Annotated in this window: 30 protein-coding genes (1 of these 30 only partly in view); 5 read left to right on the top strand and 25 right to left on the bottom strand. The window is 55.9% G+C overall.

Annotated features, from left to right (window positions below; translation table 11 throughout):
- The 7 genes from RB_RS18530 to RB_RS18505 all read right to left on the bottom strand — a co-directional run.
- Positions 1-2,729, bottom strand: partial view of an FG-GAP-like repeat-containing protein gene (locus RB_RS18530; protein ID WP_011122132.1) — the 5' portion only. It extends 397 nt beyond the left edge of the window; only the first 2,729 of its 3,126 coding nucleotides appear in the window; the start codon lies at positions 2,727-2,729; its stop codon lies off the left edge, out of view.
- Between the two features lie 179 nt (positions 2,730-2,908).
- Positions 2,909-4,138 carry a DUF1559 domain-containing protein gene (locus tag RB_RS18525; protein WP_011122130.1) on the bottom strand — a complete coding sequence of 410 codons (1,230 nt, stop codon included), beginning with the start codon at positions 4,136-4,138 and terminating at the stop codon, positions 2,909-2,911.
- Between the two features lie 432 nt (positions 4,139-4,570).
- Positions 4,571-4,744 carry a hypothetical protein gene (locus RB_RS27805; protein WP_007338421.1) on the bottom strand — a complete coding sequence of 58 codons (174 nt, stop codon included), beginning with the start codon at positions 4,742-4,744 and terminating at the stop codon, positions 4,571-4,573.
- A gap of 73 nt (positions 4,745-4,817) precedes the next feature.
- A complete protein-coding gene (locus tag RB_RS18520) occupies positions 4,818-7,904 on the bottom strand; it encodes an FG-GAP-like repeat-containing protein (RefSeq protein ID WP_011122128.1) in 3,087 nt (1,028 codons plus the stop codon).
- 77 nt (positions 7,905-7,981) lie between these two features.
- The gene (locus RB_RS18515) at positions 7,982-9,340 is read right to left on the bottom strand and encodes a BBP7 family outer membrane beta-barrel protein (protein WP_011122127.1); all 1,359 of its coding nucleotides are present in this window, start codon (positions 9,338-9,340) and stop codon (positions 7,982-7,984) included.
- A gap of 478 nt (positions 9,341-9,818) precedes the next feature.
- Complete coding sequence (locus RB_RS18510) at positions 9,819-14,378, bottom strand: beta strand repeat-containing protein (RefSeq protein WP_007332588.1); 4,560 nt, start codon at positions 14,376-14,378, stop codon at positions 9,819-9,821.
- Positions 14,379-14,683: 305 nt separating this feature from the next.
- The gene (locus RB_RS18505; protein WP_007332587.1) at positions 14,684-16,324 is read right to left on the bottom strand and encodes a BBP7 family outer membrane beta-barrel protein; all 1,641 of its coding nucleotides are present in this window, start codon (positions 16,322-16,324) and stop codon (positions 14,684-14,686) included.
- A 366-nt stretch (positions 16,325-16,690) separates the two neighbouring features.
- Between RB_RS18505 and RB_RS18500 the strand changes: the two genes are divergently transcribed.
- Both RB_RS18500 and RB_RS18495 read left to right on the top strand, forming a co-directional pair.
- Positions 16,691-19,798: a PSD1 and planctomycete cytochrome C domain-containing protein gene (locus tag RB_RS18500; protein ID WP_011122121.1), complete on the top strand. Its 3,108-nt coding sequence runs from the start codon at positions 16,691-16,693 to the stop codon at positions 19,796-19,798.
- Entirely contained in the window at positions 19,795-21,267 is a 1,473-nt protein-coding gene (locus RB_RS18495) for a DUF1501 domain-containing protein (protein WP_011122120.1), read from the top strand. The genes RB_RS18500 and RB_RS18495 overlap by 4 nt, the downstream gene beginning before the upstream one ends.
- 566 nt (positions 21,268-21,833) lie before the next feature.
- Here the strand turns inward: RB_RS18495 and RB_RS18490 are convergent.
- Positions 21,834-22,868, bottom strand: a complete 1,035-nt coding sequence (locus tag RB_RS18490; RefSeq protein ID WP_011122118.1) for a tetratricopeptide repeat protein — start codon at positions 22,866-22,868, stop codon at positions 21,834-21,836.
- Positions 22,869-22,954: 86 nt separating this feature from the next.
- On the bottom strand, positions 22,955-25,918 hold the full coding sequence (locus RB_RS18485; protein ID WP_164922202.1) for a hypothetical protein: 2,964 nt from the start codon (positions 25,916-25,918) through the stop codon (positions 22,955-22,957).
- 212 nt (positions 25,919-26,130) lie between these two features.
- Here RB_RS18485 and RB_RS18480 point away from each other — a divergent pair, with 212 nt between their 5' ends.
- The gene (locus RB_RS18480) at positions 26,131-28,581 is read left to right on the top strand and encodes a LapA family protein (protein WP_231845773.1); all 2,451 of its coding nucleotides are present in this window, start codon (positions 26,131-26,133) and stop codon (positions 28,579-28,581) included.
- Positions 28,582-28,676: 95 nt separating this feature from the next.
- Here RB_RS18480 and RB_RS18475 read toward each other — a convergent pair whose 3' ends face one another.
- Entirely contained in the window at positions 28,677-31,160 is a 2,484-nt protein-coding gene (locus RB_RS18475) for a hypothetical protein (protein ID WP_011122115.1), read from the bottom strand.
- Between the two features lie 142 nt (positions 31,161-31,302).
- Complete coding sequence (locus RB_RS18470) at positions 31,303-33,540, bottom strand: M13 family metallopeptidase (protein ID WP_164922200.1); 2,238 nt, start codon at positions 33,538-33,540, stop codon at positions 31,303-31,305.
- Between the two features lie 149 nt (positions 33,541-33,689).
- Between RB_RS18470 and RB_RS18465 the strand changes: the two genes are divergently transcribed.
- Positions 33,690-35,042: a Gfo/Idh/MocA family protein gene (locus RB_RS18465; RefSeq protein WP_164922199.1), complete on the top strand. Its 1,353-nt coding sequence runs from the start codon at positions 33,690-33,692 to the stop codon at positions 35,040-35,042.
- Between the two features lie 374 nt (positions 35,043-35,416).
- Here the strand turns inward: RB_RS18465 and RB_RS28610 are convergent, their stop codons facing one another.
- From RB_RS28610 to RB_RS18390, 14 genes are all read right to left on the bottom strand, one after another.
- On the bottom strand, positions 35,417-35,614 hold the full coding sequence (locus RB_RS28610; RefSeq protein WP_164922198.1) for a DUF1589 domain-containing protein: 198 nt from the start codon (positions 35,612-35,614) through the stop codon (positions 35,417-35,419).
- 159 nt (positions 35,615-35,773) lie between these two features.
- Positions 35,774-36,919, bottom strand: a complete 1,146-nt coding sequence (locus RB_RS18455) for a hypothetical protein (RefSeq protein WP_011122109.1) — start codon at positions 36,917-36,919, stop codon at positions 35,774-35,776.
- 216 nt (positions 36,920-37,135) lie between these two features.
- Positions 37,136-38,602, bottom strand: coding sequence for a serine/threonine-protein kinase (locus RB_RS18450; protein ID WP_011122108.1), 1,467 nt, complete (start codon positions 38,600-38,602; stop codon positions 37,136-37,138).
- Positions 38,599-39,180, bottom strand: coding sequence for a sigma-70 family RNA polymerase sigma factor (locus RB_RS18445; protein ID WP_007338439.1), 582 nt, complete (start codon positions 39,178-39,180; stop codon positions 38,599-38,601). The genes RB_RS18450 and RB_RS18445 overlap by 4 nt, the downstream gene beginning before the upstream one ends.
- A 258-nt stretch (positions 39,181-39,438) precedes the next feature.
- Positions 39,439-42,354 carry a TlpA family protein disulfide reductase gene (locus RB_RS18435; RefSeq protein WP_231845770.1) on the bottom strand — a complete coding sequence of 972 codons (2,916 nt, stop codon included), beginning with the start codon at positions 42,352-42,354 and terminating at the stop codon, positions 39,439-39,441.
- Between the two features lie 23 nt (positions 42,355-42,377).
- Complete coding sequence (locus RB_RS18430; RefSeq protein ID WP_011122104.1) at positions 42,378-43,445, bottom strand: prenyltransferase/squalene oxidase repeat-containing protein; 1,068 nt, start codon at positions 43,443-43,445, stop codon at positions 42,378-42,380.
- On the bottom strand, positions 43,442-44,242 hold the full coding sequence (locus RB_RS18425; protein WP_231845769.1) for a hypothetical protein: 801 nt from the start codon (positions 44,240-44,242) through the stop codon (positions 43,442-43,444). Before RB_RS18425 ends, RB_RS18430 begins: the two co-directional genes overlap by 4 nt.
- The gene (locus RB_RS18420; protein WP_011122102.1) at positions 44,239-45,012 is read right to left on the bottom strand and encodes a hypothetical protein; all 774 of its coding nucleotides are present in this window, start codon (positions 45,010-45,012) and stop codon (positions 44,239-44,241) included. Before RB_RS18420 ends, RB_RS18425 begins: the two co-directional genes overlap by 4 nt.
- Positions 45,012-48,296 (bottom strand): hypothetical protein, encoded by a 3,285-nt coding sequence (locus RB_RS18415; protein ID WP_164922196.1) that lies wholly within the window; start codon positions 48,294-48,296, stop codon positions 45,012-45,014. The genes RB_RS18420 and RB_RS18415 overlap by 1 nt, the downstream gene beginning before the upstream one ends.
- Positions 48,293-50,557 carry a hypothetical protein gene (locus RB_RS18410; protein WP_164922195.1) on the bottom strand — a complete coding sequence of 755 codons (2,265 nt, stop codon included), beginning with the start codon at positions 50,555-50,557 and terminating at the stop codon, positions 48,293-48,295. Before RB_RS18410 ends, RB_RS18415 begins: the two co-directional genes overlap by 4 nt.
- The gene (locus tag RB_RS18405; RefSeq protein ID WP_011122098.1) at positions 50,554-52,611 is read right to left on the bottom strand and encodes a BatA domain-containing protein; all 2,058 of its coding nucleotides are present in this window, start codon (positions 52,609-52,611) and stop codon (positions 50,554-50,556) included. Before RB_RS18405 ends, RB_RS18410 begins: the two co-directional genes overlap by 4 nt.
- Positions 52,608-53,519: a DUF58 domain-containing protein gene (locus RB_RS18400; protein ID WP_007324190.1), complete on the bottom strand. Its 912-nt coding sequence runs from the start codon at positions 53,517-53,519 to the stop codon at positions 52,608-52,610. The genes RB_RS18405 and RB_RS18400 overlap by 4 nt, the downstream gene beginning before the upstream one ends.
- Before the next feature lie 361 nt (positions 53,520-53,880).
- Positions 53,881-54,249, bottom strand: a complete 369-nt coding sequence (locus RB_RS18395; protein WP_011122096.1) for an endonuclease domain-containing protein — start codon at positions 54,247-54,249, stop codon at positions 53,881-53,883.
- 155 nt (positions 54,250-54,404) lie between these two features.
- Complete coding sequence (locus RB_RS18390; protein ID WP_011122095.1) at positions 54,405-55,445, bottom strand: AAA family ATPase; 1,041 nt, start codon at positions 55,443-55,445, stop codon at positions 54,405-54,407.
- A 270-nt stretch (positions 55,446-55,715) separates the two neighbouring features.
- Here RB_RS18390 and RB_RS18385 point away from each other — a divergent pair, with 270 nt between their 5' ends.
- The gene (locus RB_RS18385) at positions 55,716-57,572 is read left to right on the top strand and encodes a DUF1559 domain-containing protein (RefSeq protein ID WP_011122094.1); all 1,857 of its coding nucleotides are present in this window, start codon (positions 55,716-55,718) and stop codon (positions 57,570-57,572) included.
- Positions 57,573-57,671: the final 99 nt, after the last annotated feature.

The following is a 57,671-nucleotide window of genomic DNA, read 5'->3' as shown; positions in this document are numbered from 1 at the left end:
TCTTCAAAGTAGGGACCAATGGCCGAGTCGCGAACCCACTGCCATTTGTTTTCACTGTCGATAGCGTACAGCTGGGCGGGCATCTCGTACTCAAGGTCTTTGTGCTTGAATTCATCAATGTGACCATTGGCAACAACCAGTTCATCGATCGCGTCGCCGTCTAGATCGAGGAACTGTGTTCCAAATCCCAGCATGTCACGGCTGGGTGCAGCCAAGCGGACCGAATCCGTTGTGTCTTGGAACAAACCCGCTCGAACTTGTTCATAAAACGTGTTCGATTCATCAGTGAAGTGGGTGACAAACAGATCCAGGTCGAGGTCGCCATCAGCGTCCGTTACCGCGATTCCCATGGACGCTTCGGCAGCAGACTGATGATTGAACGCGACGCCTCGAATGGTGGCTTGTTCGTTGAGCGATTTGGTGGCGTTTTCAAAACGCCAAAAATGATTCGCTGTCATGTCGTTTGAAATATAAAGATCCAATCCGTCCATGCCATCGATTTGTCCGACCAATATCCCGAGACCGCGACCGGGGTCACTGCCAGCAAACCATCGATCCGTTTCGTCTTCGAACAGAGACGAAGTCTCGATCACACCTCGGTTCCGATGAACCCGATCACGTTCCGCTGGAAGTGTGATCGGTTGGCACGATCGATATTTCTTGATGATCTCGTCAAGGCAACGTTGTTCGTACGGAGTTGGGCCCCCGCAGTAGTTGATTTCGATCAGATCAGACAAGCCGTCTTGGTCAATGTCGGCCATTGCAACGGATGACGTCCAAGTGTTACGTGGGTTGGTCCCGATCGCGGTTTTCGCTGTTCCGTTCGCCGACATCGCGTCTTCAGGATGTTCGAACATCCACTCAGTCACGTTGGTGAAGGTTCCGTCTCCGTTGTTTCGATACAGCGTGTTGATTCCGATGTTCGCGATCAAACAATCAGGGAACCCATCCGCGTTGAAATCGCCGATGCCAACGCCCTGAGTGAACCCTGAATCGGCCAGTCCGCTGGCATCGGAGACATCAACAAATTGACCCGCTAGGTTTCGAGCGGTGGTGTTGGGTTGGTTGTCGCGAGATCCAGGTTCGCCACCGTCCTTCCCGCCTGACGCGGTCAGATGGAGATCGGGCCAACCATCCAGGTCGAGATCTAGCACACCGGCACCACCGAGCCCTGATTGCCAGAGCCACAAGCCATCTTCGGTTCGCGGTCGTGGCAGACCAACCGTGTGGATCAAGCCGCGGGCGGCTGCCTCATCGATCAACCGATATCCGCGATCGTTGATGGCTCGAGTCGGTGGCGGACGTTTGGGGGCACCCGACGCGAGTTTGCTCGTGTCGTTGGTATCAGAGGAGCGATGGAACCATCCACGGGTGGCAGCCGCCATCATCTGCTTTCGCGTTTCGGATTTGGGCGGTAACCACTGCGAATCGAACGTTTGCCATGGCGTCTTGCCCGTGAGCTTGCCTCGAGCGTTCGCGAATTTTTCTTTGAGATTGTCGGCGGGGTCTTGCGACAACGTGAAGGACGCTCGCAACCAAACCACGGCTTCCCAATGCCGTCCGAGTTGCTGGAGTTTCTCAGCCACAACGACTGCGAGTCTTTGAGAATTGCGACGCCAACTGAGGAAACCATCGATGGCATCTCGAAGCTCGTTGACGTGTCCGGCTCTGACGGCCGCTCTTTGGCTCAATTCGAGATCGCCCGATGCTGCCAATGCGGTGGTGAGTTTGGTTAAAGCCTCGTGATGATTTGGGTCCAGCCGAACCGCTTCGGCGAACGACGCTACCGCGAGCGAAGTGTCTCCGTTTTGGTCGGCCCAAACGCCGCGGGCGATCCAAACCTGGGGGTGCGATTCGTATTCGTCCGCGAAATCCCGATTTGTAATTCGCTCGAGGGTCTCGATGTCATTTTCCTCGACCGCCGCGCGGGTCAGGAACGCCCAAGCTGGAACGAAATCGGGATGTCGATCGACTACCGGTTTCAGTTGTTCGAGGACCTCTGACCAGCGATGGTTGTAAGCGTCAAACCGAGTCATCGCGTATTGGGGCCGCAAGTCAGAAGGATTGAGCTTCAACGCTTGCTTGCACATCTGTTCGTCGGCTTGCGGACGCGAAGAATCGCTGGCGATCACCAGTTCGGAGATGCCCGCTTGTCCTCTCTGGATGAGATACCGCAAGTGGACAACCGCGTCACGTTCCAAAGCTTGGCTGATCATCAATCCAATCAATGAAACCCGCCGACCGGCGTCGTCAGGGTGCAATCGAACGCATCGCTTCATCAATTCGATCGTGTCGAATGTTCGTCCTTGAGCCATGTAGGCATGTCCGGTCTTCTCGAATAAGTCGGCTGATGGTGCATCTGCCGACCCGATGGCCATATCGAACATTTCAATGGCGTCTTTGCTTGACCCCAAAGTGTTGAACGCATCCCCAAGTGTCTCGTAGGATTCGGCGTCTCCATCTGACGTAAGCATCATCTGACGTGATATGGAACGCAGTGTTGGGAGGTCGCGTTTGGCGATGGCACCGACGACTCGGCGACGAAAGCGTTCTGCATCCACTTCGCTGTCGACTGCCTCGCCGTCAGCGGAGAGTTGGTCGGGCGTTGCAATTGTCTTGCTGGTCTCGGAGTTTGTAGGCGACCGCGTGTCGCTGCTTTGGGGATTGGGGCGGCAACCGGCCGACCAGAGAAGCACGAGGACGAATAGAAGGCTGCCACCGGATTTCATGAGGGCGTCGAAGAAAGCGTTGCGAAATGTTCTTGAATGAAACTACAGCAGAACCGGGTGCGGAGGTTCAAATCAAAGGTCGAAACGAAAAAAAACGGGCCCCGAATGAAATTCGGAGCCCGTTCGCAGTTTTCGTTAGGAATGAACCAGAGCGGATTGACCCACTCAGTCGACGGATCCTAGAGGTCGTCGATGTTGACGACTTCTTTCATACCGCGTGTGCTGAGTGCACCCCACAAGCCGTAGGGGCTGGCAGATCCAGGAGCACGGTTGCCGGTCTGGCCCCGCATCACAACACCATTGTGAATGTTGCCCGAGTCGATTGAATCAGTGACAAACTTCACCGCACCGTCACCCATCAGCACATGCACGCCACCTTGGTGACGGCTACTTGGTGGGCAAGCACCGGTATCGAAGTCACCAGCACCGCCGAAGCAGATCTCAGCATTGGGTGGCAGGATGCAGTTGAATCCCGTGTAGATAATTGGAGTATCCATCCAGCGGAAACCACGTTTCCAGTCGGCGTTTCCGGTACGAAGGCCATTGCTGCCCGTTCCAGCTGCATCGGGATCCCAGAACTGTGGACGAGCAGGGTCGATCCAACCAGCTTGGTCGCGGCAGTGAGCCGGGTTATTGTGGATCGTTCCCCAGCCAACACCGTAACGAGCATTGGTCGTGATCGCATTGTCACCCAAGTCGGTGGCGATCTCCCCGCAGGCGATCGTGTTGGACAAACCGTCCAACACGTCACGGAACTTCAATTGACGACGGTGGTAGAAGAAGCCACGGTTTGTCGCGTTTGCGCTTTGACCATTGTTTGGAGTCAGCACCCATTGGCCATTGTTGTGACGCATGTAACCGTGGTTGACCCAGTCAGTGCTGTCGCCGATGCAAGCGGCGTAGTTGGTACGCCCGTGCGCTGGTGCACCACGACCAGGATCGCTTGGGCAACGGAACGTTCCCACTTCAGTGAACCAAGGACGGTAAGCACCGCCCCAAGGAGCGGGACCCATCGGCGGGAAGCCTGGGTCAATCGCGTTGCCGTTCATGTCCAAGTTGTATGGGTTGCTGATTTGCTCCCACAAACCTTGTTGCTCAACGAATGGAAGCAACGCGGGAAGCCAACTCAGACGGAAGCGGTTGGTCGTTCGGCCTGGACCTGATCCGCCCCAGTCACCGTCGACGTAGGTGCCGCCTGCTTGCTGTGGCAAAGCGTTGTAGGCCGAGTGGTAGTTGTGGATGCCCAATCCAATTTGCTTGAAGTTATTGCTGCATTGCATCCGGCGGGCTGCTTCGCGGGCAGCTTGGACGGCGGGCAACAACAGCCCAACGAGAACACCAATGATGGCGATAACCACCAGCAGCTCAACGAGCGTAAAGCCGGAAGCTCTTGTTCGATTGCGAACCATTTCGCACTCCTAAGATAGATATCGAGAAGAAGAAAGAGAAACAGGCGTTGGGGTTTGATAACAACGAATGCCAACACCTACATACTGTTACGGACGAAAGGTACGGAAGACTTAAGGGCGTTTGAACCGCGTAATTCGAAGCGCAGTGGTACTGCGGTGGTCGCAGTTGGTTTTTTTGGGGTGTTCGACTGTGCTCCGTTTGGGTTGTGGATCTGCACTGACAGAATGGAATGCGATTTATGAAGCCGTGACGGAAGACATTGAAAATGTGCTTTTTGTCAACGAATACGGCGGTTTCGAGCTGTGGGTCTCTTGCCGGTGGATGCGTCCACTGGGATCTATTTCCATTTCAACTGCGCGAACGCGCATGAAAAAACCCAACATCAAAACAATGTTGGGTTGTGACGAAAATTCTGAAAGAATTTCTTTTGCTTACTCTTGCTGAGCGTCAGTCGCGCTGTCCATCTCTTGTTCGTAAGAGCTGTCGTCGTAGCTGAATTCAGCCGGGGGCTCAATTTGAGTGGTGCTGTCGTCGGGAGCACACCCGACTACCGAAAGTGAACCGGCGAACACGAGCAACGCGAAAAAGGTTTTTGTAGCTTTCATAGATAAACTCAGAGTGGGGGGAATGAATCAACACCATCCAAGCCTAATCGCTGATGAAAGATGCTGGCAAGAGTTAGGTATTCGGAATTGGGGGTGCAAAATGCAACCAATGTATCTGTGGTTGGCTTTCGATGATCAACCCTCGTCGTTCCGTTGCGACGTTGTCAAATGACTGGTGCAATCCACTTGGCCAAACGATATCAATCCGGTGCAAGTGTTGGTTAGTAGGAATGCCGATCGAAATGAGATTCTCGTTTCGACTCATGTAGCCGTCGCCGGTCTGCACTGTGCGCAGGAGTTGGGTGTCATCGAGATGGAAATGCACTCTGGCACCAATGGCATCTCGTTCTGTTTGCGTTCCGATGAGTTTGAGTTGCAACCAACGATGGTCGGAGTTCGTTTGATTTTCGAGCAACGTCAACGGTTCCATCAAATCGCCAACCAAAAGGTCGGTCAGGCCATCTCGGTTCCAGTCCAAGCGAGCGACAGAACGGGCTAAGTGTTCACCAGCAAAATAGCCGGTCGAGTCTTCCGGAGTCGTTGAGCCCCAGCGTTGGTTTTGGTTGACCAGCAACTGCGTCGGCATTTGGAACGAGGGTTTCGTTGGACGACGATCCTCGATGTCGCCGTTGGCAACGACGAGGTCCCAATCACCGTCATTCTCGAAATCAATCGTCTGCGTTCCGAAGCCAAGCATCGTTCGAGAATGCTGGTCCAACCCGGTTGCGAAGACGCCATCTGAATAGAGATGATCAGATTGTTGCAGATAAAGATTGGACAACTCGTCGTCAAAGTTGGTGACATGAAAGTCGAGTGACTGGTTGCCATCGAAGTCGCCTGCCGCAATCCCCATGCTAGCGAGTGGCTGACCAGTTACTCCGTTCGCCACACCGCTGAGGATTCCAATGTCCTGAAATTTTGGGCGAAGTGATTTGTCGGTGTCGTCCTGAAGTCCGCCTGAGGTTCGGTTCCAAAGTTGGTTTTGGGTTTGGTCGTTCGCGACGAACATTTCGTTGTCGCCATCGGCATCGAAGTCACCGACGACCAGTCCCATTCCGCGATGTGCATCGGTCGAGGAAGCAGCGAGTTCTCGAATTGGTTGACCTTCAAACGATCCGGCTGGATGACTTAAGAACACTCGGTCTTCCGCCGCGGAGAACTGCATTGGGCCGGGAAGGCGGATGGGATGGCCATTGGAATCGAACTGAATTGAATCAAAGATTCGTTTGTCATCGACATAGTTGATTTCGATGATGTCAGGTAGTGAATCACCCGTCACGTCAGCGATCGCCAAACCCGTCGTGTAACGTCCATCCTCCCAGCTACTGTCGACACTGACGGATCGAAATGTACCGTCGCCTTGATTGAGGAAGAGGCTGTTGCGACGCATGTTGCCGACTACCAGATCCTCGAATCCGTCTTGGTTGATATCGCCGGTCGTCAACGCCATGGAGTAACCGCGATCATCCACTTCCGCGAAAGCGGTGACATCGATGAATGAATCGCCGAGATGACGAGCTAAGTAGTTGGGAGACATTCCAGGTTCAATCGCATCACCATCACCTTGCGCCGCGTAGACGTCGGTGTTTCCATCAAGGTCGTAGTCGAAGCATGCCAGACCCGATCCAAGCGGTTGGTGCAAAAGGAAGTGTTTCTCGACAGGTGGTGACGCGTTGCGATATTGAAAAATCAAGCCAACTCGAGAGGCGATGCTTTCGAAGTGAGGTTGAATCGATTGTTGCGAAGGCTGGGTTTCTTGTTCGGCAATTCGATTCGGTTCGATCGCCAATTCGCGAGATGCGACCAGCGAATCCCAGTCGGTTTCGGATGGATTGGCGAGAGGCAATCCGATGCGTTGTGCGAGTTGCGTCTCCGAATAGTTGAGAGACTGTTTGAGATGTTTCAACGAAGCGAGATGTTGATCCACCCGAGCTTGCTGCGGCGTGGTGTAGGCGATGGCATTGAATTGCCAGGCCAAAGATTGAAACGGCAAACCAATTCGTTGCAGTTGCTGGGACAAGATTTGGCATGATCGACCCACGTTGCCTTGTCTGTTCACGGTGGAAGCTGCCAGTTCAGAAAGATCCTTTGCTAGTTGAGCCCGTTCATTCACTCGTGATGCCACTTGATTGGAACCATCGCTTTGAAGAGCTGTGGCGAGTCGTCGGAGCGCTGTTTGGTGAAGAGGTTCGAGCTCAACCGCTTTCTGAAACGCTTGGATGGCATTATCCAAATCGCGATTGGTTTGGTGCCAGATGCCCACTCCAATCCAGTAGTCGGGAAATGCTTGGCATTGTTTGGGTGCATCTGCCAAGGCAATGGCCACTTCGTCCAATCGGCCCATCTCGGCCAAAATTCTAGTTCGCAGCGTCAGCAGCGCCGGAACGCGAGCGATGAAACTGGGTGAGTCTTCCAGAGTCCCAAGTGCACGTTGGAATTGGTTTTCATCCAAGTGTTCATAAGCCATCGCGAGTGCTTTTTGACTCGGCTTGGCTCTGGATTGTTGGCTGTCGTGAATCTGTTGCCCTGGATTCACCAAGCACAGCAATTCGACCGTCGTCATGGGGGAAAGTTGCATCAGACGACGAAGGTGTTCGTTCGCTTCGAATCGATGCCCGATTTCGTTTTGCAGTGCCGCGATTGATCGCAACGACATGACGTCGGCGGGGTCGGCTTTCAATAGTCTTTGATAATGTTTGATGGCAGCGTGGTAGTTACCAGTTTCGGCTGACCACGCCGCCGAATTGGAAAGCAACGTTCGTTCATGTTCAGGCAAACGTGCTGCGAATTCGTCCAGCAACGCGATTGCGGATTCCATGTTACCGAGCGATCGTTCGGTTTGAGCTGTCAGCGCGATCACATCCAGTTGATCGGGGTCTTTCAGCAGCAGTGAATGAAGTTCTCGCAAGGCCTCGGGTGATTTTCCCAATGCAAGAAGTTGCTGAGCATGTTGCAGCGAAGGTTGCGAATCGGCGGCTGAATGGATGTCTTCTGAGACTTCGGCATTCGCTTCCGAATCAGTGGTCGCTGCGGTTGGACGCGACCGCTCGGTTGGCCGTTGGTCGGGAAGATCTGTCTTGTTGCAACCAGAGATTCCGAGCAGCAGGAGGGCTGCGATGCTAGCAGAGACGAAGGCGACCGATTCGTTCCGGTGGGGCATGGATCATCACTGCTGATATGAAATCGTTGTGGTGGATTCCATTCAGTGTAGCCGACCAGCCTTTACAATCCGGTGTGTTAAAATCGCAACTGACCGCCGAAGCTCAACCCGTGAGCCACATAATCATTTTGGATGAATCGAAATTCGGGCCGGGAAGGAGACGTCACGATCCCCGGTGGAGCTAGCAGGTCCGGATCCACATCGCGATCAATTTGGTCGCCTGGTCGTACGACGTTGGGTAGGTACAGCAATGAGTATCCAACGGTCGCGTCTAAGCAACTCGTCAAGTGAACGCCGAGGGTGAATCCGATTTCGGGAACCATCGTGAACTCGTCGCGACTGAAGGTTCCTGAGTTATCGCGTTGGGCGTAAAGTCCACCGGCGTAGTTGTCTGTCACACCCGACTCAGTGATCGACGTGTTCCCGTTGATTGAAACAGTTTGCTTGGTGGAGCCGACCGCAACTCGCAAGAGACTCTCGAGCCAGATCCGTTTCAAATTGGCTTGGTAGACCACTCCCAATTGCAATCCGTCAAATTCGTTGCTGGTCCGAAACGCTTCGTTCAAAACGATCGTTCCCGGGGCTGCGGTCAGTTGCGATTCCAGTGTTTCGGAAAACGTCAGGGCTTCATCCAGTTCGATACGCCGATACCCGACCAGCCAATCGACGCGATCGGTATTGCGGCAAGTCACGCAGTTGCCGCCGCAAGTAGGGCAAAGCGCAACGCGGCCATTGACTAAGTAAGAATTGAGTTTGGAGCTGGCACCGATCGACAAATTGCCATCGACCACGGTGGGGTAGTTGATCAGCTGAGCTGTCTCGATGTCGGTGTCAGTTCGGTAGAATGGACGAGCCAGGATTTGCGTTCCACCATTGCGACTGAATCCGGAATCGTTGGATCCGATTCGAAAGTACTCCCCTTCAATTCCGAACGCCGAGGCAGGGGTGACGAAGAAACCACCGCGGAATCGAATTCCGTTGGTGCTCTCGTCATTGATCTCGCCACCGTACAGAGTCGTGGTGGTTGCCAGTCCCAAAACACCAGCATCGCTCTGGGCCGTTCCGTCGGGGCTGGTGGTCACCAATGCCGGCGTCTCTATGCCATCGGCCATCCATCGGATGTAGTCCGTTCGCAACCAAAATCGATCTTGGGTCGCCGCATTGGTTGTGAACAACGTGGGCGGAAAGGATTGATTTGGAAATCCAGCCAAGAAACCTCCGCCTTGCGTTCCGCTGTTGTAGGCCGCGGTGGCGTACGGATCGAGTGCGTTTCCATTGACCGGGACAACCGCATATTGCTGAGCGTGCGCGCTTTGTGTTTCACAAAATAAACTCAACAACAAAATCAATGTTGCGATGAGTGAATTGCAAAACAGGTGGTGGCTGCAGAACCGCGAAAGGTGCGTTGCGATTGGTTGGTTGGTCGGGGCTGGCATTTTTTTTCCGTTCTAGATCGGATTCGCTCAAGATTTTGGCGTGTCCAACCGAACGGATCGTCAATCCACGTCCTTGGCGTCAAGACCAAACGCGGGCCAAGTCGCCATGTGGCTTGGTCGCGACGCGTGAAACCGGTTCGCGTTGATGCGGTGCAGGTTCCATCTGACGAATGCGGGCGGTCAGATGAACGGCGACGTGGATCGAACGTTGAGACGTGGTAAGGCCTCGCTTTGTGCCAAAGCATTGGCTCGAGTGCCAGGTTGGGACCTGGCCTACGGGCGAGCGGCGATACATCGACTCGACCTGGGAACTCGCTCCGGCGACATTCCTTCCAGCTAGCTGTCAGCGCATGAAAAAGCCCGACCTTTTCCCCCCGAAAAAGGCCGGGCTTGACTCACGAAATCGATCCGAGCGTTCCACCGGCTCCCCGTTGCCCGGCATCGATTTGTTGTCGCGAGTTTTCTTCAGTCCTAAGGATCAGCGATCCGTCGGACGGTTCTGAATGCCTGGCGTTTGCATGAACGATGCCAGGAAGCTGCGTTTGCTGTTGTCGACGACCGTGAAGTCGGTCAACGGAACAACGGTCGGGTTGGTACCACCGACATCAATGTCGTCGATGCTTTCACCGTTGCCCAAAGCTCCTTCTGCGGAGCTCGGGAATTCAGGTCCGTCGCTCGTGCCGCTTGGCAATGACAATCGAGTCACTTGGTATTTGCCCGGCAACAAGTCTTCGAACAGGTACTCGCCATTGGCGTCGGTGGTCACGGTCACAGGAGTGAACGTGCTTCCGTCTGACAACGTTCCGGTCAGTTGCAGCTGGACACCTTCGTAGCCCACTTCACCCGCGTCCCGAACACCATTTCGGTTGGCATCGCGGTAGACATTGCCGGAGATCTCATTGATTGCTTGATCAATGGCTGTGGTTGCCGAAGCCGTGTTGTCAGTGGTGTTGGTTTCCGCCGTGGTGGTGGAGACCGTCACGCTGTTGACCTGGTCAGCCGTCACTCCATCGTTGACAGAAGCAACAATGGTGAACTGGAACGAACTGCCTGATGCAATGGTGCCGCCATTAACGGTGACCGTTTGCCCTGTTGCTGACAAGGCTCCGCTTGGTCCCGTACCGCTAACGAAGGTCAATCCTGCTGGCAGCGTATCGACCGCGGTCACGGCGGCTGCTGGCGAAGGGCCATCGTTGAACACGATCACGGTGTAAGTCAGTTCCGCACCGGTTTGAGCAGTGGTCACGTCAACCGTTTTGGTGACTCGGACGTTGGCTTCAGGAACAACCGTGACCGGGACGGATGCCGAGTTGTTGTCGGTTTGGGTTTCACCAGCGTCCGTTGCAATCGAAACATTGTTCGTGATGGCTCCGGATGCATCATCATCAACCGTCGCGGTGATCGTCAGCGTTCGAGTGGTGCCAGGAGCAAGGTCGAACTCAGGGAAGACAATCACACCGTTGGTGGTGCTGGTCGGAGTCACGGCGGCACCGCCGGAGGTGGCCGAAGCGAATGTTAAACCAGCGGGTAGCGTGTCAGTCACGATCGCACCGGTTGCCGTCGATGGGCTCTCACCGTTGTCAGCTTCGGTTCCATCGTCGTTGGTGTCATGCGAAACGACAATGTTGAACGTCACCGTGTCATCGGGGCCGAACGTTGTGGCACCGCCCTGAACAGTTTTCGCGATTGTCAGGTCGAACTCGGGAGTCACACCCACGGTAACGGTGTCGGTGTTGTTGGTGCTGTCCAATTCGGTCACGCCAGGGACGGCAACGCTCGCGGAGTTGACCAGGTCCGTTGTCACGGTCGGATCCACATCGGCGGTGACCGTGAAGGTCCGTGTCGTGCCAACCGGAATCGAAGCGTATTCGACTTCCAACAAACGAGTCGTGGTGTTGAAGTTGGAGGTCGATGAACCAGCCGCTGTAATCACGACGTTGGACAATCCGGCGGGCAACGTGTCGGTGATCCGAGAGTTGATCGCGTCAGAGATGCTGTCGTCGTCGTGCGAAACCGTGAAGGTGTAGGTGACGGTATCCGCACCCGGAACCACGGTGGTTTCTGCCGCCGTTTTCTCCAAAATCAAGTCGATTCGGGCGTCCGGATCGATGTTGACGGTGGAAGTGTTGTTGTTGGAGTCCGATTCGGGATCGGTCGTGCTGACCGTAGCCGTGTTGGCGATCACATCGAATTCATCCGAGGCGATGCCGACTTCGAATTGGAAAGTCAAGGATTCGCTTGGGTCCAAATCGGGAACTGTAAAGGTCAGTGTTTGACCCGTTTGGACCACGGTCACCCCTGATGTTCCCGCATCAAAGCTGCCGGCGACCAATGACAGTCCATCGTCCAAGATGTCGACGACTTCAACGCCGCGAGCTTCGGATGGTCCAGAGTTGCTGACGACGACCTGATAGGTCACAAAGCCGCCCGCCACCACTTGGAATGGCGAGGTGCTATCGATGATGTCGTCGGCGTCATCGCCATCGGTGCGATCATCGGGGATCCGAGTTTCGATGACTGTCTTCGCGACCGTCACGTCGACTTCGCGGACGACGTCGGTAGTGTCATTGGTTGTGACATCTGGCGCGTTGTCGGCCGTTGCGGTAACCGAGTTGTCCAGTGGCGAATCACCGTCGGCGATGGTTGGATCGACGGTGACAATGATCTCGATGGTTTCGTCTTCACCGGCGGCCAGATCACCCAGCACCATTTGGATTTTGCCGGCGTCAGGACCTGCCGTCACTTCGCTGACCGAACCCGAGCCGTCGGTGAAGCTTGCCGAAACAAACGTCACTCCGGTTGGCAGCGTGTCCAGTGCGGTCACGTTGATTGCGTTGTCGGTGCTGGTGTTGGTGACCGTGATTTGATAGGTCAGTTGGTTGCCCGCCGTGACGGTTGCCAAGTTGTCCGTTTTGGTCACGCTCAAAGTCGCGATGGGAACATCCGCGTTCGCCAGCGAAACGTTATTCAATAGTGGATCGGAGTCATCCGGGTTGGTCGGGTCGTTGTCGACTTCTACCTGGAATCCGCTTACGTGAGCTTCATTCTCAGGGTCTGCAGAAACATCGGTGTCGATGTCGGTGAAGACTCGGTAGGTGACTGATCCAGATGCCGCCAAGGCTCCGACGCTGAACGTTCGGATTTCACGGCCCGCACCACCAACTTCCGTTGTCGTGGTTGTGGCAACAGCCCCACCGCCACTGTCTTCGATTCGATCGAAGGTCAGTCCGTCGGGAATGAAGTCATCCACGCTGACATCGGTTGCATCCAACGGACCCAAGTTTTCGATCACCAAGTCGAAGACCGCGGTACCGCCGGCGATCAAGTTCGATGATGCGGTCACCAATGATTTGGTGATTCGCAAGTCGGTGTTGGGAACCACACCAAAGTCAACGGTTGAGTTGGTGTTGTTGTCGGTTCCGTCCGTGGTGGGTTCGCCGTTGACTTCCAAGGTGATCGCACCGCTGACCAAGCCGATTCCATCGACGTAGGTGCCGTCGTTGTCGTCATTGGCATTCAGGTCGGTGTCCGCGGCGGCGGTGCCACTGCCGGAGTGTCCAAAGAGCGGTTGGCCGGTTGCGAATTCAGATTCAGGAATCACAACAGCGTAGGTGCCGGGGCCAAGTGGATCGCCGCTGGTCAGCGTGGTGAAGGTGTAGGCACCTGAGGTGGCTCCACCGGTGACCGTGGTTGTCGCGATCGGAGTGTCGCCGGCGTCGACCGTATCAGTTGGTCCGCTCAAGGCATAAAGTTCCACCACGATTTCATTACCCGCACCGGGGTTTGGGAAATCGGGCTCGCCGGCATCACGCGTGCCGTTATTTTGGTTGGTTTGGTTGGTTCCGCCGCCATCATCGATGAAGATTTCACCACCCAATTCCATCGGTTGGATGCTGGCCAGGTTCAGAACGTTTTCGTTACTGCTTTGCGATTCCAAAACAGAAACGAACAGGTCCAAACTAGATGCACCCGCACCACCGTTGCTGGTGACTGCATCGACAAAAACTTCGATGGCACCAACGTTACCAAAATCAGCACCGGTGCCGACATCGGAGAACGAACTGAAAGGCACGAACAGTTCTTGAGCAGGACCGCCGATGTTGCTGGGCAAGCTCAGCGTTGCGGTCGAGAAGTTGGCCGCATCGGTGTAGACGCGGACTTCAACTCCGTCGGTCACGACTTGGTCGCTTCGAACAGACAGAACGATTCCGGCGGCTGAATCGGAGTTCGACAAGTCCTCGCCGCCTAGACCGGTCGCATCCAGGGCAAGTCCGCCACCATCAGCATCGACACCGTCGTATTGCACAAGCAGCGTCGCCGTAACGTCGCCACCGTTGCTGAAGACCAATTCGCTGGAACCCGTGACAATCTCAAATTGGCTGTCACCACTCGTTCTCGCAGCGAGAAAAATTTCCACATCTCGTTCGTCACCGATGACATCGCCGCCGGAGGTCAACGCACCACTGCTGCTGGTGGTGGTGCTGCCGGCTACGGTTTCGGTGATTGGTTGTGAGGGTTGATCAATCGAGAACGCATCGATCGTGGCGGCGGTGACCCCGGTGTCATCGGTGATGGTCAACGTGGCGGTATCAGGGAACACCAATCCGCTGAGGTCGGCCCCACCGGGAGCGTCTTCTTGCGTCAGGAAGTAGACACCGGTGGCGGTCACGCCGGTCGCATCGGAACCGTCCAGGTTGGTGAAACGATAGGCACCATCGGCAACCGTGGTGACGGTGCCTTCGACAACGTCGGTTCCGATTTCGAGCGTGCCGTTGGAGTTGGAGTCACGGTACAAAGTGATCAACGCACCTTCGATGGCAGGTTCTCCACCATCCATGGTTCCGTTGCCATCGCTGTCGATGTAGGCGATGCCGCTGATGGCGGCCAAATCGCTCGCCATCAATTCCCGTTTTTGCAGGGATTCCAGTCGAAGACGCCGTTGTCCTCGGCGACCACGACGGCTGGATTTCGCTTGATCAGATTTTTGGGTGCGACGGCTTTGACCGGTCAGACGGTCGATCATGCGTTGGAAGATCATGTCCAATTCCCTGGAAACTGTTGTCTTAGTTGGGGGAGCGTGCGTCTCCGGAGCCCGTCACGCGAAATCATGGGGATGACGCGACCGGCTCGTTGCTGGGTGATGGTTGGATGTTCTCACCGGAGAATGGTTTCATCCTTCACCGCTCCGAATCCCTCGGTTTCGGTGTAATCGGCATGTTTGCTTCATTCGCGTCAGCTGATTCATTGCGAGTCAGCTGAAATTTTCGAATTGTTCCTCCCGGCAACCCATTCAGGATTCCCGGTCAAATCAGCAGGCCTTGCCAAACCTCTCGATGTTTTTCACTACCAGCGATACTCGCCGCCGAAGCTGATGCCTTGGGCCCAGTAGTCGGTGTTGTCGAACTCGAAGGCGGGGTAGTCAGCCAGAACGGGTGTTGCTGGAGTCGTGCCGTTGGGCAGTTGAGCCGTGTCGACGCGGCGGTCGATGTGGTCGCCAGGTCGCACAACGTTGGACCAGTAAAGGAACGTGTATCCGAAGGTGGCTCGAAGTTGTTCAGTGACTTGGTAACCCAGTGTCAGGTCGAGTTGTGGCAGGACAGAGAATTCGTCCCGGCTGTACTCGCCGATGTTGGAATTTTGAGCCAACAAACCACCTTTTTCAGCCGCTCCGCCATCGATCGATGTTTCACCGTCGATCGTGACTCGTTGACGAGTGTTACCAACGCCCAAGCGAATCAGAGCATCGAAGGTCCAGTAACCACGGGTTCGTTTGTACATCCAGCCCAAGTCCAGTCCGTTGAACTGGTTGCGAGTGCGGAAGTCATCAAAGATGTCGTACTGCAACACGGTGGTGTCGGGAGCCGTTGGGATGCTGGCCAGGTTTTCCGTGATTCGAACGCCTTCACGCAGTTCGACTTGCCGGAATCCGACCAGGTATTCAAATCGTTCGCAGGTGTGTTCGGGACAACCGCAGAAGACGCCTTGGCTGCAGCTGGTTTCGCTGCGGCGGAGGTGACGTAGGTTGATTCCCCATCCTCGCAAGCGGCTGTCAACATCGACGGCCACTGTTCCTGCCAATTGGTTTGGGAAAGCGACTTGTTGTTGGTCTTCGACGCTGCCATTGGCCACATTGATGAACGGGCGACCCAAGAATTGTGAGTCAGCACCACTGGCACGATAGCTGTCGGTTTCTTCCCCGATTCCGAAACCTTCGGCTCCGATGCCCCAAGTGTGGCACTTGTCCAACCAAAATCCAAACTTCAGACGCAATCCGTCCATGTTGTCGGTCAAGACATCTTGTCCACCGTATAACACGCGACCCGGATCATTTGGGAAACGTTGCGAAGGAAGCACATCAGTGGACACCAATGGTGGCAACGCCATGCCGTCTTGCCACCACAGCAGGTACTCGGCTGAGAACCAACCATCCTGAGGGAAGCAGAGTGTCATGCAGGGTCGCATCACGTCGCAGTCGTTGTATTCGCCACACATCGGGTCGCCGTTGTGACAAACGCCACCGCCGCAACCAATGCCATCGCATCCGCCGTAGCTGACCGCACCGCAACCACCGTCGCATCCGTGGTCGCCGCAACCGCAGCTTCCCATGGGCATGGAGTCGCAACCGCCGTCCAGCATTGGGTCGTAGATGACCTGGCCGTCCAGTGGCATGGAATGAGTGATCGGGCCTTCTTCAATGATCGGGTTGATCGAAGGCGGCATGGGCGGAGAAGGCAAGGATGACGTGTGGTCCACCAAGCGAACATTCGCCGATTTGGGGCGATTCGCATTGGTCGACTGCGAAGCCGTTTTTTGCGAGAGGTCTCGGACAGGCTGCCACGATGCTCGAGCGTTCTGCTCTATATAGCTCGCGTTGCGAACCGAACCGGATTGGCTCGACCGAGTTGAGTTGGTTTGTGCATGCAAAGGGGCTGCCATCACGGCAAGCGTCCCAAAGACACAAAAGTAAAACAGACGTTTTGACACGGGCGTCACCCATCAATGCTGGAGTCGGGGGGGAGGTGAGGCTCGACCCCGTTGGGCAGACGGACAAGTGCATGTCACGTCGCGCCGTCGGTCGAGAATCACCGGCTCACCACTCGTATCGACCCGGATTGTTGAGATCCTGCATCCAAAAACGTCAAAATCAGAAAAATCGTTACACGCAACGCTTTCGGAAAACTTGCTCGTTGCTTCCTGTTTTGCCAGGCTTGCGTGTTTTGTGATGGTGGGAGCTGAGATACTGTTTCACAGGTGTTTGTGTGAAACACGCATAGTCCACTGAAAGAACTTCTGACGCCGTTATAATACAGAAGTTCTGATCCAACCCAGAAACCCACCTCAACTCCCTCCATGCCATCTCTCTCCTCCCGCTTTCCTTCGCCAGCCGGCGGGAATGCACTGGCTCGTCTGTTGTCCAATCCTAGGATTGGGCTTCGCCCGCCGCTTGACCTGGAACGCACCGTTCGGATCACTGCCGTGGTGCTGCTCAGCTGTTTTTGTCCAAGGTTTTTCGTGGACCAGTCAGCGTACGCTGCCGAGCCAGCCGACCCCGATGGTCAATCACTCGGTGACGAAGCTCCGGTCGATTTCAATTCACAGATCCGCCCAATCCTCGTCGCGAATTGCACATCGTGTCATGGCGGGGTGAAGCAAGCTGGCGACGTCTCGTTCATCTATCCCGAGCAGGTGTTGCCGCCGGATGGATGGATAGTGGAACCAGGCGACCCGGATGCATCGATCTTGATCGAACGCATCACGACGGACGATGCCGACATCCGCATGCCGCCCCCGGACGAGCATCCCGATCCGCTATCGCCGGAAGACATTGAGCTTTTGCGTCGCTGGATCGCGGAAGGAGCACAGTGGCAAAACATGTGGGCGCTCACGCCGCTGGTTCCGGAATCATCGTCCGCCGATTCGAAGCCAGAGGGCTCGGGTGAAAGCCATTGGAGAACGCGTCCGCTTGATCAAATCGTGTTGGCAAACTTGGAAGCCAAAGATCTCGCCCCGAGCGAGGAAGCACCCGCTGAACAATGGCTGCGGCGAGCTTCGTTTGATTTGATTGGATTGCCGCCGTCGGAAGAACAGCTCACCGACTTTCTTGCCAAGCTCGATTCCGTCTCATCACCCAGTGAGAAAGAAACGGTTTACGCAGCGGAGGTCGACACGATGTTGGCCAAGTCTCATTTTGGCGAACGTTGGGCATCCGTGTGGATGGACCTTGCTCGCTACGCCGACTCAATGGGCTTTGAAAAAGATCCCCACCGCGACATGTGGCCTTACCGAGATTGGTTGATCCAGGCCTTCAATGCCGACATGCCCTACGACGCATTCACGATCAAGCAATTGGCTGGAGATTTGCTCGAAGACGCAACCGCGGAAGACTGGATCGCAACCGCGTTTCATCGCAACACGCAAACCAACACCGAGGGCGGGACCGACGACGAAGAGTTCCGCATCGCCGCATTGATCGACCGCGTCAACACGACTTGGACGGTGTGGCAGGCCAGCACCTTTGGATGCGTCCAGTGTCACTCGCATCCATACGACCCGATCGAACACAACGAGTACTACGCGTCGTTGGCGATGTTCAACGACACGTTGGATGCCGACCTGCAAGACGAGTATCCGACGATTCGTGTCCCCAATGACCCGTCTCAATTGGAACACGCGATCGATGTGCAGCGACAAGTCGAAGAACTGCGTCATCAACGCAACGCGGTCGGATGGAATGTCGCTCACACAGCAAACTGGCAGTCGCTGGCTCCGGCATCGTTCCAAACCACCGACGGCAAACTGAAGCAGGTCGACAATCAAATCGTGACCGATGGCGGTACCTTTCCGCCCGGAACGAAGTACACCGTCGAACTGGATCTTGAAGGTTTACAAACTCAATTGGGTGAGCAACCGTTGTCGGCGATGAAGTTGGACATCTTGCCGCTCAGCGATGATCCGGCGCAGTGGCCCGAGCAAGGTTCCGTGCTCAGCGAACTCACCGCCGAATGGATCGACGCCGACGGCAACGCCACTCCGGTCGAGTGGGCGGGCGTCATCGCCGATGCGATCACCGGCAGCACCGATCCAGACGATGTCCTTCGCGGCAACGCGTCGGGTGCTGGCGAATACCCAAAGCTGACCGGACCGCGGCAAACCGTGTTGGTGATGCGAGATCCGAGTTCCTGGGAATCGCTGAATGAGAAGTCCATCAAGACGCTGCGATTGACCATGCGTCAGTCCCACTCGACATCCGGAAATGTGGCCACACCGATCCGTCGATTGGAATGGTTTGCGACCACGGATGAGGAAGCCAATCAGTTGCTCGAAAGCGACCAGTGGAAGCAGCTCACCGATTCGCTCGCGCAAGCCCGCAAGGAAGCGTCCCAGGTCAAAGGTCCCAAGTTGCCGATCGTTTTCAATCGTCCGACTGAGGCAGCACGAGAAACACGCGTGTTCGTGCGTGGCAACTGGATGGAACGCGGCGAGAAGGTTGATCCGGCCATTCCAGTGGCCTTCACCCAAGGCACGTCGGTGCGTCCCTCGGACGTGAACAGTCGTTTGGAACTGGCTCAATGGTTGGTTTCCGATGACAACCCGCTGACCCCGCGAGTTTGGGCCAACCGAGTCTGGGCTCAGTTGTTTGGAATCGGATTGGTGGAAACACAAGAGGACTTTGGATCCAGCGGTCTGCAGCCGACCCATCCGCAGTTGCTCGATCACCTCGCTTTGCGACTGCGAGACGAACACCATTGGCATTTGAAACCTTTCTTGCGTGAGTTGGCGTTGTCATCGACTTATCGTCAAACGCATCACGTCAGCAAAGAACTGCAGCAGGCCGATCCGCGAAATCAGTGGTTGGCTCGCGGGCCGCGAACGCGATTGACTGCCGAAATGGTTCGTGATCAAGCGTTGGCTGTGTCAGGATTGTTGACCGAGCAAATCGGTGGCCCGTCCGTCATGCCGCCTCAACCCGATGGCGTTTGGCAGACCGTTTACAGCGGTGCGTCTTGGAAAACCGCGACCGGTCCCGAGCGTTATCGACGGGCGCTCTACACGTACTGGCGACGGACGAGTCCCTACCCGAGTTTCTTGACCTTCGATTCACCCACGCGAGACCTGTGTGCACCACGGCGAATCGCGACCAACACGCCGCTGCAGGCTCTGGTGACGCTGAACGATCCTGTCTACGCCGAATGTAGCAAGGCTTTGGTCAAACAAGCCGCCGCAGTCGAAACCGAGGACGCCAACAATTCGATCGAATCACAAATCGCTCGCATGTTTGTGCTGGTGACACAAAGCCAACCGACGGAATGGGAACTTCATGAACTGAAGGTCCTCTACGACGACTTGGACGAAACCAGCGGCGTCCCCCAAGGCGACGGCAAACTTGACGTGGACCAGAACGCGCTCGCGATTGTGGCCAGCACCATTTTGAACCTCGACAAAGCACTGACCAAATGAATCCTCTTAACGACTCCGTGCGTCTTGGCTTGTTGCAATGGCAAACGCGGCGCCACTTTTTGCAAAATTGTTCGCTTGGTTTGGCCGGGATGTGGTTGGGCAGTCAAGCCAACCCGGTCCACGGTGAGACCGCGCAAGCCGGCGATCCGGCACCGATGTTGGCACCCCATTTTCCACCCAAAGCCAAACGTGTGATCTTCCTGCACATGGCGGGCGGACCGAGCCAGTTGGAATTGTTTGACTACAAACCCGACTTGCAGCAACTCGATGGGAAAGACACGCCGGCCAGCTTCTTGGAAGGAAAGCGTTTCGCGTTCATCCAAGGCGTGCCCAAAATGCTGGGACCGCAATTTCCATTCGCCCAACATGGTGAAAGTGGGGCTTGGGTTTCCGATCGTTTGCCGCACTTTCAGTCGGTCGTCGACAAAGTCTGCTTCGTCAAATCGATGCACACGACCCAGTTCAATCACGCACCGGCACAGTTGCTGTTGCACACTGGCAGTCAGAATCTTGGCTCGGCGTCCTTTGGTGCGTGGACGATGTACGGCCTCGGCAGTGAGAACCAGAACCTGCCCGGATTTGTTGTTCTCGTCTCCGGCGGCAAAACACCGTCTGCCGGGAAGAGCGTTTGGGGATCGGGCTTTCTGCCTTCCGTGCATCAAGGCGTCCAGTGCCGCAGCAAAGGTGATCCGGTTTTGTACCTTTCCAATCCGGAAGGCGTCAGCCGCATTCAGCGACGCCGCGCTTTGGATACCCTGGCCAAACTCAATCGAGAAATGTTTGAGCAAACCGGCGACGCCGAAGTGCTCACGCGAATTTCTCAGTATGAAATGGCGTTCCGGATGCAGACCAGTGCGACCGAAGCGTTTGATCTGACTCAGGAAACCGCCGACGTTCATGCGATGTACGGCACCAACCCCGGCGAAGAATCGTTTGCGAACAATTGTTTGCTCGCTCGCCGGTTGGCCGAGCGCGACGTGCGTTTCATTCAACTGTTCCACTGGGGATGGGACTCCCACGGTGCTGGTGCCAACGAAGCGATCAACAAAGGGTTCCACGATCGTTGCCGTGAAGTCGACCAGCCAATGACGGCGCTGCTGAAAGATTTGGATCAACGTGGCCTATTGGAAGACACGTTGGTTGTCTGGGGCGGTGAGTTTGGACGAACGCCGATGCGAGAGAATCGTGGCGGTCGCGAGATGAAGTTGATCGGTCGCGACCACAATCCCGGCGCGTTCACGATGTGGTTTGCGGGCGGCGGAATCAAACCCGGCGTTTCGATCGGGCACACCGATGACATTGGTTATGAAGCGGTGGAGAACAAGGTTTCGCCCCACGACTTGCACGCAACGCTTCAGCATCTGCTGGGCATCGATCATCACAAGTTGACTTACATGAGCCAAGGCTTGCCGCAACGATTGTCCAACGTGACCCAGCCCTCACGAATCGTGACGGACATGTTCGCCTGAACGGCGTCGCTCGACCTCTTCCGAATACTTCGTTTTGGGAGAGGTGACGGAGCAAGGTCAGAGTAGAACAGTTGTCCCCAACTGTTCCGTCTCGCAAGGTGCCGACGCGAGGTCAGTTTCGAACTGTTTGAGCTTGGAATGGGTGGTGCCGACGCTGGATTGTTGGGGTTCGCACCCGGAACAATTGGGGACAATTGTTCGACTCTGGAAGTGTAGAACAGTTGTCCTCAACTGTTCCGTCGGGCAACCCTCAAGTGTCGAGCCAGGTTGCAACCCAGGCCATTCCCAATCACCGCTTCGAACCGGGGCATGGTGGTTGAATCATGCGGGTTTCTCAAAGGCGGGTGGTACCGTTTGGGAAACTCATCTCATTCCGTTTCGACGGCCCCTACCGGGGCGGCACCGTGAGCCACTTGGCCTGCAATCTCGGGCCTTCCACCCCGAGCGATTCAGGAGGAATCCTCCGGAGCCTTGGATGCGAATTCGCCCTGGATAGGGCCGTCATCGCTAGCTCGGGGTGGAAGCCTCGCAACCGTCTTCAAGGCAAACCAATCGGTCGACTGAAATCAGCCGCTTAGGCCGGGGTAGCGTTGTTGTAGTTCGGAGCGGGCTTCGGCGGCACGATCTGGTTTGCCGACTTTCGTCCACAGTTCCGCAAGCTGTTTCAAAGCTTCCGAGTGCGGGCCGGGGTGAGTAGAGAACATCAACTGGGTATGCAGGTAGGCCAGCAGGGCACCCTCAGTGTCGCCCATGGCAACGTAGCTGGCTCCTTGGGCGTTGTAGATCTCTGCGGCCGTTTCAGTGTCGGTCGGATTCAACTTGGCAATCAGTTCATTGACCATCTCGAGTGCTTCTTTGCCTTTGCCTTGTTTTGCCGTGGCGATCGCGAGGGCTGCTTTGGCGAGCGTTTGAAGACGAGCACCTTCGGATGATTGAACGCCCAGGCCGACGATCTTTTGCAAGTCACTGGCAGCCTCGGAATCTTTGTTCTGAGCCAGCTTTACCAGTGCGTTCAAGTACAGCGATTCGATCTTTGTCTCGGTGGACGGCGCACTGCGAAGCGAACCATAGTACTTCGAAGCCTGGTCATAGGATCCCAATTTGACCGCCAGGTCACCGAGCAATTTGGCGGTGTCATAAAAGTGCCAGGAGTCAGTGTTCTGTTGGATGAAGCCGAGTGCAGTTGATGCCGCGGATCGCAAATCGCCATTGCCGGACAATGCTTGTTGTGCTTGGCAATACATCACGTAGTAGGCGAAGTCCGCTTTTTGAGGCTCGCGGTTCAGTTTGCTCGCATCGACGGTTTTGAGTTCTGCGATCGCTTGGTCAAATTGGTTGTCGATCGCAAACTCTCGTCCTTGTGTCAGTTCACCGGGGTCACCTTGGAAAAGAACCTTTTCGATCGTGCCCGCGTTGAACGTTTGGTCTTTGCCCGACACCGTCATCACAATGCCGTTCTTGCTGATCGATTTGATCTTGCCGAGGACAACCTCACCACCATGAGGGTAGAGGCGGTCGGTTTGAGCCATGACAGGGGACGCAAGCAGCAATCCGAGCAAAACGGCACTACAGCGAATCGAAAGACGAGCGATGGCGAACATGAATGTCAGTGCTTGAAAAGTGAATGCAGGTTGTGAACGCGGTGGGAGATCACGAATGATGTTTCGCGAACGGTTGGGAGGCGGGGTTACTTCAGTCCAACGACGGGTTGCCCCGCGGCTCGTTGAATTTGTTTGAGCAACGCATCAAACTTTCGCCTTTGCTCTTCTCCACCCATTTCTGGATACAGCACAACCAACCCGGTGATGTCCCGAATCGATTGTTCGATGATGGCGTTGTTGTTCATCGCTTTGCCTTGGAGGTATCGGCAAAGAGCAACGTGATAGCGAGACTCAAAGAAAATATCGCGGAACTGTTCGTTGCGTTGAGTGAGCTGACTGATACGCCCCCAACCCCAGATGGTGTTCTTTTTATCCGGTCCGGGGCGGCCGCCACTGAGTGCTGACTTGTACGCACGACCCGCGAATTTTGGTTCTAATTCGCCCGCCCATTGTTCGTAGGTGAGAGCTGCCTCTTTCTGGGCGTCCAGCATCATGGCCTTCTGCTTCAGGACGCTTTCGAGTTCGTTCAGAGCGCTGGAGTACTCGCCGCGCAGACGTTGTGTCTTGCCGAGCAAGAATCGATTGGCGAGGCCGGCTTCCGATGGATCTTTCAAATCGGTGAAGGTGTCAGCGGCTGCTTTGAGCAGCGCGGCGGATTGGCCTTCGGCTTTCGTTTTACCAGCGGGCATGCTCGCCTCGCCCAGTTCCATCAGTGTCTGGCCAACCCACTGCAGGGTCGCTTTGTCATCCGTCGAATCGGCGATCCGGGTCAAGAAGACTTGAAACGCGTCGATGAGTTTCGCTTTTTTGGCCGGAGGAGCTGTGTCGAGCTGTTGGCGGATGTCGTTTGCCAGGGACACGAATGTGCTGACCAAGCGTTTCTCGCCGTCGGCTCCTTGTGCGTTGGAGCGAAGTTCATCGATCGCGCCGGCGGCACGATCGAGCAGTTTGTCGGTGCCTTTGTCGCTGGTTGTCATCAACCCAACGACCGCTTGCAGTTCTGTTCGATACAGATCGGAAATCAAGGACGCGGACGGCTGATCCATCTTGGATCGATTCGCGATGGGGCCGTACTTCGGATTGTCGAGCGTCTTGACCGCTTTGTCGGGAGCGTCGGTTCGAACTTGAATTTTGGCAAGTGTCAGGGCCGCTTGGAATGCTTCCATCGAAACCAATCCGCCGGAGATTCCGTTGAGGCCTTTTTGAAGTTCCTTGGCCGCAGCCTTCATCTGTGTTTGCGACTCCTCCGCTTTTTCTTCGGAGAGCAAACGGATGGAATCGTTCCAGAGCGATTGGCCAAGCAAACGAGCCAGCATGAACTTCTGCGGCCCTTCAGGCATCTCATCGATGAGTTTCCGGCTGCCATCGAAGTCATCGTTGCTCAGTGCTAAACGCACCATGATGTCTTGCGCCGCGGCGGCCTTGGGGTCGTCGGGCCAGATGCGAACAAGATAGTCGCCAACGGATTGAAGTTCATTGAGCCAGTACTCTGCTTCACGATCGCCGGCTTGCGCGATCAATTTCTGAGCGGAGCCAAGTGCCAAAACGCCGCCCACCAATCCCGAGTCGGTTCCCGGGGCGTTCTGCGCGAGGAAACGACCGGTCACAAAGCTATCCCGGAAGTTTTCTTCTTGCTGCAACAAATAGGTTAGGAACTTGCGGGCTTCGTTGACCTGCATGGTGTCCGATTCGGAATTGATCATCGACAGCCCACGCCGCAGGATGATCACTCCGGTTTGACGAGCCTCGACGAGTGACTCTTCGACTTCTTTGATTTGATCTTCAGACGCCTTGTCCGCTCGAAGTCTTTCCAGCTGATCGCTGAGCAACTGACTGGTTTGAACCAGTTGGTTCGCTGAAAGAAACGCTTCGTCGAAGCTGGCTGGATCGTCGGCGGTGGGCAGTTCCACCGTTTCATCGCTGGATTGCACCCCAAGGTCGGCGAGAAGTGTTTTCGTTTCCGCGGAGTGTGGACCATCCACCTTTCTCGCCGACAGCAGAAGTTGTCGTGCGTCGCTGGTGGCTCGCTTCCGCTCGTTCGGTTTGGTGTTTTTCTCGTCTTTGCTTTTGGCAATGAACGCTTTGGCCAATTCGATTCGCAGTTCCTGCGAGATAGCCAATCGTTTCTCATCCGGCCTCAGCGACTTTTCGAATTCCTCGCCCTGTTTGATGGCGTCTTGGTATTTCGGTGGGTCTTCTTCGAGGGCGAGTTTGATCAGGCCGATCGTGGCACCAATCTGTGGCTCGCGAAGCGAATCAGCTTCTCCCTGTTCCAGCATCCGCGTGTAGCTCTCGATTGCCTTGTCTTTTTGACCAAGCAAACGTTCGATGTCACCTCGTTTGTGAAAAGCGGAAGCACCGATGATGTAGTTGTCATACTTTTCGCTCAGTTCCACCATTTCAGCGAGTGCTTTTTCAAGCAACGCTTTGCCGTCTTTCGATGGGTTCTCATAAGTCTTCGCTGCCATCAACTGTGCTTCGCCAGTGTTTTGGCGAGCCATCAAATACTCAAACCGAAACTGATCTCGCAGCGTTGCCTTCTCGGGATCTTTCAGAGGGTCAATTTTGGCGCCCTGCATGCCTTCCAGCTTGGTCTTGAGATCCGACTGGATGTTCTCGAATGTCATTGCGGCCTTCGCATATGCTTCCCTCGCTTTGGATCGCTTTCCCGCATCCAACTCACCGCTCATATGCTGTGCGGCCCGGACCATCTGCAATTTTCCAAGCATTGATCGGGCTTCGCTTGCCCTTTCGTGGGACGAGTTCGCGTCCACATAAGCTTGCAGTTCGGATTCGGCCTGCTCGAACGCTTGATCTCGTTGGCTGTTGCTGCGGGACGCGATGGCGGCATCGATCGATGTCTGGGCCTTTTCCAGCGGGATCGCCGAAAGAATGCCTTGGTCAACGCCAGGAAGGTTGGGCAATCGATCCAAGTACGCGTTGGCCAGATCGTAATATCCCGCCGCACGAAGACGCTTCAAAAATTCTTCAGCAGGTTCACCTTCCGCAACGACGTTGGTCGATGAGTACAGAAAAGTACTGATCGTCATCGTCGCGGCGACCCAGGTGGCTAGTCGAGTTTGACGACGAGACGATGGAGTCTGTGCTGGCATAGTGGGTGCAGACGAGGTGGGAGAAGAGCTTCGGATGGTGTTGCCGCGACCCGTGCGGTTGTGTTGCATCGCAAAGGACTAGATTAAAGTGCGGAAGTACCGGTAGCAACCTTTTGCGGCCGATGTGTCCACGAATCCAACGCGTGACCATGCGTATCCCGAACGAAATCAATCGCGACAATCTCTACCGTCGACGCGGGCGTGGTGGTACTCCCACCCAAACTTACCGGCGGCTGTTTCGGTTGATGCTGGCGTTAGCACTGGTTCTGATGGTGATGAGGCAAGCGGCGCGTCCTGGGGTGTACGCGATTTTCTTTCCTGAAACGATGGTCCCGGTCCAATCTGAGCCCGCATCGCAATCGACGTCGGAACCCGTCTCGAATGAGCCTACCGTCGGCGAATTGTCCGGGGATCAGTTGCGATCGGAGTGGGAAACTGTTCAAGCTGCAGTTGCGGAGCAGATCCTGTCAGAAGATCAAACGCTCGAGAAAGCTCAACGTACTCCCACCCGAATGGAACAGGAGTCGCTCATCGCTCAGGTGGACGACGGAACGGTCTGGCGGGCGGCGGATCAGCCGGCTCTGTGCGTCACGTTGGCATTGCACCGATCGCCCGAGTCTTGGTCGGCGGAGCCACCGTTTGAATCGGTGCTCGAAACGGGATTGTTGCCTTTGCTGCAGCAACCGGATGTTTATCGCGGCCGAACGGTTCGAGCGACCGGAAAATTGGTGAGAGTTGTTTCCGTTCAAGCAAGTACGAACCCTTGGGGAATCGATCGCTACTGGGATTGCTGGTTGCAGCCGGAAGACGGAAGCCAGCGGCCATGGTTGATCATCGTTCCTCACTTGCCACGGGGCATTCGTGAATTGGTGCCGGAACCGGTAGACGATCTGGAGTCCACTGATTCGGTCGACGTTGCTTCACCGTTGCCGACGATCGTGGTCGAAGGCGAATTTTTAAAGCGGCTGTCCTATCAGTCAGCCGATGGCGCGGAACTCACGCCCGTCGTGGTCGGTCATGTGCAAGCGGTGCGGTCCAATGGCAATGCGATCGTCGGTGCCGCACTGCAGTCGGCAAACGCAAAGGCATCGGGCACGCCCACGGTGACACAAAAGCGTTCCCTTTCGCTTGGGATGATCGTCGTGATATCGACATTGATTGGCGTCGCAATCGGAGGTCTGGTGATGTGGCGTTCTTCCGTGTCGCATCGGCGTCTGCGAGCAAAACGTCAACGTGAGCATGTCACGCTTCCGATGTTGGCATGTTTGACGTTGGGGTTCTCGTTCATGACGATGAACGATCCGGTCGTCTTCGCTCAACAGACGAACACGGTTGAGCAAAAGGAGAAGACGGGGGCCGTTTCCAATGATGCTTCGTTATTGGATTTGTTGTCAGGGTTTGATGTCGAGCGGTTGCGGCGACTCGGCGATCGAATGCGAGTAGGAAGTAACGGCAACGCGGCCAGAGACGAACAAGCCAAACTCGTGTTTCGTCTGAAGCGTCTGTCAGATGCCACCCTTGCGCAGCAGTTGAGCGGGAAAGCAGCGTCGGTTGGCGACGCGATCGAGATCAACGGAACGATCGAATCGCTTCAGTACGTGGCTGTGCCCGAGGAACTGATTGAGTTCCTAAGTTTGCGTCAATTGGTGCAGTTGGTACTGGTGAATGATGATGGCATGCAGATCAGGGTCATTGCCGCTCCATTGCCAAAGCAAGTCGCAATCGGCGACCAATTGTCAGGTGTCGGAGTGGCATTGCTCGATGGCGATGATCAGGGCACATCCATCGCGGTCGCGGGAAACCTTCGCTGGCGACCCAAGCAACCCGCATCGCTCGGTTGGCAAGTTCTCGGTGAGTTGGATGTTGATATCACTCGGTTGCCGGACATCGTGGCACTCAGTCGGCGACCCCTGATGGATATCGATTCACAGGTCTTCTTTTCGATGATTGGTGCTGCCAATCAGGCTGGTTCTATTTCCGCTGATAGTGAACCGCTCGGGCCGATCGCTGCGGCCATGCGAGCAGCAGCGGTGGAAGTCAGCCCAACCGATCTGTTGAAGGAGCCCGAGAAGTGGATGGGGCAATGGATCACAATCGATGTCGAGACCGTTCGCTGGACTCGCGTTTCAGTGGAGCTGGACGAGCGAGCCCAGCAGGTAGGCAGCGATCACTACTACCAAATCGACGCGATAGGAGATCTTGGCAACGTGCAATTGAAAATTGCGACGGAAGGTGGCGGTTCCGTCATGATGGAAAATCGATATCCCGTGACATTGGTGGCCGCCGAATTGCCGGCATTTCTCGCGGACGAGAACGCTCTGTCACGAACTGTTTCCAAGCCCGTCCAAGTGGAGGGCTTTTTCTACCGTTTGTGGAGCTACGAATCCGACTTCATGGCTTCGCATGGTGGAAAGCAATTCGCACCATTGTTGATTGCGGGACGCTGGTCGGATCGGACGCCCACATCAAAGGACCCCATCGGCGTCAGTTGGATCGGAACGTTCGCTGCAGTCGGAGTCATCGCAGCAATCTTGGGAGCACTCGCGTTTGCATGGTCCAATCGACGTGGTGACCGATTGGCTCGTCGGCAACGAGTGTGACGCGTTGCCTCGAGTGCGTTGCCCTTGGTTTTTCAACACAGAACAGTCGGTGGACTGTCCTGCGTTGGTTGATGCACCGGATGTCAGAACCCAGTTCAGCGATCGTCGCCGACTTTCATCTCGAAACCGGTTCGCTCATTCACCGTTTCGAAGAATCCGCGAATGATGTTGGTCGCTCCGTCGTCACCGATGAGCTGAGCCATGAACCGCTGTTGCGGCTGGCTGAATTGCTCACGGAGCTGTTCCACTTCGGGTTGGAATTCGATGGGTTGCACGACGTAGTAAACCGACTGTGGTGCATTGGGGGCGACTTTGACGCTGCCCACTTCGGTGCTGAACACCGATTGCATGAACTCGTTTCCGACCGCGTTTAGTTCTGGGACGTTGCCCAGGGAGGTTTGCATCATGCCAACCATGTTGAGCCAAGTGAATGGACCCAAGTCGGTGTGCAAGTTGGCTTCTTTCCCCTTTGGAATCGCGTCGGCAAGCTTCTTGCCTTGGCCAATCGCTTCTGCGATGCCTTCCGCGGCTTTCTGTGCCAAGTTCCGAGCTTCTTGAGTTCGGATCGCCAGGATGACTTCGTCGCGAACTTCTTCCAGTTCTGGTGTGTAAGCTTCGATGTCTTCAGTCTTCCAAGAGACGTAGCTCTTAGCGTTTTCCAAGTCGACCGAACGCTGAGGTGAGAACTCGGGTTGAGATGGGATACTCGAGCCATCTTGCATCGCGGCACCAAACATCATCGCGTAGTAAGGTGCACCACGACGTTGAAGTGATTGTCCCAATCCGTAGGATTCACCGATCGGATCATCGCCGATGGAAACACGATTGACCAAGCCGGTCGTGCCGTAACCCAAGCCTTTTTGATCTGCGATCGCTTTCAAGTCGGGGCGTTTGGGAGCGTCGCTTTCATCCGACACACCGACGGCAACATTGCCTTCGTGAACAGCCATTTCGCTGAAGTAGTCTCGCATCAAACCGTACACCTCAGTGATGGTTTGGTCGAGTTTCTGGCGGGCAGTTTCGGAAACCATTTCGGTCGCGATCTGATCACGCACGTCTTCGAATGGTTGTGGTTTGGTTTCGGCTGGTTCATCGCCCAGATCCAATCCGTCGCCGAGTTCCATGTCATCATCGGCGGCTTCCGCGTTGGTTTCTTCCGCGTCAGCCGCTTCGTTGTCGGCATCGTCGTCTTCTTGCAACGCGACCAATTGAACGGCTTCGTCACGAGAACGAATCATCGAGCTGTCTTCGGCCGCAGGTTCTTCGGCGTTTTCCTCGGAAGGAGAATCTTCTGTGGAGGTTTCTTCGGTGGAAGTTTCCTCAGCCGGCGTTTCCTCAGTCGATGGCTCGCTGGTCTCTTCGCTAGCGGGCTCGGTTTCGGTTTCCGCTTCAGCGGCTTCCTCCGTCATTTCTTCCGCGGCTGGTTCTTCCGTTTCGGCAGCGGGAGCCTCTTCCGCGGGCTCGGCGTTTTCTTCCGCAGCGGCTTCGGTTTCCATCGCTTCGAGTTCGTTCGCGGCTTCCTCTGCTTCTTCGACGGGCAATTGGAAATCACCGCCAGCCAATCGACGCTCGTATTCGGCGCGGATCTGTTCGTCGCTCAGCTTCGCTTTTTCGCGTTCGACGAACTCATTCAAGTCCGCAACGAGGTATTCGATCTTGGCCGAATCAGGGCGGCGGAATTTTGGTTCCGGGTCTTGGTCGTTCGGGTAGGCCAACAAGTCTTTGCCGGCTTCATAGACCTCGGTGATTTGTGACTTCGAGGGCGATTCATCGGTTTGATCGATGTATTCTTCGACCAATACGCCGTATGCGTTGATGGTTGCCGATTGGTTGGTTTTCAGGAAGTTGCGCCATTGAGCCAGCGGCGTCGAAACGGGCAGACGACCGTTCATCAATCCAACCATGGCACTTCGTTGGTACAAATCCGCCAACAAGTGCATTCGCAACTGTTCGTATAGTTGAATGGGACCCATTTGATTCTTCGTGAATTGCATCAGCATCGAACCGATTTCGTTGTCGCTGAGCAATCCATCGGTGTAACGGCTGAGCCAGGTACGAACCATCGTGTCGTCCAGCTGGAAGCCAGCCTTTTTGGCTTCGCTGTAGAACCGCATCGTGTTGATGGTGGCTTCTTCGCTCGGATTGGCGTCGATGCCGATCGATTGAATTTGGCCCGATTCTTGGTCGTATTGGAAACCAGGGACCTGAGGCACACCGCCGCGACGGATGGTTTCTTGGCCTAAATCGCTCAAGAACCCGACAACGGCACGGTGCTGCTGGGTCGTGCGAGCGACCCGGCTTTGTGTCAGCGTGACGCCGTCATATTCAGCGACGACCGGGTCCGAATTGGATCCGCCTCCGCGTCGCAGGTAAGTGTCCAGCGCAGGCAAGACGACGAACGCGAACAATGCCAACAAAGTCAACAAGACCATCAGTGGCTTAAGGTTGCGTCGAAAAATCTCGAACGGGCTGCTGCTCATCGTTGGGTCCAAAAAACAAAATGGTTGCAATTCAAACCGCAGAGGGTATCCCCACGGGAATTTACTGGTCAAGGTGAGTTGAATCGAGAGCTCACCCATGGGGCAAGCACCCCGTGGCGAATCGGTGGCCGATTGCTCAAAAGGATTGTTAAGATGGGAGGACGAAGCAGTCTGGCTGGTTCGTCACCCTCAGGCGGTGGCTCGCAACGATCATGTGCGAGCCAACCGCGGGGCAAATTCTCTACCAGATCCGAATGCGTTCGTCTGGTGCGATGTACAGCGGATCGGTTTCGTCGATTCGAAATGCCGTGTACCAAGCGTCCATGTTTCGGACAATTCCGTTGACTCGGTACTCGCTGGGGCTGTGTGGATCGGTGATCAAACGTTTCCGCAGTTCTGGTTCCCGATACAAACGACGCCAAATCTGGGCCCATCCGAGGAAGAATCGCTGATCGCCAGTCAAATTATCGATGACCTTGGCCGATTCGCCTTCGAGTGACAAACGATAAGCTTCGTAAGCGACACTCAAGCCGCCCAGGTCGCCGATGTTTTCACCCAGCGTCAGTTCGCCGTTGACGTTCATGTCTTCGAACGGTTTGAACTCGTTGTATTGGTCGACCAACCCCGAAGCTCGCTTCTCAAATTCTTCGCGATCTTTCGGCGTCCACCAGTTCACGAGGTTTCCGTCGCCATCGTACTTGCTGCCTTTGTCATCAAAGCCGTGCGAAAGTTCGTGGCCGATGACCGCACCAATCCCGCCGTAGTTGACCGCATCGTCGGCGGCCAGATTGAAAAACGGTGGTTGCAGGATCGCAGCCGGAAAAACGATCTCGTTCATCGTCGGGTTGTAGTAAGCGTTGATCGTCTGAGGCGTCATGTGCCATTCATTGCGATCAATCGGTCCACCCAATTTGGCGAGTTGACGCTCGGTTTCGAAAATCGATGCTGCGATCAGATTGGTCGCGGGTGATTCATCGGTGATCTCGAGTTTGGTGTAGTCCTTCCACTCATCGGGGTATCCGATTTTGGTGTGGAACTTGCCAAGCTTCGTGAGGGCTTGCTTCTTGGTTCCCTCACTCATCCATTCGCGAGATTCAATGCGTTCAGCGAAGGCACGTTTGAGGTTTTCGACCAATTCGTTCATGCGACGTTTGGCCTCGGGGGCGAAGTGCTTCTCGACGTACAACTGGCCGACGACTTCACCCAAGACGCTGCCGGTCAAGTCGACCGCGCGTTTCCACATCGGTTGTTGCTCATCGATCCCCGAAATGGTTTTGTCGTGAAATTCGAAGTGGCGTCGCTCCAGGTCTTCGGTCAAAACCGACGCGTAAGCGTCGATGGAGTGAAACTGGAAATAAGCCTTCCATGCCGCGAGATCGTGGTTCGCGAAAATATCGCTGAGCGATTCCATGTAACTGGGCTGACGCACGACAAACGCGTCTTGGTCGGCTAAGCCGATCGCCTTGGTCATCGCGGGGACGTTGAAGTCTTCGATGGTTGCGTCGACTTCACCCAAGGTGAGCTTGTTGTAGGTCTTTTCTGGATCACGATTTTCGGTCTTGGTCCATTGGTTCTTTGCCAGTTCCGTTTCGATGGCGACGACTTGTTCGGCCAACTCCTTGGCGGATTCGACCGACAAAGCGTTCAGCATGTCTTTGATATAGACCTGCAACGCTTCACGAGCCGAAACATATTGCGGGTCGTCTTCGAGGTAATAGTCTCGGTCGGGGAGCGTCAGTCCGGATTGCGACAAGTAAACCGTGTAGGTGTCGCTGGCCTTTGCATCGACACTGACGTAGGCACCAAAGGGGGTATCCACTCCCACGCGTGACAGTTGTCCGATCGTGGCACCCAGTTCGTCCTTTGAATTCAACCCTTCGACGACGTCCAAAACGGGTTGGATGGGTTTGAGTCCCATCGAGTTGCGTTTTTCGAGATCCAGTACGCTGCGATACAGATCGCCGACTTTTTGAGCCGGAGTACCCTTCTCGGCTTTCTCTTCGGCTGATTGCTCGATCAATGTCCGGACTTGCGTCCGCGTTGCGTCATCCAAAACCGTGAAGATTCCATAGTTGGATTTGTCCGACGGAATCGGTGTGTTCTCGAGCCACTCTTCGTTGGCGTGAAGGTAGAAATTTTGGCCCGGTTCGACGGTGGTGCTGAACAGAGACTGATCGATGCCGGAAACTTTGGTGGCCTCGGGCTTGCTGGCTTTGCTGGGAGCCTCCGCTGAGACAAAGGATGGCGTCAATGTGGTGCCAATTAGGATCAAACCCGCAGCAGGAATGCGGAGCGAGGGCAAACCGGCCAGGGCATTTCCAAAGCAGCCCTGCAGGCGATTCCACCGAGAAACTCGGCGAGAAGTTGGTTGAAGCAAACGAATGGTCACGAGCAATCCTTTTGTCGAAACGAGTCGATTGAAGGGAATCAATGAGATGGTGCGAAGTCTGCGGAGAAACGACCAATACGATTCCAGCAAAGTGCCAGTTCGTGAGGTTGGTCTCCGGGGGCATCGTCCCACAAAACTAGGTTGGTGTCAGGTGCCGAAATACGACACTGGTGCACCTTGGCCGGGTAAGATGTCTGACCCCCCTGTTCTCCCGCCTTTCGTTGTTCTGCGAGGATATCATGCCAAAGTCCCACCCCACGCCCGAGTCGCAATCGGTCTCTCGTCGTCGATTCCAGAAAACTGCCGCGACCACATTCGTGCTTTCGGCCGGAACGGCCTTGTCACGTGCTCGGGCGGCGGGAGCCAACGATCGCGTTGGTCTGGGATTCATCGGAGTCGCGAACCGCGGCAGCCAACTGATGAAAGCCTTCGCCGAGCACGAGGATTGCCAACCCGTCGCCGTGTGCGATGTGGATTCCAATGCGATGGCGGCGGCCGCGAAAAAGGCCAGTGAAACGGCGGGGGCCAGCGTCTTTCAAACCGGGGACTATCGTGAATTGTTGGAACGATCCGACGTGGATGCCGTGGTCATCGCCAGTCCCGATCATTGGCACGCCTTGCAAATGATTGAGGCCTGCCAAGCGGGCAAGGACGTTTACGTCGAAAAGCCATTGTCGGCGACGATCGTCGAAGGACGAGCGATGGTCAACGCCGCTCGCAAGTTCAACCGGGTCACGCAAGTCGGCACGCATCGCCGCAGCAGCCCGCTGTATCACGAATTGGCTGGGCGGGTGCAGGACGATTTGCTGGGAAAAGTCTGCGTCTCACGTGCCTATCGACTCAGCAACATGGCTCCCGCTGGCATCGGCAAACTTCCCACGTCCAAGCCGCCTGCGCATCTGAACTGGGACATGTGGGTGGGCCCGCGTGCCGAACAACCCTATCAAGACAACATCGCTCCGTACAAATTTCGTTGGTGGCAGGATTACAGTTCGCAAATGGGGAACTGGGGAGTGCACTACCTCGACGCGATTCGTTGGTGCCTGGGCGAAGAGGCACCGTCGAGTGTTTGTGCGATGGGCGGACGTTTTGGAGTCGACGACGACCGAACGATCCCGGACACGATGGAAGTGACGTTCCAATTCGCATCGGGACGTTTGGCGGTTTTTGGACAATACGAAACGAGCATGAACCCAACGCTCGCGTCAGGCGAAATCGAACTGCGCGGGACCAAGGGAACCGCATACGTTTCCGAGCGTCAGTACGAGATCCTTCCTGAACGACGCGGTCAGTTTTCAAAGCAAGAAGACTTTGCCAAGCCAGAGACACGTTCGGAGGTTTCCAACAATCATGTGTTGACCGTCAATCACGCTCGCAACTTCTTGGACTGCATGGTGTCGCGTGAACGTTGTCATGCTGACATTGAGATCGGTCATCGCAGCACCACGTTTTGTCACCTGGCGAACATTTCGCAAACGTTGGGCAAGCGATTGGATTGGGATGCAAAGGCGGAGCGGTTCACCAACGACGAAGCCGCCAACGAGATGTTGCATTACGAATACCGTGCCCCATGGAAATTGCCCACGGTGTAAAACATCGTAGCCGGATTCGCCAGAATTCGGAGTCACCGCGAAGTCGCCCACCGAATTCTTGGCGAATCCGGCTACGTGATTCCTGTGCGTAGGCCAGGTTCCACCTGGCGCTGGTCGCTGGCTGCGGCGTTCACCATGCCGTTGGCATGACCTGCCGCGATCCCGCCTCGCTTTGTACCAAAGCATCGGACGGGGCGCCATGTGGAACATGGCCTACGGCGTGATTGGAGCGTTGCGGCGAGAGCATGATGACGTCGGTTGCGCTACGAAAACCGTGTCCCATGGAAATTACCCACGCCGTAAAACGTCGTAGCCGGATTCGCCAGAATTCGGAGTCACCGCGAAGTCGCCCACCGAATTCTTGGCGAATCCGGCTACGTTATGCCTGTGCGTAGGCCAGGTTCCACCTGGCGCTGGTCGCTGGCCGCGGCGTTCACCATGCCGTTGGAATGACCTGCGGCGATCACGCCTCGCTTTGTTCCAAAGCATCGGGCGGGGCGCCATGTGGAACATGGCCTACGGCGTGATTGGAACGTTGCGGCGAGAGCATGTTGACGTCGGTTGTTGTGCATTCAGAGCGTAGGCCAGGTTCCACCTGGCGATGGTGATACGCTAGCCCACGATACGCTCGCGAGCGACGTTGAATCACACGTCTCGCTTTGTTCCAAAGGATCGATTGCGGTCGCCAGGTACAACCTGGCCTACAAGTGAATGGTCGGTTGAAAACCCTTTTATTCCAGCTTGTTCTCCAATAGTTCCAACTGCTTTTGTATACGCTGCTCGACTGCTTCGGGACGGCTGAGTTCTTTGATGGATTCACTGATCTGTTGCAGTTGTTTTTCCAGTTGCTGGATGTGCAATTGTTTCATTCGGATTTGTTCGACTTCCAACTGGATGAACATGTTCTTGATTCGCTCTTTGGCTTTTGTTTGATCTTCGCTGGATGCTTCCTCCAAGCCCGCGTCGCTCAAACTCTCGAACTCTTTCGCGATCTGCTGGCGAATTCTCTGAGTCTTTTCGACAACCTTTGGGATCGAAGCAGGTTTGTTGGCCGGTGGAGCGGCAAACGGATCGATGATGGGGGGAGCACTGAACGGATCAGGTTGAGCGCCGGGAGAAGGGGCCCTGGCAAACGGATCGCCGTTAGGATGGTCAAACGGGTTGCGGTTCATCAGCTCTTGCGAGAAGAACAGGTCGATGCGTGGGCGTCGGCCGCTGGTCTCGGACGACTCGGCCAAATCCAACGCGATCGCGACGTGTTGTTCCATGTTGGATTTCAAGGTCGTCTGACTTCCAACCGGGACTTGCAACCAAATGCTGCTTTGGTCTTTGGGAATGCTGAAGTCACTGGGCAGGAACGTCACGCGGTTCAAACCGAACCGGAGTGCTTTCAGTCGGATCTTTCGTTTCCAAGAATCGACGTCTTCTTCTTTCAATTCCTCCGGCATGCGAGCGATAACGTGCCGCTCGGGCTGGTCGGGGATCGAGAGCTTCATGTCCAAGTCGATCAAACCAGAAGTGGGTTTTCGATACTGAACGGCGGAGGCTGAGCCGCCTCCCATTCCACCACCCATCATGCCGTGGTGTTGGGGTGAGAAACACTTCAGGACATCCTGGACCGTCATGAAGGGTTTGGTCTCAAAGTCATAGTCGGGACCGAGAAGAATTGTGACCTTGAGAGGGAGGTTGGAAGGTGACGGAGCGGGTCTAGGCCTGCCGTCCATTCCTCCATACATGTCCATCCCCATGCCCATTCCCATGTCCATGTCCATCCCCATCCCCATGTCTCCTTGCGCCTGCAGCGATCGAGTGGGCTTGGCGATGCCAGACATCAATGAGAAGACAACTGCAAACAGCAGACTCAGTCGTGTGCACATAAGAATTCTCCGAGTAGGCCAGGTCTCACCTGGCGATGGTGATGAGTTTGTGTCTTCGAGCAGCGAGATGCGAATGGTCTAATATGGAATAGGGGACGACGAGACTTGGCGGTGGAGAAATGTCCGACGGAACAGTTGGGCGTAACTGTTCGACTCTTGCGCTACCGATCAACGGATGCTGGGCCAATGAATCCAGCAATTTGTTTCGGACAGCTCCTAAGGTGATTCCTTGACCTCGAGGCTTCGTTGCAGCGATTCGATCTGCTTCTGTATAAGTTCCAGTTGGGAATCGATCTCGGTCAGCGAGGAGGATTCGTTCTTCGTCGGTTCGGTCCACACCGATTCAGTAATCGGAGCCGCAAGAGCAAAGTCGGGGCCAACCGCTTTGGACGGAGTCGAGGACGGATGACTGGCGGGGCGTGTGACAATGACGGGCGGTTTCGTTGTTCTCGATCGGTCCCAAAGGTTGATCGCCGCCAACGGGATGGAAGCCGCGACGAGAACCGTCAGTAAAATCGCGAGACGGATGTGGGGTCTTTTTGATGCCATCACTTCGCTCGGAAGAGGGATGCTGGGTTGTTGCACGTGGGCCAAGCAGGCTTCCAGCAGACGCTGCGTTTCTTCGGCGCTGCTGATTCGATTTCGTGCGTCCTTGCGAAGCAATTGATCGACCAAGTGCTCCATCCAGATCGGAACGCTCGCCTGGGTTTCTCGCATCGGGCGATGAGGATGATCCGTGATCCGGCGCAGGATTCCGTAGCTGGTTTCCGAACGAAAGGGCGGACGTCCCGTTGCCATCGCGTACAGAACACACCCGAGTGCAAACAGATCGCTGCGAGCATCGACCGATTCACCACGTGCTTGTTCAGGTGACATGTACTGCGGCGTTCCAGCGATCACGCCGGAGCGTGTGACGGTTACATCATCGGCGGCCCGGGCCAAACCAAAGTCGGTCAACATCGTTCGGTCGACGGCGGGTTCGATCAGAATGTTGGCGGGCTTTACGTCGCGATGCACCAATCCTTGACGATGGGCGGCAGCGAGTGCTGCGGCGACCTGGATACCGATCCGCAGCACATCGGTGATCGGCAGCGGACCCTCGGTGTCGATGCGTTGTTGCAGTGTCCGGCACGCCACAAACGGCATCACTAAGTAGGGCAGGGTGGCGGATTCACTAACAGACAAAATGGGCATCACGTTGGGATGCACGATCGCCGCGGTCGCTTGTGCCTCACGAAGAAAACGCTTGCGAGCCGTTCCGATCGAGGCCAAGTGCGGCGACATGACTTTGATGGCCACCGGGCGATTCAGTTCTGGCTGAAAACCCTTCAGCACAATCCCCATCCCGCCATGCCCGATCACGGACTGGACTTCGAACTCACCGAGTTTGCCAATGGCGTCAGGTTGGTCGGTTGGCTGCAGGAACGAAACCGCGAAATCGGCCAGCCAAGCGGTCTCGGTGGGTTCGGCCAGCTTGGGTGTGTCGAGCGCGAGGCTGCCCGACATGGTTTCACGCCTTAGCGATTCACGAATGGCGTGGGAGGACTCGGCAAACCGCTCGATCCGGCTCTGACAGAGTTCGCAATCATCGAGGTGCGAGGTGACGTCTTCATCGGTCTGTGCGTCGGCGTGTTCGTCGAGCACCAATCGCAAGACGTCGTCGCTGGGGTGTTGGGTTTTCACTGCACCACCTCATCGAGAACCACACGAATGCGACGCAGGATGCGGGAACGCGACATGTAAATGCTTCCGGCGGAGACGTCGAGCTCTCCAGCGATCTCCGCAACCGGTCGGCCTTCGATCATCGTTGCCCAAAACGCTTTCCAGCTAGTGGGGGCAAATTCGGAGCGGACTTTCTCGGCCGCCCAGACAATCAATTCATGTTGGTATTGATCTTCCAACACGGGATCATCCACGGCGGGTTGTTGGTCGAGTTGCAACAGTGCGTCCGTGCCGCCTTGCCCAGTGATTTGTTTCCGCTGGCGAGCCATGTATTTGATGACGACGTTGCGAGAGACACGGTGGACCCAACGCCGGAACGAGGCGTCTTTGCCGTCGTCTGCAAATCCGTCAATGCTGCGAGCGATCGAGATCAGGACTTGCTGGGTGACGTCGGCGACGTGCGATGGCGGCGTTCCATGCCGGGCAACCAGGTGCTTGAGAAAGGGCTCGTACGTTTCCACAAACGACCACCAAGCCGATTGGTCTTCCGCACCGCCCAATCGAACGATCAGGCTCGGTCGTGTTTCGGGTGAGTGCATGGCTGGGGACCGCCGAAAAGAAAAGCCGCTGCTGATTGACGATTCACGAACACTCTGAGCGGCGCGTTGGTTGATCAAGCCGATGGGCGTTAGCCCCGGTTTCTGTATCTCGAACCGGGGCTAACGCCCATCGGCTCACTGCTGAAACGCGACTAAATCGACAAGCTGTTGATAAGTTCTGTGATAAGACCGTTCCTAAAAAGAACAGTCCTCCACCGACCGCGAATCTCACGCCTGTCGAAAAAGTTTTTTGCGAACTCAGTTTTGTTTCGTCGGTTCACCCAGTGTTTCGCGAATCGCGTCGGCCAATTGTTCGCCCAGCTTCGATCCTCCGCCGACGAAGACTCGCGTCACGGTGCCTTCCGCGTCAATCACGACCGTCTGAGGAATCGCGTTGGCTTGGTAGCGTCCCGCCGCGACACCGTCGATGTCCAGCACGACTTCCGGGCTGACGCCGATTCGGTCGAGTGTGTTGCGAATGTCTTCCGCGTTCTCCTGCAAGTTGACCGCGACCAGGCGGACTTGTTCGGGATCAAATTCGGCAACCGCTTCTTCGATCACCGGCATGGCTTGCAGGCACGGGCCACACCAGGTCGCCCAGAAGTCCAGGACTAGCGTGCGACCGGTTTGATCCGCGATTTGGAACGGTTCTCCGTCGAGTGTTTTGAGTTTGAAGTCTGGAGCAGGGTTGCCCACCAAGGGAGACCGCGTGCCCGCCAGCGAGTCGTCGCCACCACCCGAGTCGCCAATGATGGGTTCAGGAGCATCGACGAGCTGCCAAATCGCGTGGGGATCATCGGTGTTATCGCGGTCGTCGATTTTGCCAAAATACAATTCTTCGCAGTTGGCCAGCGGCAGGCGGATGGGTCCGAGGAAAAAGTTTTCACCGATCAACGTTTGGTTGATGACGCTCTCGGGGACCAAGGATAATCGGTTGCCATCGTGCATCTTGCCTTGCACGGTCAGCACGGTGGCATCGCCCGTTGCGTCGTCGGCGTTCGGCACTTCCGGGGCATCATCCGTGTCGGCGTTGTTTCCATCTTCTGTTCTGATAGGCGGTTTCAACCAAATAATCTGCGACACGACGTTGCGAGGAATTGTGATTGTTTCCAAACGCGATTCCACTTCGGCAGTTTCTTCAGTCAGGCTGATTAGTCGGCAACGCATCATGTCGCCGTTGCGAGCAATCAGGAGATGGGTTGGCGGACTGTTCTTTCGATTGCGGGGAACGGTCAGAAGTCGTTCGCGTTCCTGTTCGTCAACGACCGAATTCGCATTGCCACCATTCAGATGGAGAGCACGGATCTGTTCACGAGGCAGCTTGGTTTTCTGCGTCATACCAGATTCAAAAGTGACCTCGTTTTCATCGATTGAAATCACTTTGCCAGGAATGACTTCACCGGTCTTCAAATAGATTGGTTTTCCAACGGCAGCCCTCTGGATTGCAGCTGGGTTGAATGCTTTGTTGAACACATTCCAAACCCCAGGCTTCGCGACGGGCTGGATAGCGATTACTTGGTTTCGAATGACCGGCAAGCCATTTCGTTGTTGTGCGGCTTCGCGAAGTCTCGCTAGCCGCTCGATACGCAGTTCCGTTGCCGATTTGGTGGTTTCGATGGTTGGACGCAGTATCAATTTGCCTTGCAGACTGGGAAGCATCGTCGACGCGGCGATGTCGGATGGTCCAAACCGAAGCGGCGTCGGATGACTGTCAGGTTCTGCGTCGAGCAACCGTCCATGGAGCCGCGTTCCTTCTAGTTCCAACCGCATTTGCCCGCGAAGTGATGGCACGACCGTTTCTGATGGCTCAAAATCGATCGTGTCGATGCTTGGAATCGGAATTGTCATTTCGCTTTGCGTTGCTTCAGCGATGACATGCAAGGCCAGTTTGTCGATTCGTTGCAAGCGACCGCTCAATCGCATTCCATCGAATGTTCTGATTTGCAAGTGATCAGCGTTGGTTTGCTGTGGTTCGAAACCACCTTTCGGAATTATCTTTAAAAAATCCATCACCAAGATTTCGTCGGCTGGAACGAATCGTTCTTCTTCGCCGTCATCAAACAACCACTGGTTGTCTTGGATCGCCTTCCAGCGTCCTCGAAATGCATCACCATTGACCAAGTGCACCGCTGTATCAATGCCGGAACGTTCCGAGTCTTCGGTTGCTTGCGCGCGATCACGGGAGTTGGGGTTCAGGTCGGTTGCATGCAGGACTTGTAAGGAACGAATGCGAAGGACGCCGTCAATGTTCCGGAAGTAAATCCCGGTGCGAGCAACGCGTGGTTGCTTGATCGGCAGGGTGTACTGAGTCAGCGTTTCGCCACGCATCGATTCGATCATCACATGTCGGTTGGCTTGGTCCATCTTCAATGTCACCTGCAATCGATTGCCGAGTTCTTTCAGTTTGGCGATTGACTGAACGCCTGCGAGCGAACCGTCTTCCCAAACGGCGACGACGTCTTCGTCCCAAACTTCGATATGAAAGGCATCCGCCCAAGTGTTCTCGGCGGATTGAGGGTCGACGCCCACTGCGATCACGAAGTTGGGCTTTCCTTCCCAAGCGATGTCCAGCTCAACCCGGGCTACTCGCGGTAGGTTCAAATCGCGAAAAAGGGTTGCCATCGTGGCGCTGGTTTCCAGCGTGCCATTCGCATCGGTCCAGCTCTCGAGCTGGCCACTTGATTCCCAATTATCGCGGCTGCCGGGACCCTGGAAAACCACGGCGCGGCTGTCGTCCCATCGAAAGATCTGTCGGACCATCGCGAGTGGTAGTTCCGACGGTTCATCTCCCGCGAGAGTGACAATCAACGGGTCGCCAACTTCGATGATGTTGCCAAACAGTCGGTCGCCGTTGAGCAGTTCGAATGCGAATTGCCCTTTAGTAGCTTCAATTGCCGATGGAGCCGGGAAGGTGGCCGACGCCAAAGAAGCAAATGGAAATGAAAACGGCGTCGCGAAATCGTGGTGTTGCCAATTCACCACGGGAGCCTGGTCATCACCGTTAACGTCTGACGCCGAAAATTGTCCTTGGACATGATCGCCATTGTTTAGTCGCAAAATTCCAGGCAATTCATCTGCGAACAGACCGGAAGCGAATAGCGTTGCGGTCAGGAAGCTGAAAAGGCATCCAAGGAGAGGTGTGGACATCAGCACCGCGGTGTTTCGTCGTTTCATGCGATCGTGATTCTCAATTGTTTTCATCGTTCGTAGATCGGCAAGAAACGGAAGTTGAGCGCCATCGCCAGCAGCGACAAAGAGGTTTCGACGGTGGTGCCATAGTTGCCTGAAAAACTTCCGTCGTCGTTCTGTTTGGCCTTCAGTTGACGGATCAGTTCCTTGTTCCATTTTTCCCAGGCTTCGACATCGCCCTGAAACAACGCTTGAGCCTGGTAGTAATTTCCATAGCTCATGTAAGCCCCGCCGGAGGTGTCCATTTGATTGGTAAGTGCCGCGAGCGTGGCTTTGAATTCGGGCATGTCTTTTCGACGCGACACGGCGTAGACCAAACACCCAATCGAGATTCGCGGCGTCGAATTGTCAAACCCACCTAGTCCCGCGTAAGCGACTTGCCCGGACGAGCTGGTCATGGATTTAAAGTAGGCCACACCGCGGTCGATCGCTTCGTCGGGAACCTTGACACCTGCGTTGCGGGCCGCCAATAAGCCCACCATGACGGCGCCGCTGACGGAGGTGTCGGCGTCTTTTGCATCGGCGCCATATCGCCACCCACCGTAAGAGTTCTTTTTCTGCGACGTCACCGCACCGCGAACGGCGAGTTCCAGGGCTTCGCCGAGTGATCGATCCAGTTTCTTACCGCCGGTGGTGAGCAGACGTTCGTTGACCACGCCGTAAGCTTCGGCGAGTGCCAAGGTCGCGAAACCGTGGTTGTACATGCTGGCGTGACCACTGTTGCCACCGAGAATTCCCGAGTTGGGATCCTGGGAATTGACAATGCTCCGCAGCCCGCGACGAATGTTGCTGCTGTAGATGCCGTAGTTGGGGTCTTCGCCCGAGGCCAAGAAAGTCATCACGGCCATGCCGGTCACGCCGGGGCCTGCGTAGGCACCATCGGACCAATTTCCCTCTTCGCTTTGTGCCTTCGCGAGGTACTGAATGCCCTTTTCGTAAATCTCACGCACGTCACGCGGTACCACGTCGCCGAGTTGGGCGGTTGGGAATTGGGCACTGGCCGGCGTCGAACAGAACGTGCTGATCACTATCAAAGCTAGCAGTCGTAATGGCTGCTTGGGTGTCACGGTTTTCATTTCAGCAGCCCTCGTAACTTTAACATTGGCTTGGCATCATTCGCTCGGTTCTCGAGTCGTTTGACTACGACCATCTGTTCTGCATCGAAATGAGGGAAGTCTTCTTCGCCGATAATTTCGACAAGCCAAAGAATGAACAACGACCGGCTCACGAAACCGCGTTCCTCTTCGTCGGGGAGTTTCGCTAGTTGTTGAATTTTCTTTTGGAAGCGTTCTTGAAGTTCCCGCTGTTGTTTTGCTGTCATCGCCATGCCGCGGCTGATGGTGGCAATGAAAACTTTGCCTTGCATCTCCATCATGGCTCTGGATTGTTCAAGGACGCGTTCCTGGATCTGCGTCGCTTGGTCGTCGGTCATGACATGTCGCGTCGCTTTCGCCATGAGAGAATCCTTTCCAAAAATGCCCATCGACAACTCCTGTTGAAGTGGCGACGCCAATTGGTAGGCTTCGTTGATGTGGAGGTTGTTATCCTTTTGCTCCATCCGAAGAAACTTCTCGCGAGCTTGATTGACTCGATCAAAAAAACGCTTGATGTCACCTTGGCCAGCCAAACGAAGGGAGTCTTTTTGGTTTTCTGTTAAAGGAGTGGATTGTTCGATTCGGACGAATTGCAATTCGATCTTTTTCTCCAATCCTTTTCGGCACTGCGCCTCATCGCGGCCGGCAGTTTGGAAGATCCAATTGTCGAATTGTGCAAGGCTGATTCGGTTCTGTGCCTCGCATTGCTGTGGCGATATCGCGATGAATGTTCCCAACAAAGCTGCGATGTACCAAGCCACCAATCTTCTTATGTTCATGGCAGCCATTCCTTTTCGAGAAACAGTTCAGCGTTCTGGCCAAGCATCACATTGATGTTGACTTGTTGGAATGACGCCCATGCAGTTTGTTGCTCCGTGGTCAAAACCTTTCGCAGCAGATTGCTGGGAATGATGGGGACAAATCGTTGGTTGCTGATATAGGTCACGACCCACTCGACATCCAGGTCAGACCATTCTTCTAGAAAGGCTTCTCGAAGCTGTCTTTGTTGGATTTTGGTGAGAATCAATTTCTCGCCCAACAATGCGACCAGGTAATCCGAAGCCGCCTCCCGCTCAATCCGTTCGCGTTGCGAGGATTCCTGTTTGTATTTTTGGTATTGCTCCTCCGTCAAAAGCAGAGGGAGGTAATCCATGGTGTCTTCGCGAATACGTTGCACTGGATTCTGGTTGAGCATTTGCCCATTCAGTCCCCTGTATTGAATAGTAGAGGCTGTCCGTCCTCGGACTCTTTGGTCGAGAAGGTCCACCATCCCTTTGAGTGCTTCTTCAGCTGATTCCACGATGGTCTCCATTTGTTCGTCAGTCGGCTTGCAGACTCGATGAACAAATGACAGTTCCGCATTCACCAGCGGTTTGAGAAACTCAGGCGGTTTGGGTTTCTTCGCCAATAGTTTTTCGCCTTTGGCTACCAATCGATTGAGAGCATTGAATTCTTGTACTGCTTGCACTCTCAGTTCCTGCGACGAGACCGGACGAGTCGTCAATGCCAACAGTCCAAGCAACAGGAAACTCCAACGGCGGGTGACCATCAGGTTCCTCCCAATCGGCTGAAGTATTGATCCAGTCCGCGGCGGAATTCTTCGGGCAGTTCTGCTCCGGTTTCGCCGGTCGATTGCGTGATGTTCTTGTTCTCACGCACTTCCTTTTCGTTCTTGCTTTTTCCTAGCAATGCCAAAGCGGAATCAGTGCTGTTGCCACCTCCGGATCCGCCACCAGGCGAACTGCCGCCTCCTCCGCCACCTTTCGGGTTGATGCGTTTGGAACGCAGAATCAACTCAATGGCTTCGGTCTCGGCCGCGATGGCTTGGGAACCCGTGTTGGGTTGCTTCAGGATCGAAGTGGCATCGGTCATCACTGAGTCGACAGCGGCCAGCATCTTGAGCTCTTTCCCAAAGTGCTTGGTCGCCTCCGGCAATTCGCGGATGCGTTCGATGACGTCCACGACGCGTTCGTTGATCTCCGTTTGAGTTTTGGCCAGCGTCTCGGCGGTGGCTTTGTGCTCCTTGGATTCAACGGCCGTTTTGGCTTGTTCGGCCACTCGAGTTTCGTCGCGCAAATTGACTTCGGATTCCAAAACTTGCATCACATCGCGAACGATCGATGGTGGCAGGCTTTCCGGTGACTTGCCGCCGGGACAACTGCCGTTGCAAGCGGGGTCGACCAAGTTTTCAGCCCAACGATCCAGTGAGTCCGACCAGAACTCACACTGCGCGACGGAGATACCCTGCTGTTTCTTGATTGCAGCCGAGAGTTGACGCAAACCGCCAATCACATCGCTGGATTTCATTTCGTCCAGAGTGACTTTGAACTGCGTGAAGCGTCGTCGTTCAAAGTAAGCCTCCATGTCATCCATGATGTAAGAGACTTGTTCGGTGCTCTCGTCCTCGGTGGTTTGTAATTCACCGAAAAGTTCCCATGCGGTTTTGTCGATGCGCGGGGCACTTTGACCGAATGCGGGTTCGAGGTGATTGGTCAGCTGTTTGGCAACCAGGTTTTGTTTACGCGAGGCGGCTTTCAATCGCTTGACCAACGTGCTGCCTTCCAAGTTCGCCAAGACAAGGTTCAGTTCGTCGGCGATCTTGTCGAATTCGTCGAGCAATTCTTTCTGCTCGGTGATCGCTTGCGTCATCTTCAAAGGCTCGTCCTTCTTCGGTTTGTCATCCGAAGGTTGGCTCTTGCCCATCACCGTCGTCGTTGGCAAACGCAACGCAGGATTGCTGGGTTTCTTGGGACCACCGGGGGAACCTTTGCCTTCGTCGGGTGAGTTGGCGGAGGATTCCATGTCGACCAACTGTGGTGCCGCACGTGGTTTGGGGCCAGGGTGCTTGGACATTTCAGAACCTGGGCCTGAGGAGTTCGCACGGCTTTGTCCCGCTTTGGGACCGCCGGGGCTTTGGGGGCCAGGTTTGGATGCGATCTTCGGTGCTTCTTGTGCCGCGTCGTCCAGCAAATTCGCGACGCTGGGCATCCGGTTGTCGGAGAGGTCCTGCAAGACCTGCAGCATCTCCGCCCAACGTTCCAGGTGGCCAACCCCGATTTCGGGATTCTTCGATGCCGCCAAAACCAATTGGTCGCCCATCTGGCCGAGCCGTTCCAATCGACGACCGTTGGATCGTTCGGCGGAAGCTTGCCGCTCGATTTCGCGTTGATGCTGGTCCATTTCGACTTCATCAGCAGACAGTTCGCGAAGTTGTTTGTTCTTCTCGTGCAGTTGGCGTTCGCGGTCTCGAACGTCGAGAGCTTGGCGGTGCCACTTGCTCAATTGTTCCGTCATCCAAATTGCATGTTGGTCCGGGGTGAGGACGTAAAGCAAAAACGGCGGCGACAACACGCGGGCCCGCTCGGGCAGGTAGTCCTCCGCCCAGACTTGCAGCTCGATCGGTTGAGCGGGAATCCCCAGCGACTTGGCCGAGAACGTTCCCATCGCTTCCAAGCTGGCCGCGGTCGGATCACCCGCCGCGAGAGCTCGCTCGCCTTCGGCTGGTTCTTCGACCGCACCGACGTCCATGCCTTTCCACTGGATGCCGACGCGGCGGATGCCAAAGTCATCGTTGGCACGGACTTGGAAAGTCAATGTTTCCGAATCCAACACGACGGCTTGGCGTTCCAGGCCGTCGCAAATCAACGTGGGGGCTTCGTCGTCAATCGCCTCGATCGACAACGTGAACGGTTCGCGTCCCGTCAGTCCCATCTGGTCACGCCACTGGAATTGCAGGGTTTCGGTTTCGATGGCTTTCACGAAATCGCTTGCCAACTGCGGCCCGTCGACCGGACGCGATTTTTCGTTGACTTTGCCATCGGCCAATTCGCGATTGGCGATCGCGGTCACGACGGCTTGGCTTCCGCGAACGACGGTCAAGGAGCCGCCTCGTGTGTCAATTTGTTTGGGTTCAGGTTGGCCGAGGTATTCGGGCAAGTTCACGTCCGCGACGATCTTGGAAAGCTCAGGACGCAGCGTGGGTTTCAGCTTCACCGATTGCTTCACATCGCCAACGGTGAGCGACATTGGATGTTCGCTGAGTTGAGGTGGCACGGCAAAGGCGTACTGCCCATCGCGAAGGGTGGCTTGGATTGGTTTCTGTTGCCCAATGTGCAGTTCTGCGGACTCGGGTTGCCAGCGAGAATCGGCGCTCAAGGCAACCGGCAAGACAACCGGTTCCCCGTGTGGGATGTAGACGTCGTTCGCCAGAGCATCGATTCGTGTGAACGTGTAACGCGGCGTGGATCCCCACGGTGCCAGCAATCGCGTCATCGCATTGCCCGTTGCCGCGGGATAGGTCACCGCCAAGGCTCCGATGGCCAGCACGGTTGCGGCGGCCAAGCCGGTCCAGGCTTTGTATCGAGAGTTCGGGGCGGCGCTGCGAAAGTCTTTGCCGGCCGCATCGTCGGCGACTTGCGTCATCGCAGCTTGGCAAAGTTCGGGCGAGCGGGCTTGTTCGGACGCGTTGTGAGTCAGCTCGATCACGCCCAACAATCGGTCGCCGATCGAAGGCATCTTTTGGCTCAACAATTTCGCGAGCGGTTCGAGAGCTTGATGCTTGTAAACCCATTTGTAGATCGCCCAGGGCACGATGGCCATCAAAGCGAATCCGCCAATCCAAAGCAGGCCTCGAAGAATCGCCGGCGTGTCGGTGAAGCGGTCCATCCCGTAGACGAGCAGGAACGCCAGCCCGATTCCCGCGACCACGATCGCGACGGCTTCGGTCAGCTTGATTTGCCAAACGCGACGCCGGTACGCCAGCAATTGCTGCTTGAGCGAATCGGGAATGCGCAAGTTTGTTTGCGCGGGTGAATGGTTGTCTGCAATCTTCATATCAATCCGACTCCCTTGCGACCGATCCAAAACAATGCCAACAGAGCGATGAATCCACCGACGATTGCCGGGTGACTCCAAAGTGCGATGCGACGAATCGAAGGTGGACGATCAGGCATGGCCGACAGCCACGCGATCACGTCTTCCACTCGATCGACGGTGAAGACTTGCCCATTGGTGACGCGAGCGATCTCTTGCATCACGTCCGGGCGAGCCGGTTTTCCAATTTGTTCCAAAGCGACTCCCTGAGCAAACACCGTGGTCTGCAACGAGTCACCGGTTTGTTTGCAAAACAAAGTCAACTTGTGTTCGCCGGGTTCTTCCGGTGTGAAGCGGCCTGCGAACGCACCCCAGGCTTCACCCGAGGATTGCAGTTGAATCGTTTGCGAACGGCCGGACGGAGCAACGATTTGCAACGTCACGTCGCCACCGGAGAGCGGTTCGCCGCTGGCTTCCATCACGTTTGCGTTGACGCTGACCGTTTGGCGGACTTGTGGTTGTTCGGGCGAGTAATACAAACGCATCGTTTCGCCTTGGGCCATGTTCCGGCGATACGCCATCCAACGAACGACTTGGCCCCAGAACCGATAGTGGTAAAGGTCTTCGACGCCTTTGCGCCAACGCCAAGCACCGTCGGTTCCCATGAACAGAACTTTGCCCGCTCCATATGTTCGCGTGACCAGCAATGGTAAACGACCGAATCGATTGCTGACCTCTTGATGAACCAGCAACGTTTCCGAACCAGGTTTCGCGGCCAGCACCGGTGCGTACCACTGGAAGCCAGGCAGGTTGCCCCAGACTTCCAGGTTCTCGTCGGCGGTGTCGGCGAGTTTGGTCAGCAAGCTGCGGCGACCGAGCTGTGTGAGTTCAAAGTGTTGGGCGGTGCGTGAACCCCAACCGCCCGGTTGGCCTTCGTCGAGCGTGACTGGCAACAGATCCTTCAGTGGCGTTTCCTGCAAACTGAATTGTCGGCCTTCCCAACCGGGGATGAAGACCAAACCGCTGGCTTGTTGTTCGACCAAACCATGCAGCCATTCGCATTGTTCCATCGTCAGTTGATCGTCGTCCAAACCGACGTCGCCAAGGAAGACGACGTCGTACTTTGAAAGTTCTTCCTTTGTGTCGGGGAAGGTCGCGATGTAATCGGCGTTGCCTCCACCGCGAGCGTCGAGGCCCGGGTGAAACAGCAAGCACGAAACCTCCACGCCCGGATCACGAGACAACGCGTTTCGTAGATAGCGGTATTCCCAGCGGGGCACCGATTCGATCACGAGCACTCGAAGCTTTTCTTCTCGAATGGAGATCGGGGCGGCAATCTCATTGTTGTCGTCGAGCAGTTCGTTGGGATGTTTGCTGATCGTCAGTGTCAGCGTTTCATCGCCGAGTTCTTCCGGTTCCCAATCGACTGAATCGTTCGTGCGGCCCATCGCGGCGATGCGGATGTCCTTGGTGATCGTTTCACCTTTGGACGTGGTCATGGTGACCGTCGCGGCGTGGTCTCGTGGTAGCGAGCTTTCAACCGAAAATGGGATGCGAACCTTTTTGCCACCGATCGCAAAGGTTGGTACATCGAAACTGAGCAATTCGACATCGGGCAAACGTTCTTCGCTGCCAACGGGAACGGTGAACACGGGAACGCCCATCGATCGCAACCGGCCTGCCGCACGCACGGGCGCGTCACCTTGGTTCCAGTCTCCATCCGACGCCAACACGACGCCGAGCAAATGTGGGTGCTTGCGGACGACATCCAGCAGTGGGCTGGAAAGGTCCGTGCCTTTCTCTTCGACGAACTCAGCGGTCTCACCAGGAGCGATTCCGGCGGGGTTGGAGATCGGGTTGATGCGGTTGGGATTGTGGGGCTCTGGTTTGGTTTCCGCGAATGGTTCGATGACCACTTCGGCTCGTGACTCGAGTGATTTCCAAGCCTCCATTTGCGTCAGCGACGCGATTGCTTCTTCGCGGGTTTGAGGTTCGGATTGCACCACATCCCGCGTTTGCATGCTGCCGGAATTGTCGTACAGAACCGCGACGACGGGTTTGTCATCGGGGACGTATTGTTCAACCCATTCAGGACCGCCGAGCAAGGTTGCGGCAATCACGACGACAATCAAACGCAACGCTTCCAGCAACACGGTCGCTTTGCGGAAGTGGTTTCGCCAGCACGCGAGGAATCCAAACACGAGCGTCAACGCAATGGCCACCACCGCGATCGCGATGGTCCAAGGCGTCCAGGCAAACGAAAGCGAATGAGTTTCGATCATGCCGTGGCACCTCCGACGGATGGGGAGGCCGCTTGGGCGGATTGCCGCGGCAGACACAAGATGGCTTCACCGATCATGGCGATCAGCATCAGGATCAGGAACGCTCGCCAGACTTCATCGACCAAGGAATTGGATTCGCCCGCCGTTTGATTGACGCGTTCCAACACCAAGCCTTGAAAGAGATCGTCGATCTGAGAGTCTTGCAGCGTGTCGGTGGCGTCTTCTCCGGCGGATCGATTGATCGCGTTGAAGCGGTCGCCGTCGGCGTAGACACCTGCCGTGAAAGCGTGTTCTGTCGAGATCGAATCGTCGGGCCCTTGCAATCGTTTCCACGTCGCGGCTACTTCTGCATCGACCGTTCCCGCATCCAAGCGACCTGTGTTGGCCAGGGACGCAGCACCGGCGACCAAGGCTCGCTGGATCATCACGTAAAGCACAACGCCGTCGGATGAGAGGGTCGAATCCTTTGCCGCTGGAGTCGTGCCACAAAAGTAAACTCCGCCGCGAGGCGTGGGGACTCGGACCATGACTGGTTCGTCGTTGGACAACTTGGCAAGCGGAGTGGTTTCACCGAACAGGGCCGCCAGGCGATGCACCTTCAGCTTTCCAACCGGCAGCGACGCTCCCGCCAGTGTCTTGCCCAGCAAGTCCGCTTCACCTCGCCAGGTCGCAATCGACACGTCGTCTTTCAAGTCCGTCCATGCGGCATACGAGACGCCAAACAGTTCCGCGTTGGGATCAGGATTGTCGGGCGGGAAGAAGATCACTCGGCCGCCGCGGTCCAGGAACGATTCCAATCGTTTGCGAATTTCTGCGTTGGACGCGCCCGTGGGCAACGGGGCTTGCCACAGCAAGAGTGCGGTTTCATCCCACGCGATCGATGGCACTTCGGCGGGAAGCAGGACTTCAGCGGAAGCCTCGATGTTTGGATCGGGAGTGATCTCGGCGGCCAATCGCAGCACATTGGCAACGTCCTCGTTCGCGGACACCACCACACTCTTTCGTGGCGGTGGCTCGTCAAAGACAAAATAGTACGTGTTGTCGGCGTTGTTGCCATCGGCGGGCAACGACACGTGACCCAGCCCGCTCACTTGTTCGCGATCCAAGGGGACTCGCAAGTCCGTGAATTCACCCGACCCCGAATCGAGTGGCAGTTCGACAATCGATTCAGCTCCATCCAGATCCATGCGGATCGATGGCGCGGGTGCGTTCGCTGTGTCGCCGTTTTCAGAATCACTTTGAAGTTTGCCCGACAGCATCAACACTCGCTCATCGCCTTCGGATCGCAGGACGATGTCGTCGATGCGGATCGATCGGTTGGGCTGGTCCGTTCCCGCGACGGTCAACAGACGGAACCGGACTCGGCGTCCGAATTGGGCGAGGGCTTCGCGAAGCGTGGGCCAACGTCCGTCTCGTGATTGCCAATCGTGTTCGCGAGCGTCCGAGCAAATCCAAACGTCGGTTTGTCCCATCGAGTTGGCTTGGATGGTGTCCAGTGCCGCCAACATCATCGCGGGAATGTCAGCCGATGCATCCGAAGGTCCGGTTTGCGGAAGGTCCAGCAGTTCCTCAGGAGACGCCAGTTCTCGTGCGGGAGAGGACTCGGACGCCGCGACCGTGTTGCTGTCGATCAGCAGAACTCGACCGGCACCGAGTGTCTGCAGTGTTTCAGCGATTTGGGCGACGCCGGCTTCCAGTTTGGTTCTTGAGTCACCCGCCGCATTGACGTTCATCGAAGGCGAACGATCGAGCAACACAATCGTGTTCGCGGACGAACCTCCCGAGAGCGATCCGACCAATCCGCCGCCGAGTGAACCGCTGGCGAGTGGTCGTCCGATGGCAATGATCAAGGCCAACAGAACCAGCGTTCGCAGAGCCAGGATGGCCCACTGGCGAATGCGAGCGTAACCGCGATTCATACGGTTCGCGGCCAGCAGGAACATCATCGCGGCCCACTGCGTCGTTTGATAACGACGTTGGTTGATCAAGTGGATCAGGATTGGCAGCAGAGCGATCGGCAGAGCGAACAGCATCCAGGGTTGAAGAAAGCTCATCGTCCCCCCTTTGCCATCGCGCGACGTGTCAAGAAGTTGGTGAGCACTTCGGGATAAGGTTGATCAATACTGACGCGGTGATAGTCGACACCGGAGGACACCACGATTTGCTGGAGTTGATCCAGGTAACCTCGCAAGGCGTCTTGGTAACGATCTGCGATTTCGCTTGGTTCGGCGAAGATGGCCGTGCCACCTTCCATGTCGAGAAAACGTGTGGGCCGAGAGAACTCAAAGTTCAGTTCCATCGGATCGAGCAGATGGAACAGCGACAAGTCGTGTTTGCGGAAACGCAAGTGTTCAAAACAGCTTCGCAGTTGATCGGGATCGACGAAGAAGTCGGAGATCACAATCACCATCGCGGCTTGGCGGGTTGTTTCGGCAAGTTCATGCAAGACATCGGCCAGATGGGTTTCGCCCTGGCCGCGTGTTTCTTCCAGAGCATCAAAGATGGTTTTGAGGTGAGCCGGGTTTCGGCGTGGAGGCAGGTGACCGGTGATGCCATTGCTGACACACGACAATCCCACAGCGTCACCTTGTTGCACGGCCAAGTAGCCGATGGCGGCAGCGATGCGACGAGCGTATTGCAATTTGTTGAGTTCGCCGGAGCCATATTCCATTGATCCGCTGGTGTCCAAAACCAGTTGCAATCGCAGGTTGGTGTCCGCTTCAAATTCTTTGACGTAGTAGCGATCGCTGCGGCCATGGGCTCGCCAATCCAACCGCCTGAGGTCATCGCCGGGGACGTATTTCCGGTACTCGGCGAACTCCACACTCGCGCCCCGCATGGGACTGGTGTGCCGACCAGAAACATTTCCTCGCATCGGCCTGCGCGCAAACAAAGGCAGCCCCGACAATCCTGCCAAGACAGCCGGTTCCAAAAATTCGCGAGGAGTGTGTTGTTCGGACAAAGTGCTAAACGTGAGTTGCGAGTTGCGAGTTGCGAGTTGCGAGTTGCGAGTTGCGAGTTGCGAGTTGCGAGTTGCGAGTTGCGAGTTGCGAGGAGCGAGGAGCGAGGAGCGAGGAGCGAGGAGCGAGGAGCGAGGAGCGAGGAGCGAGGAGCGAGGAGCGAGGAGCTAGGAGCTAGGAGCTAGGAGCTAGGAGCGAGGAGCGAGGAGCGAGGAGCTAGGAGCTAGGAGCTAGGAGCTAGGAGCTAGGAGCTAGTGGCTAGTGGCTAGTGGCTATTTCCCGAAGGAGCGAAGCGACACGTCGTTCCCTCTCCCCCGGCTTCCGGGGGAGAGGGCTAGGGTGAGGGGGCATCTTCAAGAACCATCATTCACCACCTCGCCATTCCTCTCCCATCGCCCGCAATATCGCCACACCAACCGCCTCGGTGTTCTCCAAGACATCCGCGTTGCAAAACCGCAAAACGATCCATCCGTCGCGGTTCAATCGAGCAGTTCGGCTCATGTCTTGTTGCTCTTGCTGTTCGTGGTAGTCGCCATCGAGTTCAACGATCAAACGTTTCTCGACACAGGCAAAGTCGGCAATGAAAGGTGGAATGGGGAACTGGCGTCGAAACTTGTGTCCGTTGAGTCGGCGGTTGCGGAGGAGTGTCCAGACGAGTGATTCGGGCTTGGTTTGGTTGGTTCGGAGTTCGCGTGTGTTTTGGGTGAGTTGAGGTGGTTGGCGGATTGGCATGGTTGGTTGGCTTTGAGAATTGGTTTGGATTCCTGTTGATCCGTGTCCCCCTCACCCTTGCCCTCTCCCCCGGAAGCCGGGGGAGAGGGGACATCGCGTCGCTGACGCTCCTTGTTTTTCCTAACAGCTAACAGCTAGTAGCAAGCAGCTACTACCTAGCCTTCCTCCTCCAGCAATCTTGCGACGATGTCTCGGGCGGTCATGCCTTCGGCTTGGGCGGCGAAGGTGGTGATCAGTCGGTGTGTCAGAACGGGCTGAGCCACCGCACGAACGTCCTCGGTGCGAACCATGTAGGAACCTTCCAGTGCGGCTCGTGACTTGGCACCCAAGATCAAATCCTGGACCGCTCGCGGACCAGCACCCCAGGACACCAACGGCAGCAACCATGAGGGAGCGGTTCCGCCGGCCGGGCGAGTTTTGCGGACCAGTTGGGCGGCTTCCGTGTAGATGTGATCGGGCACCGGGATCCGCCGCACCAAGTCCTGATTGGCGATGATGTTCTCGGCCGTCATCAAGTGTTGAAGCTCTGGCAAGCGTCCACCCGTCGTCGTGCGAGCGATCGCGATTTCTTCTTCTTCGGATGGGTAGTCCAGTTCGATCAACGCCATGAAGCGATCCAGTTGAGCTTCCGGCAACGGGTACGTACCTTCTTGTTCGACTGGGTTTTGTGTTGCCAAAACCATGAACGGTGGGGGCAGGTCAAAGCCTTTGCCAACAACGGTGATGCGTTGTTCCTGCATTGCTTCCAGCATCGCGGCTTGGGTCTTGGGTGGTGCCCGGTTGATTTCATCGGCCAACACGATGTTCGCAAACACTGGCCCATGAGCGAACTGGAATTCACGACGTCCGTCGCCGTTGTCTTGCAGGATGTCGGTGCCCGTGATGTCCATGGGCATCAAGTCCGGAGTGAACTGAATGCGATTGAATTTCAAAGACATCGTTTCGGCGAGCTTGCTGACCAGCAGAGTCTTGGCTAGTCCAGGAACTCCCATCAACAAAGCGTGCCGTCGAGCGAACAGGCAGACCAACAACAGGTCCACCGTTTCGCGTTGGCCAACGATCACGCGAGCCAGTTCGTCTCGAAGTTGCTGCGTCAATCGTCCGAGTCGGTCGACTGCTTGGACGTCGTCATCGCTCAGCGATGGTTCGGTCACCGTGGAAGCGGATGAGTTGTTGGACACCACCGATTGCGACATCTGAATTTCCTGTCGTGAACTTTGTACAAGCCAGCGGGATACTATAACCGCCCAAGAGGTGCCGCCGCAAAGATCGCAGTCAACTTTTATAGGTTCAGCGTCAGTAATTGATGCCGCGCGAATCACCTCATTTGGGACGTGGTTCAAAAAAGGGAATTCGATGAAACTCCAAAAACACTTCGCTTTTAGGCGGTTGAACGGCACACAGTGGTCGCTGGAATTCGATAGGCTAGCTGATGAAACCTTTATGAAACTGCCTTCGAAACCACCATGATTTTCATCCGGAGATTCGCTGTGATGTGGGACACTCCTCAATCTGCCAGTCGTTCGTTCACCACTCGAACGCCTTGTCCATCGAATTGGGCAATCCGCTGCCGAACGCTCAAACAGTTTGGTTTGGGCCGTCGACGCTCGATTGTGGTCGTAATGGCAATGATTGTGTTGCTGACAATCAGTGGCGGACACAACGCCATTGCACAGGATCAACTGATTCCGTTAGGCGGAGCGAAGGATTTGTTGGCACCATCGGAGGCGCCAAGTGACATTGGGGGGCGATACGTTCACGATGACTCGATTGGGTTCGTGTCTTTGTCGCCATCGCATTGGTGGGACAACGATATGTTCCGGTTGTATCCCACCGAAATTCTTCGTGTGCAGGCAAAAGAAACCATTGGAATCGATCCGGACGACATACGAGACGTTCAGGCCACGTTTGGATTGTCGTTCGAAACCGGTCAACCATTGTTCTCCGCCGTTGTCCAGCTCGCAGGAAAGGTCGACGGAAAAGTATTGAAGGAGGCGTTGGATTTGGATCCGCGTCCGATCAAGGTCGGTGAACACACGGCTGTGCGAGTGAATGGCTCCGTTCCGATGGTGCTGAGCCGACTGGAATCGAACGCGAAATTTGGCGATGGTGAAGAAGGCGAGATTTGGTACATCGGGTCGCCGGATTGGCTGATCGAAACCGCTGCTGCTCAGGCCAAGGTTGATGAGTCAGAGCGTGGTCCTTTGCCGATTCGATTGGCATCGCTGCCGAAACGCGACGGGATCTCGGCGGTGGTGGAAATGAAAACGATTCGTCCAATCGTCAGCGGCTTTGCAATGAATGCCGCGACTCAACTGCCGCACCGTCTGCAACCCCTCGGGCAAATCCCCGGACTGACCGACGCGGTTCTTTTGCATGTGGATCTGAAGGGAGAAGCAGTCTCATTGGACTTGACTCTCGTGGGTATCGACGAGTCCGCTGCTGAACAGATCGAAGGAATTATGAAAGATTCGTTGATCGAAGCTCAAACTTTGGCGATGACTTCGATCCAACAAAATCTTGAGCAATCGGACATGTCGCCCGCGATGCGGGAGGCGGTGCAGTCTTATGCCGCTCGGATCTCCGCGATGGTGTTGCAGTCTGTTCAGCCATTGCGGATCGAACGCGATGTCACCATTCAAACGGAATCAGAATTGAGTGTCGCCTCGACAGGAGTCCTGGTCGGGCTTTTGTTGCCGGCTGTTCAAGCGGGCCGCCAAGCCGCTCGCCGGATGCAGTCGTCCAACAACGTCAAGCAAATCATGTTGGCGATTCACAACCATCATGCCGCATACAATCAGCTGCCACTCTCGGCGATCGGCGATGATGAGGGCAACCCTTTGCTGAGCTGGCGGGTGAAGTTGCTGCCGTTTCTCGACGAGATGGAGCTCTATCAGCAGTTTCATTTGGACGAACCGTGGGACAGCGAACACAATCTCCAGGTCGCCCAGCAAATTCCCGCCGTCTACGAATCAATCGGGCTGCAAGTGCAGCCTGGCCACACGATCTACCAGGCCGTGGTCGGTGAAGACATTGGCATGAGACCAATGCAGGAGACAAAATTTCGCGACTTTTTGGATGGGTTATCCAACTCGATTCTCGTCTTGGAAGCAGATGCAGACGAAGCGGTCTTTTGGACGCAACCAACAGACATCACCATCGATCTGAACAACCCGTTGAACGGATTGGGGCATGCTCGGACCGGCGGGTTCCATGTCGGGATGGGAGATGGTGCGGTGAAGTTCATCACCGAGAACATCGACCCTCAGCTTTTTAGAAAGTTGCTGACAAGAGCCGGCAAGGAACCGGTGGACATCCCATAGCGGATTGTATTCGCTTGCTTTGCCGCCTCTTTAGATGTCGCCTAGCGGTCTGCTGATTCAATGAGCCGTACCACGTTAGCGGCGGTTAGTCAGAAGCCG

Source organism: Rhodopirellula baltica SH 1 (assembly GCF_000196115.1).
GTDB lineage: Bacteria > Planctomycetota > Planctomycetia > Pirellulales > Pirellulaceae > Rhodopirellula > Rhodopirellula baltica.
The sequence above is the reverse complement of the archived record's forward strand: the minus strand, read 5'-3'. Positions and strand labels throughout refer to the sequence as shown.

Bases quoted from the DNA above. Each gene is read 5' to 3' on its own strand.
- RB_RS18480 (WP_231845773.1), top strand. From the start codon at position 26,131: ATGCGTATCCCGAACGAAATCAATCGCGACAATCTCTACCGTCGACGC.
- RB_RS18395 (WP_011122096.1), bottom strand. From the start codon at position 54,249: ATGCCAATCCGCCAACCACCTCAACTCACCCAAAACACACGCGAACTC.
- RB_RS18485 (WP_164922202.1), bottom strand. From the start codon at position 25,918: ATGACGATCAGTACTTTTCTGTACTCATCGACCAACGTCGTTGCGGAA.
- RB_RS18510 (WP_007332588.1), bottom strand. From the start codon at position 14,378: ATGATCTTCCAACGCATGATCGACCGTCTGACCGGTCAAAGCCGTCGC.
- RB_RS18405 (WP_011122098.1), bottom strand. From the start codon at position 52,611: ATGAGCTTTCTTCAACCCTGGATGCTGTTCGCTCTGCCGATCGCTCTG.
- RB_RS18420 (WP_011122102.1), bottom strand. From the start codon at position 45,012: ATGGTCACCCGCCGTTGGAGTTTCCTGTTGCTTGGACTGTTGGCATTG.
- RB_RS18515 (WP_011122127.1), bottom strand. From the start codon at position 9,340: ATGCCAGCCCCGACCAACCAACCAATCGCAACGCACCTTTCGCGGTTC.
- RB_RS18475 (WP_011122115.1), bottom strand. From the start codon at position 31,160: ATGGGTGAGCTCTCGATTCAACTCACCTTGACCAGTAAATTCCCGTGG.
- RB_RS18520 (WP_011122128.1), bottom strand. From the start codon at position 7,904: ATGCCCCACCGGAACGAATCGGTCGCCTTCGTCTCTGCTAGCATCGCA.
- RB_RS18415 (WP_164922196.1), bottom strand. From the start codon at position 48,296: ATGAAGATTGCAGACAACCATTCACCCGCGCAAACAAACTTGCGCATT.
- RB_RS18500 (WP_011122121.1), top strand. From the start codon at position 16,691: ATGCCATCTCTCTCCTCCCGCTTTCCTTCGCCAGCCGGCGGGAATGCA.
- RB_RS18455 (WP_011122109.1), bottom strand. From the start codon at position 36,919: ATGTGCACACGACTGAGTCTGCTGTTTGCAGTTGTCTTCTCATTGATG.
- RB_RS18490 (WP_011122118.1), bottom strand. From the start codon at position 22,868: ATGTTCGCCATCGCTCGTCTTTCGATTCGCTGTAGTGCCGTTTTGCTC.
- RB_RS18410 (WP_164922195.1), bottom strand. From the start codon at position 50,557: ATGATCGAAACTCATTCGCTTTCGTTTGCCTGGACGCCTTGGACCATC.
- RB_RS18465 (WP_164922199.1), top strand. From the start codon at position 33,690: ATGCCAAAGTCCCACCCCACGCCCGAGTCGCAATCGGTCTCTCGTCGT.
- RB_RS18445 (WP_007338439.1), bottom strand. From the start codon at position 39,180: ATGCACTCACCCGAAACACGACCGAGCCTGATCGTTCGATTGGGCGGT.
- RB_RS27805 (WP_007338421.1), bottom strand. From the start codon at position 4,744: ATGAAAGCTACAAAAACCTTTTTCGCGTTGCTCGTGTTCGCCGGTTCA.
- RB_RS18435 (WP_231845770.1), bottom strand. From the start codon at position 42,354: ATGAAACGACGAAACACCGCGGTGCTGATGTCCACACCTCTCCTTGGA.
- RB_RS18430 (WP_011122104.1), bottom strand. From the start codon at position 43,445: ATGAAAACCGTGACACCCAAGCAGCCATTACGACTGCTAGCTTTGATA.
- RB_RS18525 (WP_011122130.1), bottom strand. From the start codon at position 4,138: ATGGTTCGCAATCGAACAAGAGCTTCCGGCTTTACGCTCGTTGAGCTG.
- RB_RS28610 (WP_164922198.1), bottom strand. From the start codon at position 35,614: ATGCACAACAACCGACGTCAACATGCTCTCGCCGCAACGTTCCAATCA.
- RB_RS18495 (WP_011122120.1), top strand. From the start codon at position 19,795: ATGAATCCTCTTAACGACTCCGTGCGTCTTGGCTTGTTGCAATGGCAA.
- RB_RS18385 (WP_011122094.1), top strand. From the start codon at position 55,716: ATGATTTTCATCCGGAGATTCGCTGTGATGTGGGACACTCCTCAATCT.
- RB_RS18425 (WP_231845769.1), bottom strand. From the start codon at position 44,242: ATGAACATAAGAAGATTGGTGGCTTGGTACATCGCAGCTTTGTTGGGA.
- RB_RS18390 (WP_011122095.1), bottom strand. From the start codon at position 55,445: ATGTCGCAATCGGTGGTGTCCAACAACTCATCCGCTTCCACGGTGACC.